Source organism: Kitasatospora sp. NPDC001660, assembly GCF_053596725.1.
On sequence record NZ_JBSFGU010000045.1, the window covers coordinates 1 to 54,871 of the forward strand.

The window sequence follows — 54,871 nt, forward strand, 5'->3', positions numbered from 1 at the left end:
CTGGAGGCGATCGCCTACGTGCACGTCGCGGGCGGCACGATGGTCGACGGCGTCTGGCACGACACCCACGCCCACCCCGTCACCGAACCGGTGCTCACGGGCGTCCGACGTTCAGCGAGTACCGCGTCAGCTGCGGGAGCCGCGGCGACGGGCGATCACCAGCGCGCCGCCACCGACGGCGAGCAGCGCGGCGCCGCCGGCGCCGTAGGCGATCATCTGGCTGCTGTTGCCACCCGTGCTGGCCAGGGTCGGGGCGGCCTTGGTCGAGACCGGCTTGGCGCTCGGCTTGCCGACCGGGGCGGTCGTGTCGGCGCTGTCCGTCGGGGCGGACGGGGCCGGCGCGGCCGGGGAGGCCGACGGGGTGCCGGTGGTGGCCGGCGCCGACGGCTTGGTGCTGGTGGAGGCCGAGGGCGAGGCGCTGGTCGACGGCGTCGTCGTGGCCGTGGGCGTCCCGGTCGGGTGCGGGGTGGCGGTGGCCGTGGGCGAGGCCGAGGAGGTCGGCGTGCCGGTCGGGGTCGGCGTGCCCGTGGGGGTCGACGTCCCGGTCGGGGTCGGGGTCGGCGTGCAGGCCTTGCCGCCGTTCCAGGCCGTGATCAGGTCGTTCGGGAAGACACCGTTCGGGTATCGCGGCAGCGGGTTGGCGACCCCGTCGAACTTCTGGTCGTTGTTGTACAGGTCGATCTGGCCGAAGCACTTCGGCAGGTGGGCGCTGACGTCCAGGGTCGCCTGGCGGTGGCCGCTGTTGAGCGTGGTGGTCGCCCAGCCGAGGAAGGTCTGCTTGCCCGAGGTGGCCCAGGTCGGGCCCTCGGTGTCGTACGAGGCCAGCGAGACCTCGTAGTCGCAGCCCTCCGTGATGTCGCCGACGAGGCGGACCTGGACCACGCCGTGCGGCTGGTTCATCCGGCCCTCGTCGGCCCAGGACTTGCCGCCGTCCACCGAGTACTGCACGTTGACGTCGCCGCAGCCGCGCTCGGCCTGGGCGTTCGCGGTGCCGGCGGTGAGGAGCGGGGCGCCGATGGCTATGCCGAGAGCGGCGAGGGCCGGAAGGCTCCGGCGCAGGGGTTGGTGCACGAGGAAGCTCCCTAGGAGTTGTGCGGTTCGAGTGGGACTCACCGCTCCCCCGGTGGCGATCCGGACGGACCGTCACCGGAACTGAGCAGACGTGAAGTCGTGACCGTACCTGATGGCCCGGGAGCACCGTGCATCCAGGTCGGCGCCGGGGGCGTGGGAGCCGGTCAGGAGCGTCAGGCGGCGTGCGCGCGGTACTCCGGGTCCTCGGCGAGTTCGGCGAGGAGTGCGTCCAGCTTGGCCCGGTCGACCGAGGGCATCACGAAGACGTGTACGTAGCTGCGGCGGGTGGACTCGTCGCCCGGGACCATCACCACGTCCTGCGAGGACAGCGACCACTTCGCCACCAGCTCGGCGCTCGGCTTGCGGAAGCGCACGGTCACGGCGCCCGGGGTGCGGGCCGTCCAGAGGTCGACGCCCAGGTCCGCCGCCATGGCGCACAGGCGGCGCTCCAGGTAGCCGGCGAGCTCCTGGGCGCGGCGGATGCGGTCCACCTGGTCCTGGTAGGAGTGGCGGGAGAGGTGATCCCAGAGGACCAGCGGGGAGAAGCCGTTGCGGGAGCCGGCGAAGGTGGTGTCGGGCGCGCCTATGTAGTCGGGCTGGGACGGCGGGCAGATCTGGTACTTGACCTTCGTCATGTAGATGCCGCAGGGCCAGGGCGCGCCGGGCCACTTGTGGCCGCTCATGGCGATCGAGGAGACCATGTCGACGTCGCCGTGCTCCGCGGTGGGCAGGGTCAGGCCGAAGTCGAACTCGGGCAGCTCGACCTCGGGCGTCCAGCCGTACTGCTGGTCGGTCGCGGCGAGCCGCATGAAGGGCGCGTAGCCCGCGCCGAGGGCGCCGTCCACGTGGATCCAGAAGCCGCGGCGCACGTCGACCAGGGGCTCCCCGGTGGCCGGGTCGGTGCCGTAGACGACCTCGCGCTGCACGAGGCCGTGGCGCTCGAAGATCGGCAGAAGGCGCTCGCACACCGCGCGGACGTCGTCGTGCGCGCCCTTGAAGGTGCTGCCGAGGTTGAGGTTGACGAAGACCGGGTGCCCCTTGGCCGCGAAGAACTCGACCAGGACGGCGAGCGCGTCGACGTCGATCTCGCCCGTGCCGTCCCAGGAGCGGCCGGACGGGCCGGGGCGCGAGGGCACCTCGGTGGGCCACTCCCGGCGCCCGGTGACCGGGTCGACCAGCGGGCACTCGTCCGCGTACTTCTCCAGGCCGACGGCGTGGAAGGTCTCGACGCCGAGGACGCACACGGCCTTGGCGAAGGAGTAGTGGGTGTCCTCGGAGTAGAAGGCCACCGGGCGGTGGGCGTTCGGGTTGCGGCGGTCGGGCGCGGCGCTGACGTAGCGCAGGGCGTCGAACGGAGCCGCCGGCGGCTGGATCAGCGCCTTGCCGCTCAGGTAGTCGCGGGCGTTCCAGAGCGCGTACATGTTGCCCTCGGTCGAGCCCATGGACAGCATGTAGCCCCAGTACGACTCGGGGTCGGCGGGGTCGTGCGGGCGCTGGGCGTTCCACAGCTTCGCGTAGTAGTCGAGCACGGCGGCCTCGACGACCTTGGTGTTGGGCTTGTAGCCGCCGCTCTGGAACGGGTCGCCGAGGTTGTTGATGTTGTTCGGCATGAACCGGGCCAGGTCCAGCGCGGTGCCCTGCATGTCCTGGGTGGCCTGGTAGCCGACCAGGTGCCTGCGCTTGCGCGTCAGGTACTCGTCGACCGTGTCGAGCGCCCGCTGGCGCTGCGCCTCGTCCAGGCCGCTCGCGGGGAGCGCGAACTCGCCGCCGTCCAGCTCCGGGCCGGGGTCGACGGCGGTGCCGGCGGTGAACGTGGCGGTCGGGCTCATGCGGAGGCGCTCCGGGAGTCGGCGGGGTGGGCGGCAGGCGTCGCCTGCGGGCCCCAGGATGGAACTTCCCGGCGTCTTTGAGAAGCTCGTCCGAAGGAAATTCGGTCGAGGACCGCACAGCCTTGCGAATCGTCGGAAACAGCTGGAATCCTGGCTGGCATGCCGAACAATCCGCAGGCCGCCCGGCGGACCCCCCTGGACGACGTGGACCGGGCGATCATCCGCGCCCTGGCCGACAACGCCCGCATCCCGAACAACGCCCTCGCCGAGACGGTGGGCATCGCCCCCTCCACCTGCCTGGCCCGCGTCCGGGCGCTCCAGGAGCGCGGCATCATCCGCGCCTTCCGCGCCGAGGTCGACCCGGCGGCGATCGGGCTGCCGCTCCAGGCGATGATCTCGGTGCGCCTGCGCGCCCACACCCGCGAGCAGAACGAGAGCTTCCGCAACACCGCCCCCGACCTGCCCGGCGTCCTGGCCGTGTTCCACATGGCCGGCTCCGACGACTACCTCCTGCACGTCGGCGTCGCCGGCCCGGAGGCACTGCGCGACTTCGTCGTCGACCACCTGACGACCCACCCGGCGGTGGCCCAGACCCGGACCAACCTGATCTTCGAGCAGATACCCGGCCGCCGGTACCTCGCACCCCCGCGCTGACCTGGGCGGGAGGGCCCCGGCCGACTGTCGGTGATGCTCGCTATGGTTTCGCCATCGATCACCGGATGGACGTGCACCCGGTGGCTGGCCACGGCATGCGAGGAGGGGCTGTGCGGCGCTGGGAGTTCGTCGGGGACGGATCCGCGAAGTTCTGGGAGGCGGAGGTCGAGGGCGCGTCGGTGCGCGTGCGCTACGGCCGGATCGGTTCGCAGGGGCGCCTCCAGGTGAAGGAGCTGGGCGGTGCCGACGCGGCGCGGGCGCAGTTCGAGAAGCTGGTGGCGGAGAAGGAGCGCAAGGGGTACGCGGAGGTGGCCCCCGCGGCGGCGGCTTCCGCCGCCGGGACGGCGCAGCGTCCGGAGCCTGCTCAAGAAGCCGCCGAGCCCGTCGGGCTGCCGGACGAGGACGCCTTCGTCCTGCCCGCCGCGTGGAAGAAGCTGGTCCGGCCGCGCCGTGGCGGCACCGTGCGCAAGGCGACTCCGCTGCGACCGGAGGCCGTCGAGCAGGAGGAGCAGCTGATCGCGGCCGAGCGGGACTGGATCGAGCAGGTGCTGACCGACCGGCACGCCGACCCGGAGCTGGTCCGGGCCGCCCGCGCCTACCTCGCCGGGGAGGCCAATCCGCTCGGCGCCGCCGTGCTGAGCGGCCTGCTCCCGAACCGGTGGTGGAACGACGACCGGGCGCACTCGCCGTACCCTGACGCCTGGGTGCTGCGGCACGGGCTGACGTTCGCAGCCCGCACGGTGGTGGAGCTCTTCGAGGTCGAGATCGGCTGGCTGCAGGGCGGGAGCGTCCGCCGCGATCCGAGGCTGCGGTTCCGGGGGCCGACGGAGTTCGTCCCGCTGCACGTCGGGTCCCTGCCCGCACGGTGGGTGCGGGAGCTGCTCGTCGCGGTCGACGAGGCGACGTACCAAGAGGCCGTCGCCGCGCTCGACGCCTCCCGCACCTCCCCGCGCCGCCGCGCCGTGGCGGCCTACCTCGTGCCGGGCACGCCGGGCTGGGCCGACGCCTGTCTCGACGACGAGCCCGGGTACGGCGCCGGCGGGGACGTGCTCCGGTCCCTGCTGGTGTACGCGCTCGACGATCCGTCGCAGGTGGCGCGGCTCGGCCCGGCGCCGAAGCTGACGTGGAACAGCTGGCGGACGGAGCTCTTCGCCACACTCGCCGACACCCTCGGGACGGCCTGCGTCCCGTTCCTGGCCGAGGCGGTCGACCGCGCCTCGGGCTCCGACCAGATGCGCGCCATCACCTCGGTCGCGGCGCAGTTCCCCACCGACGACGCGTTCCGCGTCCTGGTCGCCCGCATCGACGACAAGCACGCCCGACCCGCCCTCCAGGAGGCCATGCAGCGCTACCCGGTCCGGGCCACGCGGCTGCTCGCCGAGGCGGCGCGCGGGGAGGGCAAGAACGCGACGGCCGCGCGGCAGCTCCTCAACACCCACGTGTTGCTGAGCCGGCCCCACCTGCCCGAGTTGCTCGCCCGACTCGACGACACCACTGCCGAGTTGGTCCGCTCGCTGGACGGCGCCCGCGAGCGCGTGGCCGACGCGTCGCCGGAGGCGCTTCCGGCGGTGCTGGTCTCGCCGCCGTGGACGCGCAAGCGCACGGTCCGCAAGCCGCGCGTGCTCGCGGGCCTCACGGCGGACGACGCGCCGCAGGTGGCGTGGCGCACGGGCGAGCAGGAGCGCTGGGCGCGGACGGAAATCGACGGGTGGCGGATCTCCGAGGGGACGAACTGGGAGTCGGAGGCGAAGCGGATCTTCGGCACCAACGACTCCGGCCTCTGGTACGCGAGCAACCTGCTGCTCCAGGGCCCGGCCGAGGTGCTCGCGCCGTGGCTGGAGCAGTGGCAGCCCACCGACCTGTACGGCGGGCACGAGTACCTGCGTCCCGTCGTCGCCAAGTACGGTCTGTCGGCACTGCCGTGCGCCGTCTCGATGGCCCGCGCCAAGCCGGGGAACTACGCGCCGCTCCTGCTGCCGTACCTCGCGCCGGCCGTGGCGCCGGTCATGGCCGACGCACTGGTGCGGCTCAAGTCCGCGCAGCCGGTGGCCCGTTCGTGGTTCGCCCGGCACGGCATACCGGGCGCCCTGTTCCTCGTCCCCGACGCGGTCGGCCCGGTCGGCCGGGCCCGCGGCGCCGCCGAGCAGGGGCTGCGGCTGGTCGCCTCCTCCGAGGGCAACGAGGCCGTGCTGGCCGCCGTGTCCGCCCGCTTCGGCGCGGAGGCGGCGGAGATCGTCGCCGAGGCCCTGGCCACGGACCCGCTGGAGAACGCCCTGCCCGCGAAGATGCCCGTGCTGCCCGCGTGGGTGCAGCCCGCCGTGCTGCCGCAGCTGCTGCTCACCGGGGGCGGGGCGCTGCCGGAGGAGTCCGTCCGGCACGTGCTGACGATGCTCGCGCTGTCGAAGCCCGGCGACCCGTACCCCGGGCTCGCCGCCGTCGTCGACGTCTGCCGCGCCGACTCGCTGGCCGCCTTCGCCTGGGCGCTGTTCGAGGAGTGGCGGCAGGTCGCGATGCCCGCCAAGGAGAGCTGGACACTGCACGCGCTCGGCTTCCTCGGGGACGACGAGACGGTCCGCAGGCTCACCCCCGTCGTGCGCGACTGGCCCGGGCAGGGCGCCCACCACCGCGCGGTCGAGGGGCTGGGCGTGCTGGCGGCCATCGGCAGCGACGTCGCCCTCCTGCACCTGCACGGGATCGCCCAGCGGGTGAAGTTCAAGGCGCTCAAGGAGCGCGCCCAGGAGAAGATCGCCGAGGTCGCCGAGGGCCTGGGCCTGACCGGCGACCAGCTGTCGGACCGGCTCGTGCCGGACCTCGGGCTCGACGCGGACGGTACGACGGTCGTCGACTACGGCCAGCGCCGTTTCACGGTCGGCTTCGACGAGCAGCTGCGCCCGTTCGTGCTCGACGAGGACGGCAAGCGCCGCAAGGACCTGCCCGCCCCCGGCGTCCGGGACGACCAGGAGCTGGCGCCGGCCGAGCGCAAGCGGTTCGTCGCGCTGAAGAAGGACGTCCGGACGATCGCCTCGGACCAGGTGCGCCGGCTGGAGGCGGCCATGGTCGCCGGGCGGAGCTGGACAGCGGCCGAGTTCCGGGAGCTGTTCGTCGGGCACCCGTTGGTGTGGCACCTCGTGCGGCGCCTGGTCTGGCTCGCGGACGGCACGAACGGTGTGACCACCGCCTTCCGCGTCGCCGAGGACCGCACCTTCGCGGACGTCGAGGACGACGAGTTCACCCTGCCCGACGACGCGGCGGTCCGCCTCGCCCACCCGCTGCACCTCGGCGAGGCCCTGGCGGTGTGGTCAGAGCTGTTCGCGGACTACGAGATCCTCCAGCCGTTCCCGCAACTCGGCCGCGCGGTGCGGCACGTGACGCCGGAGGAGGCCGCCGTCAGCCACCTGCACCGCTTCGAGGGCTGCAAGGTGCCGACGGGCCGCCTGCTCGGCCTGACCAAGCGCGGCTGGGAGCGCGGGGCGCCGCAGGACGCCGGCATCGAGCGCTGGTTCTCCAAGAAGCTCGGCGAGGGCCTGTACCTGGTCATCGAACTCAACGAGGGGATCTGGGTCGGGGTCGTCGACGAGTTCCCCGACCAGACCTTCGAGACCGTGTGGCTGGACCGGTCGCCGCGTGACTTCTGGCGCAACACCCAGTACCCGGCGACCTTCGGCGAGCTCGACCCCGTCGTCGCCTCCGAGCTGCTCGCCGACCTGGAGGAGGTGACGGCCCCGTGAGCGCCGTGGACGTCGACGCCGTGGACGTCGAGGACATCACGCTCCAGCGCCCGCCCGCCGAGGTCCGCTACGCGGAGGAGCTCGCCGCACTGCGCGCCGCGGACGACGCCCCGCGCCCACCCGGGTGGCAGCTGAGCCTGCGGGCCGCGCGCCGGTTCGTCGTCGGGGACGACGAGGCCGGGATCAGCCGCAAGTTCGTCGGCAACGCCTCGCTCGTGGAGCGGGCACTGGTGACGCTCGCGACCAACCGCGGCCTGCTGCTGGTCGGCGAGCCCGGCACCGCCAAGTCGCTGCTGTCGGAGCTGATCGCGGCGGCGGTGAGCGGTACGTCCACGCTGACCGTCCAGGGCGGCGCGGCCACCACCGAAGACCAGATCAAGTACTCGTGGAACTACGCGCTGCTCGTCTCCGAGGGCCCGTCGACGCGCTCCCTCGTCCCCGCGCCGATGCTGCGCGGCATGGCCGAGGGGCGGATCGTCCGCTTCGAGGAGATCACCCGCTGCCCCCTGGAGGTGCAGGACTGCCTGCTCTCGCTGCTGTCCGAACGCGTCCTGGCCGTACCGGAGTTGGACGGACCGGAGGGCATGGTGTTCGCCCGCGCCGGGTTCAACGTCATCGCCACCGCCAACACCCGGGACCGCGGCGTCAACGAGATGAGCGCGGCCCTCAAGCGCCGGTTCAACTTCGAGACGGTCTTCCCGATCCCGGACTTCGACACCGAACTCGCCCTCGTCGAGGCCGAGGCGGGCGCGCTGCTGCGCCGCTCCGGGGTCGAGGCGGCACCGGACCGCGACGTGCTGGAGGTGCTCGTCGGGACGTTCCGCGAGCTGCGCGGCGACCACGGCTCGGCCGGGCGGATATCCGCCGTGATGAGCACGGCGGAGGCGGTGGCGGTGGCGCACGCGGTCGGCGTGCGCGGCTGGTTCCTGCGCGGCGAGCCCGGTGACGCGGCCGACGTCGTGACCTGCCTCGCGGGCACGGCGGCCAAGGACAGCCCGGAGGACCTCGCCCGGCTGCGCCGCTTCCTGGAGCAGCAGGCGAGCGGCCGGCGCGGCGCCCAGTGGCAGGCCCTCTACGAGGCACGACACCTGCTGGCCGGCTGATGGCCGCGGAACTGCAGTGCGGTGAGCCGGTGTTCAGCGGTGAGCCGGTGTTCAGCGGTGAGCCGGTGTTCAGCGGTGAGCCGGTGTTCATCGGCGTGCGGCACCACTCGCCGGCGTGCGCGCGCCTGGTGGCGGAGACCGTCGAGGCCCTCCGCCCCGCCTTCGTGCTGGTGGAGGGCCCCGCGGACATGAACCGCCGGCTCGACGAGTTGCTGCTCGGCCACGAGCTGCCGGTCGCCGTGTTCAGCCACTACCGCGACGACGCGCGCACGGCGACGTCCTGGACGCCGCTGTGCGACTACTCGCCGGAGTGGGTCGCGCTCACCCGCGGGCGGGCGGTGGGCGCGGAGGTGCGGTTCGTCGACCTGCCGGCCTGGCACCCGGCCTTCGTCGAGCGGTCCGTGCCGCTGGCCAACCGGTTCGCCGACGCCGAGGCGCGGTACGCGGAGGCGACGCGGCGGCTGTGCGCGCGGTTCGGCACCGACTCGGTGGACGCCCTGTGGGACAGCCTCGTCGAAGTCGCCGATCCGGAGAGCCTGGCGCGGCGGCTCGACGCCTACTTCGAGCTGGTCCGCGGGGACGCGGAGGCCGAACCGGGCGACCGGGCGCGGGAGGCGTACATGGCCCGGTGGGTCCGGGCCGCGCTCGCGCGGGCCGGTGGCCGGCCGGTCGTCGTGGTGACCGGCGGGTTCCACACGCCCGCGCTCCGCACGCTGGTCGCCGGCGGAGGCACCGAGGACTGGCCGGAGGTGCCGCAGCCGCCGGACGGCGCGCTCGGCGGCAGCTTCCTCGTGCCGTACTCCTTCCGCCAGCTGGACGCCTTCGCCGGCTACCAGTCCGGCATGCCCTCCCCGGGCTACTACCAACTCCTGTGGGAGCAGGGACCGTCCGCTGCCGCCGTCGGCCTGCTGGAGCGGATCGTCCGGCGGCTGCGCGAGCGGCGCGTCCCCGTCTCGACGGCCGACCTGATCGCCGCCCGGAGCCTCGCCGACGGCCTCGCGGCGATGCGCGGCCACCCCGTGCCGGCCCGCACCGACGTCCTGGACGGTCTCGCGAGCGCCCTGATCAGCGAGGCGTTGGAGCAGCCGCTGCCGTGGAGCGGGGGCGGCACGCTGGCCCCCGGCACCGATCCCGCGGTGGTCGAGATGGTGGCCGCGAGCACCGGCGAGCGGGTCGGCCGGCTGCACCCGGACACGCCCGCCCCGCCGCTGGTGCACGACGTCGCGGCCGAGCTGGAGCGGTGCGGCGTCGCGTCCGGCCGCGAGGTGCGGGCGGACCTCACCGATCCGGCGGGGCTGCGGCGCAGCCGCGTGCTGCACCGGCTGCGGGTCCTGGGCATCCCGGGGCACGTCCGCACGGCCGGACCGACGACCGGCGCGGACCCGGTCTTCACCGAGACGTGGGAGCCCACTCCGGAGCACGGGCGCGAGGCCGCGCTGATCGAGGCGGGCGCGTACGGCGCCCGGCTGGACGAGGCCGCCGCCGTCGCGCTCACCGAGCGCGCCCGGACGGCCGGGGCCGGGCAGGGCGGCGCGGCGGGCGCGAGGGCTGGGCACGGCGGCGCGGGAGGATCAGCCACCGCACCGGCCACAGCACCGACCACCGGCACGGGCGCCACGTCCGGCACGGCACCGGCCGCCGCGCCGGCCACCGGGGACCGCGCGCTGTCCCTGGCGCTCTTCGACGCCGCACTGTGCGGCGCGGACGCGCTGTCGGCCGAACTGCTGGGCACGCTCGCCGCCCGCGTCCGGGCGATCGCCGAACTCGGCCCGGCGGGCGAGGTGCTGACGACCGCCCTGCACCTGTGGCGGCACGACCGCGTCTACGGTGTGGCGGGCGGGCCGCTGCTCGGCGAGGTCGTGGACGCGGCCGTACAGCGCGTCCTCTGGCTCGCCGAGGGGCTGCACGGCGGCTCCGGCGTCGACCCCGGGCGCCTGCGCGCCATGGCCGCCACCCGGGACGCCCTCCGGCACGCGGAGGGCCTGCTGACGCTCCCCCGCGCCGCCGCCCTCGACACGGCCCGCCGCATCGCGGCCGACCCCGCCGCCCCGGCCGACCTGCGGGGCGCCGCGCTCGGCCTGCGCCGCTCCCTCGGGCACGGCCACGGCGAGGCCGGCCCGCGGGCGCGGGGGCTCGCGGCGGCGGACCCGCAGGAGTTCGGCGACTGGCTGGCCGGACTGTTCGCCCTCGCCCGGGACGAGGTGACGGGCCACGGCGACGGCCCCGCCCTCCTCGACGAGCTCGACGACATCGTCACCGCCATGACCGGCGACGACTTCCTGACCGGCCTGCCCGCCCTGCGACAGGCCTTCGCCCACTTCCCGCCCCGCGAGCGCGAACGCATCGCCGAGCGCCTGCTGGCCCGGCGCGGCCGGCGCGGCTCGGCCCGCGCGCTGCTGCGCACCTCGGCCGACCCGCTGGCCCTGGCCCGCGCCCGAACCCTGGAGGACACCGTGCACCGCCTGCTCGACCGGTACGGCCTGCGGGCCCCCGAGGTGGCCCCGTGACGACCACCACCGACGAGGGCCTGGAGCGCTGGCGGCTGATCCTGGGCGCCCCTGCCGAGCGTGCCACCGGGCCGCTGGGCCCCCGGGGCGTCGCCCGCGACGCGGCTCTCGAATGGCTCTACGGCCGCGACGGCGACCTGGAGCGGCGCGGCATCCGCCGCGGCCCGACCGACCCCGGGCGCAGCGGCGGCAGCGGTCCGTCCCAACTCACCCCCGTGGACTGGCTCGACGCGGTCCACCGGCTCTTCCCCAAGGAGACCGTCGAGCGGCTGGAGCGGGACGCCGTCGAGCGGTACGGGATCGACGAGATCGTCACCGACCCCGAGGTCCTCTCCCGGGTCGAGCCCAGCGCGACCCTGCTGCGTGCCGTACTGCGCACCAAGCACCTGATGAACCCCGACGTGCTCGTCATGGCCCGGCGCATCGTCGAAGCGGTGGTCCGGGAGCTGCTGGACCGCCTCCGCCCCGAGCTGCGCCGGTCGTTCACCGGCGCCCGCTCGCGCCGCCCCAGCCGCCTGCCGCTGGCCCGCGACTTCGACTTCCGGGGCACCATCCAGGCCAACTTGGCCCACTACCGGCCGGAGGAGCGCCGGGTGCTGATCGAGCGGCCGCGCTTCCACTCCCGCACCCGGCGGCACCTGGAGCAGTGGCAGCTGATCCTGCTGGTCGACCAGTCGGGCTCGATGGTCGGCTCGGTGATCCACTCCGCCGTCACGGCCGCCTGCCTGTGGAGCCTGCCGGGCCTGCGCACCCACCTGATCGCCTTCGACACCTCCGTGGTGGACCTGACCGCCGACGTGACCGACCCCGTCGAACTGCTCATGCGGGTCCAGCTCGGCGGCGGCACCGACATCGCCCGTGCCGTCGACTACGCCGCCGGGCTGGTCGACAACCCGCGCCGCGCCATCGTCGCGATCGTCTCCGACTTCTACGAGGGCGGCGACCCGCACCGGCTGGTCCGCACGGTCCGGGGCCTGGTCGAGCAGGGCGCGACCGTGCTCGGCCTGGCCGCCCTCGACGAGGAGGCCGACCCGGTCTACGACCGCGGGCTCGCCGGACGGCTGGCCGGGGTCGGCGCCCACGTCGGCGCCATGACGCCGGGCCGGCTGGCCGAGTTCGTCGCCGAGAAGGTCGGCCGATGAGCGGGCGATCAATGAAGAGGTGCGCGTTGCGCGAAGCGACCGCCGAGCGCAGCGTGGTGGGCGCATGAGCGAACGCAGTGAGCGAATCATCGAAAGGTGTGCGTTGCGCGAAGCGACCGCCGAGTCCAGCGTGGTGGGCGCATGAGCGAGCGCAGTGAGCGAATCATCGAAAGGTGTGCGTTGCGCGAAGCGACCGCCGAGCGCAGCGTGGTGGGCGCATGAGCGAGCGCAGTGAGCGAATCATCGAAAGGTGCGCGTTGCGCGAAGCGACCGCCGAGCGCAGCGTGGTGGGCGCATGAGCGAGCGCAGTGAGCGAATCATCGAAAGGTGTGCGTTGCGCGAAGCGACCGCCGAGCGCAGCGTGGTGGGCGCATGAGCGAACGCAGTGAGCGAATCATCGAAAGGTGCGCGTTGCGCGAAGCGACCGCCGAGCGCAGCGAGGTGGGCGCATGAGCGCCGGGGCGCCGCCGCGCGCGGACCTCCTCGCCCTCGGCACCGACACGCTCGCCGCGCTCGCCAACCGCGGCCTGGTCAAGCGTGCCGCCAAGGACCTGGACGCGGGTACCGGGCCCGAGGTCGGGCACGCCGACGACGGCAGCGTCCTCGGCGTCCACCCGGACGGCACCCGGACCCGCCTGCCCGTGGGCGCCGGACTCGACGCCGCCGAGTGCGGCTGCGCCGCTCCCGGCGTGTGCCGGCACCTGATCGGGCTGGTCCTGGCCTACCAGCGCAAGTACGAGGCGGCCGCGTCGCCTGCCGAACCCGTATGGTCCCCGGGCGAGTTCGATGACGAGCAGCTCGCCGCGGCGCTGGGCCGAGCCTCCCTCGCCGCCGCGCGCCGCGCCTTCGACGCCGGTTACACGGCGACCGTCCACCACGGCGGCGAGGGGCGGCCCGCGCCCTGGGTCGAACTCGCCGGCTGCACCGTACGCTTCCCCGTCCCGCACGGCCTCGGCCACGCGCTCACCGACGCCGCCGCACACCGCCGTGGCGAGACGATCGCGCTCGCGGTCTGGGCCTTCCGCGCGGCCGACGCGCTCACCGGCGATGGGGGCACTGCGCACGTCCAGGTCTCCGTCGGCGGCCCGGCACCCGCCACCCGCCCGGCGGACGACGCCGGGCTCGACGAGGCCCTCGCGCTCGCCGACGAACTGCTGCTTGACGGCGTCTCCCACGCCACCCCGGTGTTCACCGCCCAACTCGGGCGCGCGGCGACGGCGTTGTCCCGTTCCGCACTGCACTGGCCGGCCGCCGCGATAGCGGAGCTGCGCGACCAGGTCGATGCCTACGCCGCCCGCGACACCCGCTACGCGGCCGCGACCGCCGCCGAGTTGGTCGCCGAGCTCCACGCCCGCCGCCGGGCCGCCACCCTCGACCGTCCGGGCGCGCTCGGCACCCGGGAGCCCGCCGACACCCCGTTGCGCCGGGTCCGGCTGGTCGCGCTCGGCTGCCGGATCTCGGGCCGGTCGGCGGCGGAACGCACCGCGGAGGTGTACTTCGCCCAACCGGACGTCGGAATCGCCCTCGTCCTGCGCAAACGCTGGGACCTGACGGAGGGCCAACACCTCGTTGGCGCCGACCTCGCAGCCCGGCGCGTGCTCGGTTCCCCGCTGCGGGCGCTCGCCACGGCCAACGTCGTCAGCGAGACCATCTCCCGCAGCGCCGGCCGGGCGGTGACCATCGGCCGTGGCCGCGTGGCCGCCACGAGCGTCACCCCACTCGGCTCGGCCTGGGCCGACCTGCCCGACACGCTCCGCGTCCGCGACGCCGCCGCCCACCTGCGGGCCCGGGACGGCCGGCCACCCGCGCTGATCCGCCCCCGGGTCGCGGCCGACACCGCCCGGGTGCTGGAGGTCGCCTCCGTCGACCCGCTCGGCTACGACGCCGCCGAGCAGCGCCTGGAGGCGGTCGTCCGGGACCCGTCCGGCACCGGGACGCTGCTCCGCGCCGAGCACGACCCGGCCTGCCCCGGCCGGCTCGACGCCCTCGCCGAAGCGCTCGGCAGCGGCCGAGTACGGTACGTCAGCGGCCTGTTGACCAGACACCACGGCCGCCCGGTGCTCGACCCGCTGGCCGTCCTCACCCCGGACGGCCCGGTCGTCCCCGACCTCGCCGCCGACGCCGGCACGGGCACACTCACACCCGCCTCCGGCGCACGCACGGCCGGCGACCCGATCACCCACGCCCTCGAAACCGGCCTCGCCGTACTCGCCGAACTCCTCCACACCGGCCTGCGCGGCTCCGGGCCCGCCGCCCGCGACCGCCTCGCCTCCTCGGCCGCACGGCTGCGCCGAACCGGCCTGCTCGGCGGCGCCGCTCTGCTGGAGTCGCTCGCCGGGGCCCTCGCCTACGGCACCGCCACCGAGGCGGTGACGGCCTGGGCGGACGCCGCGGTACACCTGCTCGTCGCCCTCGAACAGCATCAGGAGAACGACTCCGCCGACCGCATCGGCCCACGGATGTAAACCCGTGGGCCCATGCGCGGGCGGCTGATCAACCGGTGGGCCGATGCCGGGCCGGAAGGGTTCGTGACAGCGTTCCTCCCGTGCCCACGGACCTTCCGTCGCGGCATGACTGACGATTAGTCACCTCGGGGAGGATCCGTGATCACCACGCAGTTCACTGAGCCGGTCGGCCTGACGCGCCGCCGCATGCTGGGAGCCGCGCTGGCCGCCGGGGCCGCCGTGCCGCTCGCCGCCGCCGCCGGCCCCGCGTGGGCGGACCCGGGCGCGCCGGGCGGCGCGCCTGCCCCCGCCCCGGCGCGGTTCACCCTGCCCGAGCCCACCGGGCCGCACCCGGTGGGCCAGGTGCAGCTGCACCTCGTCGACCGGTCGCGCCCGGACGACATCGCGGGCCCCGGGCACTTCCGCGAGCTCATGGCCACCGTCTGGTACCCCGCGCGGGACGTCGACCGGTACCCGGTGGCACCGTGGATGCCGGCCGCCGCACTGAAGGCGTTCCTCGCCGACGTGGGGTTCAGCTCCGTGGCCGACCTGGCGCCGCTCACCGCCGGCCACGTCGGGGCTCCGGTCCGGCAGTCCGGACGACGGCTGCCCGTCGTCGTCTACTCGCACGGTGCGCACAGCCACCAGGGCGACCACACCGTCATCGTCCAGGAGCTCGCCAGCCACGGCTACGCGGTCGTGACGGTGGCCCACGCGTACGACACGTTCACGGAGTTCCCCGACGGGCGGCTCGCCGTCCCGTACCGCGACCCGAAGGCGCCCACGTTCCCCGGGGACTTCGCCGCGGACGTCCGCTTCCTCCTCGACTGCGTCGAACAGCTCGCCGCCGGGTGCAATCCGGACGTCGACGGGCGGGAGCTGCCGACCGGGCTGCTCGGCTCCCTCGACCCGCGGCGCATGGGCGCGTTCGGCTGGTCGAAGGGCGGGACGGCCACCGCCTGCGCCACGCTCGCGGACCGGCGCATCCGGGCCGGGCTGAGCCTCGACGGCCCGATGGAGATGAGGCCGGCGCTCAGCGGCGACCTGGACCGGCCGTTCATGATGATGACCGCCGAGTTCACCCGGGCCACGGATCCCGCCGCCGAGGCGTTCTGGTCGCACCTGCGGGGCTGGCGGCTCAACATCCAGGCCCAGGGCGCCGCCCACGTGTCGTACGGCGACGACGAGGCACTGTTCCCGCAGGTGGCGAAGCTGTTCGGGTGGAGCCCCCAGCAACTCCAGGGCTCGATCGGCACCCTCGACCCGGACGAGGCGGTCCGGGTCCAGCAGGCGTACCCGCTCGCCTTCTTCGACGAGCACCTGCGCCACCGTCGCGGGCACCTGCTCGACGGGCCGTCACCGGCCTTCCCGGACGTGGCGTTCCTCTCCTGAGGATCCATCGGCGACGGCGGTCCGCGGTGCCCCAACCGGGCGCTGCAGGCCGCTGTCGGTCTTCGCGGGCGGCCGACGGCCTTCCCTTGATAGGACCCTGACATGACATAGGGTTACCTTAAGGTAATTTTAAGGGGCCGATCGGGTGAACAATCCCCGGACCCTCGTGAAGGACTTGCACATGCACCACCACAACCGTGCCGCCGCCTCCCGCCGCCGCACCGCCGTCTCGGCGCTCGCGCTCACCGCCGCCCTCGGCGTGCTGACCGCGACCCCCGCGACGGCGGCCCCGGCCCCCGCCCCTGCGCCGACCCCCGCGCAGCCCGGCGCCACCCCGTACCTCGACGCCGTCGAGGCGACGCTGCGCCAGGTCTCCCCCGGCCTCGACGGATCGGTCTGGCAGCGGACCGCCGGCAACCGGCTCGACGCCCCGGCCGACGACCCGGGCGCCTGGCTGCTCCAGACCCCCGGCTGCTGGGGCGACCCGTCCTGCACCGACCGGCCGGGCACCCGCCGCCTGCTCGACAAGATGCGCGAGAACATCTCCCGCGCCACCCGCACCGTCGACATCTCGACCCTCGCACCCTTCCCGGACGGCGCGTTCCAGGACGCCATCGCCGCCGGCCTCAAGGCCTCCGTCGCCGCCGGGAACCGGCCGCACGTGCGGATCCTGGCCGGCGCCGCGCCGCTGCTGAACATCAGCGCCGTCCCGTCGAAGTACCGGGACGAGCTGGTGGCCAGGCTCGGTGACGCCGCGTCGGCCGTCACGCTCGAAGTCGCCTCGATGACCACGTCGAAGACCTCCTTCTCCTGGAACCACTCCAAGCTGCTCGTCGTCGACGGCCAGAGCGTCATCACCGGCGGCATCAACAACTGGAAGAAGGACTACCTCGACACCGACCACCCGGTCTCGGACGTCGACCTCGCGCTGAACGGCCCCGCCGCCGCCTCCGCCGGGGCCTACCTGGACACCCTGTGGAACTGGACCTGCCGCAACACCGGCACGTTCTCCGCCGCGTGGTTCGCCTCCACCAACGGCGCCCCGTGCACCCCCGACCTGGAACAGCGGTCCAACCCGGCCGCCAAGGACGCGCCCACGACCGGCAACGTCCCCGTGATCGCCGTCGGCGGCCTCGGCGTCGGCATCCGCGACTTCGACCCGACCTCCGCGTACCGGCCGAAGGACGTCCCGAACCCCTCCGACGTGAAGTGCGGCCCGATCGGCCTGCACGACAACACCAACAGCGACCGCAACTACGAGACGGTCAACCCGGAGGAGAACGCCCTGCGGGCGCTGGTCGCCGCCGCCGGCAGCCACATCGAAATCTCCCAGCAGGACCTCAACGGCACCTGCCCGCCCATGCCCCACTACGACGCCCGGCTCTACGACCTGCTCGCCGCCAAGATGGCCGACGGCGTCAAGGTGCGCATCGTCGTCAGCGACCCGGCCAACCGCGGCACGGTGGGCAGCGGCGGCTACTCGCAGATCAAGTCGCTGAGCGAGATCAGCGACGTGCTCAAGGCCCGCCTGACCGCCCGCCTCGGCGACCAGGCGCAGGCGCGGACCGCGATGTGCCGCAACCTCCAGCTCGCGAGCTTCCGCGCCACCCCCGCCGCGACCTGGGCCGACGGCCACCCGTACGCCCTGCACCACAAGCTCGTCTCGGTCGACGGCTCGGCCTTCTACATCGGCTCCAAGAACCTCTACCCGGCCTGGCTCCAGGACTTCGGGTACGTCGTCGAGGACCGCACGGCCGCCGGTCAGCTCGACGCGCAGCTGCTCTCGCCGCAGTGGCAGTACTCGCAGGCCGCCGCGACGGTCGACTACGCGCGCGGGATCTGCCAGGCCTGACGCCCGGTCAAGGTGCGAGCAGCCGGTGGCCCAGCCCCGTCCGGCTGTGGCGGACCGCGCGGCCGCTCCGGACGGTGGTGACCAGTCCGGCGCGGCGCAGCGCGCGGGCGTGCTCGGAGGCGGACGCGAGGCTGATGCCGAGCTCCTCGGCGAGCTGGCTGGTGGTCGGCTCGCGGTCGGCCAGGCGCAGCACGGCCGCGCGGGTGCGGCCCAGCAGGGCGGCGATCGGGTCGTCCTGCGGGCCGTCCGGCGGCCCGGACCCGGCGAGGAGCGGCAGCGGGGTGACAGCCGGGTAGACCAGCACCAGGCCGTGCGGGTACGGCCCGACCAGCGGCCCTCCGGCCCACTGCGCGGAGGGCATCAGCACCAGTCCGGCGCCGTCCGGCCGGACGTCCGACTCGCGCGAGGACGGGATATCCAGGGTGCTGCCGCGCCACCGGCTGCCCGGGAGGAGCCCGGCCAGCATCCCGCGCAGGCCGTGCTCGCGCTGGACCCGGGCGCGCCACGCGAGGTCGGTGTCGAAGCCGGCCCGCAGGCGCGGCCAGGCGGTGCCGACCAGGTCCGGGTAGGCGGCGCGCATCGCGCGCTCCAGGTACTGCCATGCGTCCCGGTCCTGGTCGGCGAGGTGGCACAGCAGGGTGGTGGCGGGCAGTCCGGCGGTGGTGACGCGGGTCAGCTCGCGGTGCACGAGCGTCGCGGTCGAGCTGCGGACGGCTTCGAGGCCCTGGTCGAGGTCCTCGCTGGGCGGGTCGAGGAAGAGCGGCCCCGCGCCGGTGGGCGGCACCAGTTGCCGCAGCGGGGCGACGGCGGCCCGGATCCGGGGCGTGCTCAGCGAGCGGCGCCAGCGGGCGAACACCGGTCCGCCGTCGCGGCGTTGGAGCATCGCCACGGCGAGCCCGAGCTCCAGGAGCGGGGCGGGTCCGTCGGCGAAGCGGACGCCGAGCAGGTCCTCGGCGGTGAAGTGGATGCGCAGCACCGTTCCTCCCCTGTGGCGTCGGGTGTTCCGGCAAGTCGCCGGTCGCCAGCGAGGTTTCGGCCCCAGCCGAAAGCGTCGCGGGTGTCGCGTCCACCGTTCGACGATAGCCATCGCGCCCCCCATAGGGGAGGGGGCGCACACTCTCTTCCACCGTCCGCCAGGAGGCCCGCCATGTCCCTGTGCCGGGCCCGACCGTTCGTCGTCGCCGCCGCGATGGCCGCGGCACTGCTGGCCGCGGCGCCGACTGCCCAGGCCCACACGGGCGGTGGCGACGGGTGGCAGCCGTACAAGAGCGGGGACGCGGACTTCCCGGCCGGCGCGCTCTGCCCGTTCCACCTGCACATCGGAGTGCTGGTGGAGGGCGAGGAGACCAAGGTGGCCGCGCGCTACCCCGACGGCTCGCCGGCGGAGGTGCTGTGGCGCGGCCCGCTCGTGCTGCGCTACACCGACGTGGACAGCGGGCGCAGCGTCGACCGCGACCAGAGCGGCAAGGCCACCGAGTACGAGCTGCCCGACCACAGCGTCCTGTGGCTGATCCCGAAGAACTCGCACATCTCGGCGCGGGTCCGCGCCGGGAACCCGTACCACGCGCCCGGCGACTTCCTGTTCAGCGGCGGTGTGACGCTGCTGGTCCACCCGGACGGGCAGCCGCAGGTGCTGGAGCAGCACCAGGTGGAGAACCTGTGCGAGACGCTGGCGTGAGACCGGCGATCAGGCCTGCGGGACTCAGGCCCGCGGGGTGAGGCCGTCGAGGAGGGCGCGGACCGATTCCGTCGCGAACTCGTCCGTCGTGGGCGGGAGCAGTACCCCGGGCGGGGCTTCGTCGGCGTAGAAGACCTCCAGGAACGCCCGGTGGAAGCACGCGCCGATCAGGAGCACCGCCGCCGCGTGCGGGTCGAGGGCGGCCGAGACTCGGCCGAGTCGCTGTTCGGCCGCCAGGTACCCGGCGAGGCGGGTGCCGACCTGGTGCGGGCCGGCGTCGCCGAGCTTGCGGCGGTGGGCGGCGAGCAGCTCGGGGCTGGCGAGGACGGAGCCGGCCATCGGGAACGACTGGCAGTAGAACGGGACGGCGACCCGGACCCGCTTCCGGCACGCCGTCGGGGTCAGCGGCTGAGGCACCGGGCGCACCGGAACTCACTTGTGACGCACGGTCGGGGCACGGTACAGAGGGAGCCGTGCCCACCACCGAACTCGCGCGCCTGCGCCACGCCGCGCGGCCCGACAGCCTCCCGTCCCTCCGCCGTCTCGACGACGCACTGACCCGCACCGGCCGGCTCGTCCGGGGACGGCCCGTACGGGAGTGGACGGCCCTGCTGGCCAAGGTGTTCTACTCCGCTCCGAGTCACCGGCTCGGGTCCGCCGACGGCTCCGCACTCACCGAGTGGCGCCTGGAGCCCAACTGGCTGCCGGAGACGACGGACCGCCCGGCCGAGGCCATCGACGCCCTCGTCGAGGCGGGACTCGCGGCCGTGCCCGCGCTGGTGGAGGCGCTCACCGCCCACCCGCCCCGGCCGGACCGGGGCCGGATGCGGGTGGTCGCCGGCTGCGTCGACGCGCTCGCCCGGATCCGGCCCGTGCCCACGTGCGCCGTCCCGGCCGTGCTGGCGGCGCTCCGCACGGCCAGCCCGAGGGCCGCGTCCGCCCTGCTCTTCCACCTCTCGGGCCCGCTGCGCCCGCGCGCCACCGCACTCGCCGTCGCCGCCGTGGCCGAACGCCTGCACCCCGGCCAGGAGGAGCGCGTACGCATCCACGCCGCCCAGGCCCTCTCCCGCCTCGACGGCCCGCTGCCCACTTCGGCGCGCGCGGCGGCCCTCGCCGGGCTGGGCGATCCGCTGCTCCTCGTGCGGCGGTACTGCGTCCACGCGCTCGGCCGGGTGCCGGGGCCCGACACCGAGGCCGCCACCGCGCTGCGCGCCGAGGGCGGACGGGAAGACGTGAACCTTCCGGACGTCATCCGCGCCCTCGCCCAGCACGACGAGCAACAGGCGCTCTTGATGCTCCGTCAGGCAATCTCCGACACGACCGCCGAGGACCAGCGCCGGGCCCGATGCCTGCACGTGGCCGCGGAGTTGGGGCACCGGGCTCGCCCCCTGCTGCCGTTCCTACGTCCCGGCGAGCCGATCGACGAGGCCGCGGCCCGCGCGATGCGCCTCGATCCCACCGACTCCCCTGCGGAACCGCCGAGTTCCCGTCGCCGGCTGCTCCGGCACGTCGCCGACCTCGCCGCCGACGACCGCCCACTCGCCGTCCGCATCGCACTCGCCGCCGTCCGGGAGGCGGCCCACCTGTACGACCCGAAGCCCGACGTGCGCGCGGCCGTCGCGGCCGTCTCTCGGCGGCTCGCAAAACCGCTGGAGCCGTGGCCGGACCACCCGGGCGAGCCGGACCTCGGCCACGACGACCCGTGGGAGTCCTGGCAGCGCGCCCTCGTCCGCCGCGCCGCCGGTCACCTGTCCTTCCTCACCGGCCCGCAGGCCGCCCCCACCCACGCCGTCGCCGCCGTGGACCACGCGTGCCGCGCCCTCGCGGCGAGCCTCGCCCCGGGACTCTCGGTCGTCTGCGTCGAGACGCCCCGGGACGAGCAGGAGGCAGTCGCCCGCATCCACCGCGCCATCGCCGCCGAGGTCCCGAAGGTCCTCGCCACCTGATGCCCGCCGCCACCGGCAGGTGGTCGCTGCCGGTGTCCGGCAGGACCCGGGAGCTCGTCGCCGTCACGCCGCGGACCAGGACCTGGTCGATCCGCACCACCGGGAAGGACGCCGGGTAGCTGAAGCCGAAGCCGTCCCCGGCCGTGTCCTGGACCGAACGCATCCGTGCGGTGAGACCGGCGAACGCGCGGGCGCCAGCGCCGTGAGGACCGGGCCGCGCCTCCACGGTCCGGCCGGGAGGCGGCGCGGACCGCCCGGTGCACCACCGTGCGTCGGGGGTCGGCTCCTCCGTCTGCGTACACTCACCGGCGGTCGTCGTCATGCCCTGCTTGAGGTTCATTCCGCCAGTCAACGGGGGGTGGCGTTGGACCCTCACCACCTGGGTGGCCGCTCCCGACTGACAGGAATGGCCGTCCCTGGGCGGCCCCGCCCCCGACGAGCGGTCCCCGACGGCCGGTCAGTTGGCGGGCAGCTCGAACCCGAGGGCGGTCAGCGCCTCCTCGGCGGCCTGCTGGTCCTGCTCGTAGCTGCCACCGGAGATGCCGAGCCCTCCGACGCAGCGGCCGTTGTCGATGATCGGGTAGCCGCCGCCGACGGCCATCAGGCGGGGGTGGCCGCCGAGCGGTGCGATGCGCGGGTCGGCCAGGTAGTCGTTCCACGCATGGGTCGGGGTGTGGAAGGAGGCAGCGGTCCAGGCCTTGTCGAGCGCGACTTCGGCGGTGAGGAACGGTGCGTCGTCGGCGCGGTCGAACGCCTTCAGGTGTCCGCCCTGGTCGGTGACGGCGACGGCGGCCGTGAAGCCGATCCGGGCGGCGGCCGCGCGTACCGCCGCGATGAGTGCGCCAGCGCCAGCCTGGCTGATCGTGGCGTTGGGGACGGACTTTTGGAGCGTGTCGGTGCTCATGAAGGTCTTCCTTGGACTCGGCGAATCTGGTGGTGCGGTGGCGGACGCGGCGTCCTGGCCGGGCTACCGCAGCGGTGAGGACGGGGTGGGGGTGACGCGGGTGACGACGGACTTCTCGGGGATCAGCAGGCCGTGGACCACCGGGCCGATCTCGTTCTTCCAGCGGTCGTGCTGGTAGACGGCCGCGTACAGGGCCTCGCTGTGGGCCTCGTCCTCGAACCGGCGGATCCACACATAGCCGTCCTCGTCCTGGGCGTCGACGAAGGAGGCGGTCACGTCCATGCCCAGCGAGGCCTGGAACGGGATGACCACGTCCTCCATGTAACGCACCCACTCGTCACGACGTCCGGGCTGCGCCTGGTAGCGGCGGATCTCGTAGTACATGCTGATGCTCCGAATTCCTTGCAGCGGTGATCAGTTGGCGACGGCGAGGACGAGCTTGCCGCGGGTGCGGCCGGCCTCTCCGCGGGCGTGGGCCGCGCCGGCCTGCTCCAGCGGGAAGGTCTCCTCCACCTCGACGGCGACCTCACCGGCGTCGATCAGCCCGGCGATCGCCGTCAGCGCCGGGCCGTCCGGCTCGACCAGGAACGGGGTCACCCGGACACCGGCCACCTCGGCTGCCTGCGCCAGCTCCGGGGAGACACCCTGCGGGACGGCGACCAGCAGGCCGCCCGGGCGCAGCACCTTCAGCGAGCGGGTGCTGGTGTTGTCGTGGGCGTCGCCGACCAGGTCGATGACGACGTCGACGTCCTTGGTGGCGTCCTCGAAGCGGGTGGCGGTGTAGTCGACGGCCTCGTCGGCGCCGAGTTCCTTGAGCCAGGGGTGGCGGGCGGCACTGGCGGTGGCGATCACGTGCGCGCCCAGGTGGCGGGCGAACTGGACCGCGAAGTGGCCGACCCCGCCGGCGGCGGCGGTGACCAGGACCCGCTGGCCGGGCTGCACGTGGGCGGTGTCGACGAGGGCCTGCCAGGCGGTCAGCGCCGCGAGCGGCACGGCGGCGGCGTGCACGTGGTCGAGAGTGGCGGGCTTGCGGGCCCACTGGCGGGCCGGGGCGGTCACGTACTCGGCGTAGGCGTTCGCGACGCGCGGGAACCACGGCATGCCGTACACCTCGTCGCCGACCTTCAGCGTGGTCACACCGAAGCCGACCTCCTCCACCACACCGGACACGTCCCAGCCCAGGGTGAACGGCGGCTCACCCAGCAGGCCGGCCATGCCCGTGCCGCCGCGGGTCTTCCAGTCCACCGGGTTGACCCCGGCCGCGTGCACCCGCACCAGCACCTCGGTGGGCAGCGGCACCGGGCGCGCCATCTCCTGGACCCGCAGCACCTCCGGGCCGCCGAAACCGTTCTGCACCACCGCACGCATCGACTCCGTGGACATGTGTCATCTCCTCAAACGCCGTTCTCAGGGAGGCCTTTGGCGGCCTCCCCCGTGACGTCGACGACGCTATCCCCGGGGGTATAGTTACCTGCAAGGTCTAGTCCTTCCCATTGGGAAGTAACCTGGTGAGAAGAGGGAGAATGACGACCACCTGCCCCAGCGGCCAGCACTCGCACCACGACGTCTACACCGCCCAGTGCCCCTGCCGCGCCCTGCTCGACCTGCTCGCGAACAAGTGGTCCGCCCTCGCCATCGGCGCCCTCGAAGAGGGGCCCCAGCGGTTCGGCGAACTCCAGCGCAAGCTCCAGGGCGTCAGTCCCAAGGTGCTCACCCAAACCCTGCGCCGCCTGGAGGACGTCGGCATCCTCGACCGCACCGTGTACCCCGCCGTACCGCTGCACGTCGAGTACGCACTCACCGACCTCGGCCGCAGCGCCGCCGTCCCGCTCAACCACCTGCGCAGCTGGGTCGAGGAGAACATCGACCACGCCTTCCGCGCTGAGCCGGCGATTCCGTGACCTCTTCAAACCAGACGGGCTTCAGGGGACAGATGCGGGCGAGATGGACAGTCGATCCTCTGGCCGGCGGAGGACGTTACGCATCGATCGGGCATAACATCTTCTAAAGGCTACGGGCCGCCTGAGGTGCCGCCACCGTCGGCGTCCCGCCCTCGTGCGCAGGCCCGCGCCGCCGTCTCGGCGCCTTCCTGGGTGGCCAGATCACCCGCAGCCCCGTACAGACCCAGGTCGGCGGTCGGATCGGAGAGCGGCGTGGAAACAGTGGTGGGCATGGCGCGGCGGGCTGCTGCGGCTACCCGGGGCCGGGTGCGTAGCGGGCCGGGTCCGCGAGCGCGCTGGCGTCCAGGCGGGCGAGGAGCTCGGCGACGCCAGCATGGACCTCGAGGGCGCCGGCCGCACGCAGGGCCCGCTCGCCGAAGCCGCCGGACAGCACCGCGATACACGGCACCTTCGCTTGCGCAGCGGCCTGCACGTCCCAGATGGTGTCGCCGACGAACAGCGCCTGCTCCGGTCTGACGCCGGCCTTGGCCAGCGCGGCATGGACGAGGTCGGGGGCGGGCTTGCTGGCATCCACATCGTCCGCACTGGTCGCCGCTTCAATCGCGTCGTCCGCGTCCAAGATCCGGCGCATCACCGCCAAGTCCCGGGCGGAGGCGGAGGAGGCGAGGACGATGGTCCAGCCGCGCCGCTTCAGCGTCCGCAGCAGGTCGCCGGCGCCGTCGAAGGCCCGCAGGCTGGGCCAGATCCGGGCGAACAGCGCCTGGTGCGCCGCGTCGATCGCCTCGTCCTCGCCGTGGTCGCGGTCCTCGCCGAGCAGGTGGTCCAGGAGCTGGTCACCGCCCATGCCGATCGCCCCGTGGATGCGCGCCATCGCCGGCGTGTGGCCGAACTGGGCGAGCGCCTCCGTCCAGGCGACGGTGTGCCAGTAGCTGGTGTCGAGCAGGGTCCCGTCGACATCGAACAACGCCGCCGCCGGCATCAACCGCCTCCGCTCTCTGGTAAGGCCTCGTTCGCCACTCCTCGACGCTACGGGCCGCCTGCGCCCACTGCACGGCCGCCACGCCCGCTTGCTGCCGCCGATCGGGAAACCCGCTCCGTATGACAGCTCACGCCGGTGCGCCGGCCCGGAAGAAGCCCAGGTCGAGTAGGCGGGCGGCGCAGGCCAGGACCCGCTCGGGCGGCAGGCCGCGCCGGGCCAGGTCGTGCTCGACGCGGCGGCGCAGTCGGGGCGGCCGGGGCGCGATGGCCGGCACCTGGGCGTGCTTGGCCGCCTCCTGCCGGGCGCGGAAGTCCAGGTGGCACAGGCACTGGCGCCGGCCGGCCACGTCCGTCCCGGTGGCCTGTAGGTGCCCGCGCGGATGCGGGCAGATCCAGACCTCGCGCCAGGCCGGCGGTATCACCAGAGCCCACACCCGCGCGAGGGTGTCCGGATCGCTGATCGCGGCGCCTGCCGCGTCGCGGTAGGCGAAGCCGCAACCGGGGCGATGCGGATCGCTGGTGACCAGCCGCGGCGCGGGCATGGAGCGCTCCTGGAACCGAGCGTCTGACCGGCACGGCGGCGGCGAAACAAGTCGCAGCCGTTTTCGCGGGGCGGCCAGGGGCAGACGCGGGTTCGAGGGGGACAGCGTTGGAAGGACTTGCCCGATGAGCGGCCCCTCAGGATTCACCACTCCCTGTCGGAAAGTGCCGACGACTGCGCCGACGCCGTCGCGCGCGCTGGACACCTCGCTGCGGCTGCCCGGCGTCTACCCCGCGCAGGGTGACACCGGGCTGCTGCTGGAGTGCCTGCTGCGCGAGCCGCTGGGCCCGGGTGTCGACCTGCTCGACCTCGGCACCGGCTGCGGTGCGTTGGCCGTCGCCGCAGCGCGACTCGGAGCGCGGGCCACGGCAGTGGACATCTCGTGGTGTGCGCTGGCCTGTGCCTGGCTCAACGCGCGGCGGCAGGGATGTCGGCTCCGGCTGCGCCACGGCGATCTGACCGCGCCGGTGGCGGACGAGCATTTCGACCTGGTGGTGAGCAATCCGCCGTACGTCCCGGTGAGGCGGGCGGCCGCGCCGCGGCACGGGATCGCCCGGGCCTGGGACGCCGGGCCGGACGGGCGGCTGCTGCTGGACCGCCTCTGTGCGCAGGCGCCGCACGTGCTGCGGCCGGGCGGCGTGCTGCTGGTGGTCCAGTCCGCGATCTCCGACGTCGCGGCGACACTGACCGCGCTGGCCCGAGCCGACGTGGTCGCACACGTGGTGGCCCGGCGGCGACAGCCGTTCGGCCCAGTGATGTCGGCCCGCGCGGGCTGGTTCGAGCGGTCCGGCCTGATCGCGCCCGGGCAGCGGGACGAGGAACTGGTGGTGGTCCGCGGTGTCCGGGCCAGCTGACCGCGAACCGCGCCGGGCTGACCGGGAGCCTCGCCGGGTGCGGGTGGTCGACGGCGGGCCGGTGCTGGTCGAGGGGCCGGTGGAGGTGCTGCTGCCAGACGGGTCGACGGTGCGGTGCGACCGCCCCGTGGTCGCGCTGTGCGCCTGTCGGCGCAGCCGGCAGTACCCGTTCTGTGACACCAGCCACCGCCGTCACCGGCCGTGCCGGCGGGCCTCAACGGGCGAGGGCTCGGCCGGTGCGCAGTGAGCTCCGCCCGGCCCGCCAGCAGCCGAGCAGGTGCTCGGTGAACCGGTCCTCGACGACCCCCGTCGCCGCGACGCCGAACGCGATGTCCGGTGCGAGTTCCGGCTCCTCGCGCAGCAGGGCGCCGATAACGTCGTGCCGGACCACCTGCTCGTGGACGGCATCGGCCTCCACGTGCTCGCGGTAGAACCGCGTGCCGGCCTCCCCCGCGCCGAGCCGCTCGAAGGCCGCCGCGAGCCGCGCCGAGCCCGGTGAGGAGCTGATCTCCACGGCCGCGAACTGCCCGACCAAGGCGCCGCGCAGGGCCCGGTGCAGGCCGAAGAGCGACATCAGGTTGACCACCGCCAGCGCCTGGGCGGGTGCGGCATCCAGGTAGCGGCCGTAGCTCGGGGCGAGGCCGAAGTCGGCCATCATCTCGGCGAACAGGCGGGCGTGCGCGCGCTCCGCCCGGCCTGCGCCGTACTCGTCGAACTCGACGGCAAGGAAGGCTGCTTGGGCTGCGCCGTGCAGGCGCGGGATGACCCACGCCTGCGGGTCGGCCTCCTTGAGGTGGTAGAGCGAGCGCAGTGCCAGGTACTCGCGGGCCTGCCAGCGCTCGCCCTCGGCGAGCAGGAAGTGCGAGGGGCCGCTGCCGTCGCGGGGCTCGGTCAGCAGCCGGTCGAGCAGGACGTCGAGTGGTTCGGCCGGCTCGGTGGCGGTGCGCAGCGCGGCGAGCCAGTCACATTCCAGCCTATGGCGCAGTCCCAGCAGTTCGAGGTCCCACTCCCACTCGGGCGGCACGCCGCGAAAGCCGCGGTAGTGCAGCTCGTAGCAGAGCTGGAGCGCGAGCTGGACGTCCTCGCCCCAGGTGTCGGTCCGCTCGCCGTCCGGAAGGTCGGGCAGCCGGCCCGCCCCCGGCGGCCCGGAGCGCAGCAGCGCGCACACGGCGGCGGAGTGGGGGCCGCGCGGCGGGGGCAGCGGCGGTGCACCGGACCCGGGCACGACCTCGGTGGCGGCTGCGGGTGGTGTGGGCATGGTTTCAGCTCCTTGCAGGAATGCCGCCGTGCAGGTCGAGGGTGCAGCACTTGGCGCCGCCACCAGCCTTGTGGAACTCCGACACGTCCACGCCGATCGGTCGGAAACCGCGTGCCGACAGCAGGCCGGCGAGCCGGTCCGCGGTGCGCGGGAGCAGCACGTTCCGGCCGTCCGACACGGCGTTGAGTGCGAAGGACTCGGCCTCCGCCGCCGTGGCCAGCAGCGCGGTCGGGAACAGTCGGCGCAGCACGGTTCGCGCCTCGCGGTCGAAGGCGTCGGGGTAGTACATGACCTCGGTGTCGTCCAGCACCGTGAGGGCGGTGTCGAGGTGGTAGAACCGGGGGTCCACCAGGCGCAGGGTCACCACGGGTCGCCCGAACAGCGTGCGGGCCTCGGCGTGGGCGGCCGGCTCGGTACGGAAGCCGGTGCCCGCGAGCAGCAGGCGGCCGGCCGTCAGCAGGTCGCCCTGTCCCTCGCTGACCCGGGTGGCGAAGCCCAGGCCGGTGAACGGCCGGGCGGCGAACCAGCGGTGGAACGCGACGGACTCGGGTGAGCGCTGCGGGTGCCGGAATCGGGCGACCAGCACCCGCCCGTCCACAACCGCGGCCGCGTTCGCCGTGAACACCATGTCGGGCAACCCGGGCACCGGCTCGACCAGCTCGACGGTGTGCCCGAGCGAGTGGTACAGCGCCCGCAGCCGCCCCCACTGGTGCAGCGCCCGTCCCGGGTCCACCGCCCGACCGGGGTCCATCCACGGGTTGATGGCGTAGTCGACGGTGAAGTAGGTCGGTCGGCACATCAGGAACCGGTGGCGGCGGGCCGAGCGGGTCGGTGTACGGGTCACGGGTTTCTCCATCGTCGGGCGTCCCGGCCCGGCGGGCCGGGAGCCCGGTTCGTCGGGCGCTTGCCCTGGTCGCCCCTCGGCAAACGCGTACGCGACCTGCTCGCGGGGCGCGGCAGGGCCGGGGACCCGGCAATTCCGCAGAAGCCAGCGCGCTAACCCGTGCACGCCGGCGGATCGTCCGTGTCGTGCGGCCCACCCGGTCGCCGGGGCGGCATTCGCGCGCTCCGGGGAACTGCTGCCCGTCCCGCGGCCACCGTCCCGCGAGAGGCGAGCCGAGCATGAACGCCCCGTCGGCTGAGGCCGCGCCCGGGGCCGAACGGGCGACCCGATGGCTGTCGATGTCGTGCGGCTTCCGGCTACTGGCCAGCCGGGACAGCAGGATCAGCACGCACGCTACTCATCCGCCCGAGAAGGAGCTGTTCGCCCGTGTTGGAGCGCACCCGACGCAAGAACGCCACCGAAGTAACCTTCCTGCTGCCGGCCGACCACCCGCACGGGCAGGTGAGTGTCGTCGGGGACTTCAATGACTGGACCCCCGGCGCCCACCCCTTGGCTCCCCGCAAAGACGGCATGCGCTCGGTGAGTGTCACGCTCCCCACCGAGAGCCGCATCCACTTCCGCTACCTTGCCGAGGACGGTCTGTGGTTCGACGACTTGGAGGCGGACGGCCACGACGGGACCAACGGCTACCTGCACACCTGAACGGGCCAAGCGATGGCCGACAGCGACCTTCCCCTCAGCCACGACGCCTTCTATCTGCGCGAGACGGCCCGCATGTTCGGCTGGGACGTCACCTGCCAGGACGACGGCCTGACGATGTCGCTGCGCGACTGGACGGTGCACGCGATCCTGTCGCACGACCGCGGGTTCCGCTACGCACGAGCCGCCGGCCCCGGCAGCACGGACGTGGAACTGACCCTGCGGGAGGTCCTCGACATCCTCGAGGAGTACGGAAGCCCAACGTCCACCGAGCCGTAGCAGCACACCGGCTCACCAGTCGCTCGGCCCTTCAGGTGCCGGCCAACGCGGGCAGACCCGGCCCCGTCGGCCGGCACCCGCCGCGTCGGCTCCGATCGGGTGACGCCCCTCGCCGCGCCGGGCCCCGGCCGGCCCGCGCGGGAATCCCTGCGGGCCGAGGCGGGAAACACCCGCCCGCGCACGGATGGAGCCAGCATGGGACACGGCGGAAACGTGATCGACGAGCTGATGGCCGACCACCGCGAGGTCGAGGAGATGTTCGCCCGCATCCAGGCGATGACGGGCGGCGACCAGCAGCTGCGGGACGCCGTCGACGAGATCACCATCGAGCTGGTGCGGCACTCCGTCGCCGAGGAACAGTACCTGTACCCGGCGGTCCGCGAGCACATCGAAGGCGGCGACCGCCTCGCCGACAAGGAGACCGCCGACCACGGCCGCATCGAGAACCTCCTCAAGCAACTGGAGAACACCCGCACCGACGACCCGCACATGAACCCCCTGCTGCAGCAGCTCATGGACGAAGTCGCCGCCCACGTCCAGGACGAGGAGAACAACCTCTTCCCCATGCTGCGCCACGCCTGCACCCCGCAGCAGCTCGACGACCTGGGCGACAAGATCCGCCGGGCGAAGTCCATGGCGCCCACCCGCCCGCACCCCTCCGCGCCGGCCAGCCCCGCGGCCAGCAAGCTCCTCGCGCCCGGCGTCGGCCTGGTCGACCGGGCCCGCGACTTCGTCACCGGCCGCGGCAAGTCCTGACCCGACTCCGGTGGCGGACCCCGGACCCCGGGGCCCGCCACCGGGGAATGACAGGCGTCACGCCGCCGCCCGAACACGCCCCGCCTACGCTAGTCCGCCACCAGCGGAGGACCTCGGCTCCGCACCACAGCTCGCGCACCCCACCCCTTCTTGGCGCACCGAGCACATCCCCCGAGGAACCGCAGCCGTGCCCAACGCGGAACGCGTGACTGTGCGGCCGACACGACGGCGTGGACGATGACAACTTCCGGGGGTGCGTGCCCGCCCGGGTTGCCAGGCAGGGTGACCGCGTACCGCTCAGGCACGTCCACGGCCGTCTCACCCGGATCCGGCGCCAGCGTCGCCGAGAGCGGCGCGCACGCTGTCGCAGACGGTGAAGAGCTCATCAGTGCCGGTGATCTCCAGCAGCCGCCGCGCCTGCGCAGTGGGGGCAGCCAACAGCAGGTCCACGTCAGCGGCCTGGGCGGCCAGGCGGGCGCCGAGCAGGACGTTCAGGCAGTTCGAGTCGCAGAAGCCCAGGCCGGCGAGGTCGACGACCAGCCGGGACGGCCGTAGGGTCACCGCGCGAACGAGGGCAGCCTCCAGGCGTCGGCGCTGGTCCCGGTCGACCTCCCCGTCAAGGCGCACGACCACGCCCCGGCCGGGCACGGTGAACGCGGAGATCCGCAGAAGCGGAGCTACGGTGCCGGGATTCCTGGAGCGGAAGGTGTGCCGGGTGGACATTGAGCTGGCCCTCCTTGCGCGAGGGAAGCCGTCCGCCTTCGAGCCTGCCCCTCCCGGCCGCCCGGCGCCACCCCCGCCCGCACTTCATGGCTGGTATCTGGCGGCGTGGTGGTCGCATCGCGGAGGTCGAACGAGCCGGCCTGGCCCGGCACGCACCCACTGGCCGGGGATATCCGCCTACTCCGTTGGAGTGTTCCACCACTTCCCAGCGGCGGAGCCGCAGCGCTAGGCCACCCCGCACGCGGCGGGTCGCACTAGGTTGCCTCGCGTGGAGCCAACCGAGTCACCCGAGATCACGAGCAAACCCCCGGCACGAGAGCGTGCCGCCACCGTCCTGGACAAGCGCCTACCGGTCATGGAGGGGGGCCGGGAGTTCCTGCGCAAGGTGTTCCCGGACCACTGGTCGTTCCTGCTGGGCGAGCTCGCGCTGTACAGCTTCGTCATCCTGCTGCTGACGGGCGTCTACCTGACGCTCTTCTTCCAGCCGAGCATGAATGAGATCGTCTACGACGGCTCCTACCTGCCGCTGCGCGGCGTACGGCTCTCCGAGGCCTACACGTCGACGCTGCGCATCAGCTTCGACGTACGCGGCGGTCTGCTGATCCGACAGATCCACCACTGGTCGGCGCTGCTGTTCACCTCGGCGATCGGCGTCCACCTGCTGCGGGTGTTCTTCACCGGCGCCTTCCGCCGCCCGCGCGAGCTCAACTGGGTCATCGGGGTGACGCTGTTCACCCTCGCCCTGCTCGAAGGGTTCTCCGGCTACTCGCTGCCGGACGACACCCTCTCGGGCACCGGGCTGCGGATCGCCGAGGGCGTCCTGCTGTCGTTGCCGCTGGTCGGTACCTACCTCACGTTCTTCGCGTTCGGTGGCGAGTTCCCCGGGCACGCGATCATCCCCCGGCTGTTCACCGTGCACATCCTCCTCGTGCCCGGTCTGCTGCTCGCGCTGATCGGGGCGCACCTGACCCTCGTCGTCGTGCTGAAGCACACGCACTGGGCCGGGCCCGGGCGCACCAACCGGAACGTGGTCGGCATGCCCTTCTTCCCGCAGTTCCTCTCCCGGAGCACCGGCCTGATGTTCACGGTGGGCGGCGTCATGACGCTGTCGGCCGTCGTCGCGGAGATCAACCCGATCTGGCGCTACGGCGCCTACCGGCCCGACGTCGCCGGGGCCGGCGCCCAGCCCGACTGGTACATCGGCTTCATCGAGGGCGCGCTGCGGATGATGCCCGCGGTGGAGACCCGCGTGTTCGGGCACACGCTGTCCTGGAACGTCCTCCTCCCCGCGGTGGTACTGCCCGGGCTGATGTTCGCGCTCCTGTACGCCTACCCCTTCGCCGAACGGTGGCTCGACCCCCGGCCGGGCGAGCACCACCTGTGCGACCGGCCGCGCAACAAGCCCACCCGCACAGCGCTGGGGGTCGCCGGGATCACGTTCTACGCGGTGCTGCTCATCGCAGGCGGCAACGACGTGATCGCGTTCGAGTTCGGCGTGTCCGTCAACGCGCTCACCAACGTGCTGCGCGCCTCCCTGATCGTCCTGCCGGTCGTGGCGTTCATGCTCACCCGGCGGCTGTGCCTGGCCCTCCAGGCCAGGGACCGCTCCCGGCTCCTGGACGGCGACGAGACCGGCCGGATCGACCAGTCCCTCGACGGCGGTTTCGAGGGCCACCGCCGGCGCGTCCGGCCAGGCGAGCGCGAGGTCATGCTGGTGCGCGACGCGCCGGACCCGCTGCCGGCCCTGGAGGGGGCACCGCGACGGGAGCGGGCGCGGGCCGCCGCGAGCTCCTGGTTCTACCGCGACCGGGTCGAACTGCCCGCCTCCGAACGGGAGTCGGAGCGGGTCGCGGCCATCCTTACCGCCCCGGAGCACCCCTGCACCTCGGCCGAACGGACGCCCCGGCCGGCCCCGGCCGGCCCCGTGCGCCGGCTGCTGCGCAGGCTCACGCGCCGTCGCGGTACTGGAAGATGAACCCGAACACGGCGAGCGCGAGCATCACGGCACCGACGACGACCAGCCACAGGGCGAACACCACCCCGAGGGCGAACACCGTCACGCTCACGGCCGCGAGCACCGGGTAGCCGCTGCGGGCCGGGAAGAACCCGATCGGGCCCGCGGTCTCGGCGATCTCGGCGTTCTTGCGGTCCTGTGGCCGTCCGTGGCCCCGCCGCTGGTGCTGGATGAACCAGAAGAGGGCGATCAGCGCCGACATCAGGCACCCCACTGTCAGGATCGCCTTGCCCGCGGGCTCCCGGGCCCAGAGTCCGTACACGAGTCCGGTCACGGCGAAGAACGCCGCCATGATGGAGAACAGCCATCCTTCGGCCTTCATCGCGCGCTCCCGCTCTTCCCCGCGTCGCCGGACGATCGGTTGCCGCTCTCCTCTGCCGGGACCTCCGGATGGTGCAGGTCGAAGGCCGGTGATTCGGAGCGGATGCGCGGGAGCACGTGGAAGTTGTGCTTGGGCGGCGGACAGGACGTAGCCCACTCCAGGGACCGCCCCCAGCCCCACGGATCGTCCCGGTCGACCTTGCGGCCGCGCCGGGTGGTGATCCAGACGTTGTAGAAGAACGGCAGGTTGGAGATCCCGAGCATGAACGCGCCGCACGAGGCCAGCACGTTGAGCGCGGTGAAGCCGTCCACGTCCAGGTACGTCGCGTAGCGCCGGGGCATGCCCTGGGCGCCCAGCCAGTGCATGACCAGGAAGGTGACCTGGAACCCCACGAACAGGATCCAGAAGTGCACCTTCCCGATCCGCTCGTCGAGCATCTTCCCGGTCAGCTTCGGCCACCAGAAGTAGAAACCCCCGAAGGTCGCGAACACGACGGTGCCGAACAGGACGTAGTGGAGGTGTGCCACGACGAAGTAGCTGTCGGTGACGTGGAAGTCGATCGGCGGCGCGGCGAGCAGCACCCCGCTCAACCCGCCGAACAGGAACGTCACCAGGAACCCGATCGACCAGAGCATCGGCGTCTCGAAGGACAGCGAGCCGTTCCACATCGTCCCGATCCAGTTGAAGAACTTCACCCCGGTGGGTACCGCGATGAGGAACGACATCATGGAGAAGAACGGCAGCAGCACCTGGCCGGTGGCGAACATGTGGTGCGCCCAGACGGACATCGACAGCGAGGTGATGGCGATCGTCGCGCCGATCATCCCGTAGTAGCCGAACACCGGTTTCCGGCTGAACACCGGGATGATCTCGGTGACGATGCCGAAGAACGGCACCGCGACGATGTAGACCTCCGGGTGCCCGAAGAACCAGAAGAGGTGCTGCCACAGGAGCGCGCCGCCGTTGGCCGCGTCGAAGACGTGCGCGCCGAACTTCCGGTCCGCCTCCAGCAGCAACAGGGCCGCTGTCAGCACCGGGAAGGCCAGCAGCACCATGATCGACGTGAACAGCACGTTCCACGTGAAGACGGGCATCCGGAACAGCGTCATGCCGGGCGCCCGCAGGCAGGTGATCGTGGTGATGAAGTTGACCGAGCCGAGGATTGTGCCGAGGCCCGCCACGACCAGGCCCAGCGCCCACAGTTCGCCGCCAGTGCCAGGTGAGAACACCGGCCCGTTCAGCGGCGCGTACGCGAACCAGCCGAACGCGGGCGCCCCCGTCGAGGTGAGGAAGCCGCTCAGGACCAGCAGACCGCCCAGCAGGAACGCCCAGTAGGTGAAGGCGTTCAGCCGGGGGAACGCGACGTCGGGCGCCCCGATCTGCAGCGGCATGATCGCATTGGCGAACCCGGCGAAGGTGGGGGTCGCGAACAGCAGCAGCATGATCGTGCCGTGCATGGTGAACATCTGGTTGTAGCGCTGGTGCGAGAGGAATCCGATGTCCGGCCCCATCAGCTGGGCGCGCATCAGCAGCGCCATCACCCCGCCGACCAGGAAGAAGCCGAAGGCCGTGACCAGGTAGAGATTCCCGATGACCTTGTGGTCCGTGGTGAACAGCCAGCGCAGCACGGTGCTGCCCTGGTGGAGCCGGGCCCCGACGCGGCGCGGCGCGGTGGTCGGAGCAGTCATGGAACCTCCGCAGCGGGACGGGTGACGTCCGCGGGGACGGGCGGGCTTCGCACGCCACCGGCGACCCTAGCGGCGGGCGGCGGCCCGCCCGGCTTGCCACGCTGCACGCCCTTCGACCGGCCCACTCACCGGTGACGCGGGACGGCCCTCCGGCCGACTGGCGCCGCTGGTCCCGCTGCCCGTTCCTCAGCTGCTGAGCAAACGGTCGAAGAAGACGCGATCCGACTGCTGATCGACCGCGCGGCTCGACGAACCCCTGCCGGTCGCCGAGCGCCACCACGCGACCGACACACTGCTCGTCGTGCTCCGCACCCACCTGAGCGGCGCGGAAGACCAGCTCTCCCCGCCCTGCGGCTCCGTGGCCCGGCCGAGGAACTGCGGCGCTGCTCGAGGCGCGTGCGCGAGCCCCTCCGACGACTTCACCCCGGCCCGTGGGGGCCTTCCTCCCGGCGCCGGCGCCATCGCCGCCGTCCGGGGCCACCTCACCGTCCACGGCTCGTCTGAGCAGCGGTACTCGCCCTGACCGGAAAGCCCGTGGGCCGTTTGGCACCGGGCATGGCGGCAACCCGCAGGAGCACGGCCTACCTTGGAGAACCCGTACCGACCGTCCCGCAGCCCCGCCCTGGCAGCGACCGCCAGGACCGGACCGGTCCGTGGCTGTTCACCCGCGCCGACTTCTTCCAGGGGCCGGCACCCGCACGCCCGTCTTCGTCCGCTTCTCGACCGTACAGGGGCCGCGCGGCTCCGCTGATACCGTGCGCGACGTACTTCGCCGTCAAGTTCTACATTCGGCACGGCAATTACGATCTGGTCGGCGACAACATGCCGGTGCTCTTCATCCAGGACGCTGCGACGTTCCCGGACTTCGTCCACGCGTGAAGCCTGAGCCGCCGAACGAGATACCCACCGACGCCTCCCGGACCCGGTGGAGTCTCAGTGCCGGCCGACGGCCGCAGCCCGCACCTTCAGAGCGGCGTCGATCCCCCGCAGGAACTGTTCGAGGTCCTCGGGCTTGCGCGAGGTCACGAGGCGCCAACCGTTCGCGTCGTCCGTGACGAGCGCGGCGTCCGTCCAGCTCGCGCCGGCGTTGGCGAGGTCGGTGCGCAGCGACGGGAAGGAGGTGACCTCCTTGCCGTACGCCACACCGGCCTCGGCGAGCAGCCACGGGCCGTGGCAGATGGCGGCGACGGGGCGGCCGGAGGTGGTGAAGGCCAGGATGATGTCGACGACCTCCTGGCGCATCCGGAGGCTGTCGGCATTGAGCGTGCCACCAGGTATGAGCAGCAGGTCGTAGTCGGTGGGGTCCACCTCGTCGAGGGTGTGGGTCGGGCTCACCGTCTCGCCGGGTTCCTTGTCCCGGACGAGGGTGCGGATGTCGTCCCGGGTGGGGGCGGCGATGTCGACGTGGACGCCGCCATCGCGCAGATGACGGACGGGGACGAGGAGTTCGTCCTGTTCGACACCGTAGTTGTTCACGATCGCGAGGACCTTGGTGTGGTGGTTCACGGCTTCCTCCTTCGGGCGGGAATCGCGTGCGGATCGGGTCGTCGTCGGCCGTGCCCACGCCTGCGGGTATCCGGTTTACGCACGGCCATGCCCGGTTGCCGGAGCCCGGTCCGGGTAGCGCCGGCCCGGCGGACCGCCGCGTCGAGGTCCATGTGCCGCGCGGCCGTCAGCCGGCCAGCACCGCGGCCGGGTCCAGACGGCCCGCGACGAGGGCACGGGCCACGTCGGCCACACCGGTGCCACTTCGGCGGGCGTGGGCACGGAGCACCTCGAAGGCGGTGTCCATGTCGAGGCCGCCGGCCTCGGCGAGCACGCCCTTCGCCCGTTCGACGGCGGCGCGGTCCACCAGCGCGGCGCTGATCTCCTCCGCGGCGGCCTGTTCCCGCCCGTACCTCCGCTGGAGCAGGGCGATCACAGCGAGGTCGGCGAGCGGCTGCACGACGTCCGGGCCGTCCTGGCCGGATTCGACCCCGGGGCGGACGTCGAAGACGTTGAGCGCGCCCACGACCCGGCCGCCCAGGCGCAGCGGCACCGCGCGTACCGAGCGGAAACCGAGATCGAGCGCCTGCCGCGTGAACTGCGGCCAGCGTGCCCGGGCCTGCCGGAGGTCCCGTTCGATGACCTGCTCGCCGGTGCGGTGGCAGTCCAGGCAGGGCCCCTCGCCGACAGCGATCTGCAGCGCCTCCAGCCAGCGGACCCGGTCGTTGGAGTAGGCGATGTCGCGCAGCCCGCCGCGGCGGTCCGCGACCACGAGACCGGTGCCGGCCGTGCCGCTGAGCGCCGTGCAGACCTCGGTGAGCCGGTGCAGGAACTCGACGGTGTCGTAGCCGGGCCCGATCAGCGTCCCGGTGAGCCCGGCGAACGCCTCGTTCACGCGGGCCTCGCGCGTCATGACCGTCTCCACTTCCCTTCGGGGCAAGGCTACGCCCGCGCCCCGTCGTCGGTCATCCGTCATCGGTCCTCCTCGGTGAACCGCAGCCGCCGCTCCACGACCTCGTGCGCCACCTCGTCGATCTCCCGGTCTTGGGTGAACGCGTGGGCGCGCAGCCGGTCGAGGGCCTCGTCGGCGGACACCCCCAGCTGCACCGTGATCATGCCGACCGCCTGGTCCACCTCGACGCCGTTGAGCGGCGGGTCGTCCAGCCACGGCTGGACCGGCACCTCGCCGGACGGCGACATGAAGGAACCGACGATCGCGAGGGTCACGCTGGTCGCGGCGACCTGGATGTCGGAGATCTCCTCGGAACCCGGCAGGCCCGGGTCGGAGCGGTACAGGCTCAGCACGCCGATGCCGGAGGAACCCAGGTGCAGCGGTGAGACGTAGACGCCGCGCAGACCCTGGTCGCGCGCGGTCGAGGCGAGGTCCGCCACCAGCACCGGCCAGCGCACCTCGTCCGGCGCGAGCAGGTCGGCGACCGTCACGGGCCGCCGTTCGCGGAAGGCGTCCACGCCAGGGCCCTCGCCGAGGCTGAACTGCCGTTCCTCCAGCCGCCGGGCCCTTCCATCGCTTGCCCAGACGCCGGCACGGTGGCCGGTGTCGGCCATCAGCGTGATGGAGGCGGCTTCGACGGCCAGGGCCTCGACGCAGGCCCCGCAGAGCCGCTCGGGCAAGGAGGGTCGGCCCGGGCCGTTGACGGCCTCAGCCATGATCTGCGCGATCCGCGTCAGATCGGCCATCTCCGCGCCTCGTTTTTCCTTCGGCCTCGCCGTCAGCGCGCGGGGGCCGACTGTCGTCGGTGGTCACACCAGTTCGCGCCGCAGCGTGATCACCGCAGTATGGGTGCCAGGGTTGCAAGCACGCCTGTCCCGCGCCTTGCGGGTACCCGGATCGGCGCTCGGCACACGCCCGGCACGGGGTTTGACCGCGCGGAACCCGGCAAGCCGCCGGGCATGGACGCACACCTGTATGCCTCAGCCCTGCCCATCGACCGGTGGTCCCGCCGACTGCGCCGCGCACTCGACGCTCCGGCGCACTGGGAGGTCCTCGACCTGCCGGCCGGGCCGCTCGCCGACGCCGTGGAATCCCTTCCGCTCGGACCGTACCGCGACGCCCTGCACGGCGTGTGGCTCGGCCATCCGCTGCACCCGGTGCTGGTCCAGGTGCCGATCGGCTGCTGGACTTCGGCCGGACTGCTGGACTTTCTCCCGGGCGCGCACCGCTCGGCCGACGCCATGGTCGCGGTCGGGCTGCTGGGCGCCGTCCCGGCGGCGCTGTCCGGCTGGGTGGACTGGGCGCGGCTCGACCCGCCACGCCGCCGCACCGGCCTGGTGCACGCGCTCGCCAACACCGCCGGCGTGCTGCTGTACACCGGATCGCTGCTGGCCCGCTGCCGCGGCCACCGGGCTCGTGGGCGGCTGCTCGGTCTGGCCGGGCTCACCGCCGTCTCTGCAGGCGGCACGCTCGGCGGACACCTGGCCTACGGACAGGCCGCCGGCCCCAACCGGGCTGCCGCCGTACCCCGACTGGTGCCCGCGGGCTGGGTCGCCCTCGGCCCGGTCGACGACTTCCCGCCGGGCGAACCCGTCAGACGGATGGCGGATGGCTTTCCCGTGGTCGTCGTCCGGGACGGCGAGCGCTGCCACGTGCTCGCGGAGCGCTGCTCGCACCTCTCCGGTCCCCTCGCCGAGGGCACGGTGACCGACGGCTGCCTGCGCTGCCCGTGGCACGGCAGCGAGTTCCGCCTTCGCGACGGCGAGGTCGCGTGCGGCCCGGCCACCGCACCACAGCCCGTGTTCGAGACCCGGGTGCTTTCCGGGCACCTGGAGGTGCGACTGCCCGGCGCCGGCTGACCCGCCGTCACCGTTTCGCCCGCGTGGCCGGGGGCGGCCGCCCGGCGAACGAGCTGCTGGAGGAGGCATGACCGCCATCGTCCCCGATCTCCCGACCGACCGTACCGCACCAAAGCAGTACGAGCGCCGACACCGTCCGGGGCCGCACCCCTTGCATGACCTCCCAGGCTCGGCCGCGCTGTCTGAACACGAGCCCGTTCACCAGGGCGTCGAGCCCCCAGTCGCGCCGCAGCTCGCGCCCGATCGCGGCCGGTGCTTCCCGTTCCCGCCCTTGTCCTGCCTCCTCGCACGGCCGTCCCCCGGTCCGCCGGTGCGGCTTCCCCGTCAGGGCGCGGACTAACGCGCGGCTTGGAGCCGGACGGCGAGGAGGCAGCTGCCGTCCGCCGGTTTGGGGCCGCCGAGGCGGGCTGCGATGTGATCGAGACAGTCCGCGAGATCGGGTGCGGCGCACTCCGCGGCGGCGCGAAGGAGGCGGTCGGGGCGGCCGGTGCCGGCTTCACAGCGGTTGAGCAGGCCGTCGGTCCAGAGCAGCACGGTGTCGCCGGGCCGCAGCGGCTGGACGGTGTCGCGGTAGCGGGCATCGGCGAGCGCTCCGAGGACGGTGCCGGTGGGACCGTTGGCGAGGTCCGCGACCGCCCTGCGCACGACGGCCGGGGGCGCGTGACCGGCCGCGCTCCAGATGAGCGTGCGGGCAGCCGGGTCGAGCAGGCCGCACAGCACGCTGACGATCCGCAGGCTGCCGTGGTGGCAGAGCACGGTATTGAGGCGGCCCAGCACGCCGGCCGGACTCAGGCCCGCGTAGCAGAGCCCGCGCAGGGCGTACCGCAGCTCGGACATTCCCGCGGCGGCCATCAGGCCGTGCCCGCTGACGTCGCCGACCGCGAGCAGGACCGGGCCACCGGGCAGGGCGGCCAGGTCGTACCAGTCGCCGCCCACCCGGCGGTGGTCCCCGGCGGGCAGGTAGCGGGCGGCATGGTCGAGGCCGGCGATCGGCGGCTTCGGCTCGTCCGGGGCGGCCATCATCGCGTTCTGCAGGGCCCGGGTAGCGCGGTGTTCGGCGGTGGTCCGGCGCTGCTGCTCGGCGAGCCTGGTCCGGGCTCCAGCCAGGGCCTGCTCGGTGCGGTGCTGTCGGGTCACGTCCTGGAGGACGCCCCGCACGTCGCGCACCCGACCGGTGTCGGGATCGGTGACGGCCTCCGCGCTGATCCGCACCGCCCGCCCACCCGCCCCGGCCGGCCCGACGACGACGTCCACGGGGCCCGGGTGTCGCCCGCCCAGCAGCACCCCGGCGAGCGCCCGCACGGCGGCGCGGTCGGGCGGACGCACGCACGCCAGTACCTCGACCGCGGTGACCTGACCGGGCCGCCCGGGGTCTAGGCCAAGCAACCGCCGGGCCTCCTTCGACAGCTCCAGGCCCGGCGATCCCCGCGACCACGCGAAACTGCCGACGCCGGCCAGCCGCTGGGTGTCACCAATCCCCGCCGCGAGCTCGGCGGCACCGTCCCGGGGGCGCCAGGTGAGGAGCAGGCCGTCGAGGAACGGCACCGCGCGCACGGTGAGGACCGCCCCGGGTCCCGCACCCGTGAAATCGCCGGCCCGGCCCTCGTAGCGGACGCCGGTCCCGGCGACGTCGAGGATCCGGGCGAAGACGCCGGTAGCAACGAGCCCGGGGAGGATCTCGGTCAGGCGCCGCCCGACCATCGGGGCGGGGCCGGCCGCCGCGTTCGCGTACCTGACGCGCAGGTCGGTGACCGCCCCCTCGCCGCTGCCCTCGCGGACCACCGACAGCACGAGGACGGGTTCGAACATCGCGTCCAGCACGCCGCGGAACCAGTACTCGCCGCCCGGCACCACCAGGCCCGGCTCCCCGCCGCCGGCCGCGGCGACCCGCAGCAGGTGCCCCGCCACCAGGCCGGCCAGCGCGTCGACGTACCGGGTGGCCGCGCGGGCCCTGGGGCGGGCCGTCCCAGCCAAGGCTCATCGCCCCGACCGTGCGGTCCCCGCTGCGCAGCGGCACGGCACAGGCCGTCCGGCCAGGGACGATCCGGCCGGTCTCCGGCGACCCGCCGCCGGCGTCGTCCGCGTCGAACTCCCAGACGATGCCGCCGCCCTGAGCGGCGGTGACCAGCGGCACCCCGGTCTCGGGCGGGATGCGCCGCCACTGGCTGACCCGGCGCGGCTCCACCCCGTGGCTGCCGATCAGCGCGAAGGCGCCGTCGGGCTCCAGCAGGCCGAGGACGACGGCGACGACGCCGAGCGGCGCCGTGGCCACCTCGTGCACCAGCCGCGCCAGCTCCTCCGTCGTCTCCGCGCCGGCCAGCGCGGAGACGGCCAGGTGGTAGCGGGCGGCCAGGCCGGGCACCGGAGCGAGAGGGGTGGCACCCGGCGGCGCGGGCACCGGCGGCGCGGAAACGGGTGCTGCCACGAGCACGGGCGAGTGCCGCCCGGGCCGGACGAACTCGTCGACGGCCTCCTGGAGCGACTCATCCCCGGCGAGGTCCGTGATCGGTGCAGCGAGGCCTACCAGCCCGGCGGCGATGTCCGCGACCCTGCGGTTGGTGTCCTGCGACATCCGCACCAGGTGGCCGAAGGCTTCGTCCGGCGTGCAGCCCAGTCGCTCGGTGAGCATGCCCTTCGCCTGCTCGATCACGCCCCGGGTGCGCATCGCCCGGCGCAGCCCCTCCGCCTCGGCGCGCAGCCGGTCCACCGCCGCCAGCAGCACCGTCGCGTCGTCGGCCCGGGCGACTTCTGCGGGGATCCGGTGCTCAGCCACAGGCCGCCGCCACGTCCGGGTAGAGCGGCAGCACCGCTTCCACCCCGCTCAGCTCCACGACGTCCCGCACCCGCGGCACCGCGCCGGCCAGCAGGATCACGCCGTGTCCCTCCCACACCCGGCGGGCGGCGCCAAGCAGGGCGTTGAGCCCGGTGGAGTCGGCGAAGCCGACGGCGGTCAGGTCCACCACGAGCCAGGGCGCGCCGTCGTCGATTAGTACGTCGAATAGTACGTCGAACTGTTTCCGCAGCTCGGGAGCCGCGAAGTCGTCGAGGTTCCCGAAGCGCGGAACGACCGTCCAGCCGTTGACCTCGGAGAAGTCCATCATCCGGATCACCTTCGCCACCTGAGTCCTCTTCCAGGCTAGAGCCTGCCGTCACGCCGTACGGACCGGCCGGCGGGCAGACGCCTCGCGCGGGCCCGTTACGGTGCAGGATCCGCGCGCCCGCCACGCGGAGGAGGACGGCATGAACCCGGTCGAACCCGCCCTGCGCTTGGTGGACGGTGTTCGGCAACGGTCTGTCCCGGCTGGACAACGGTGTGTCCCGGATTCACTGGTGGGCCCTCTACAACGGCCTGCAGTGGACCGAGGAGTGCACGGACTGGGGCGACCTCGGACTACTCTCCTCCGGAGAGTGCCCAGCTGGCTGGACCGGCCCCCAGCCCTGCGAACCGCCCGCTGGAACGCCGTTCACGCCGTTCCACACGCTGAAGCTGCTGAACACCGCGCTCCGGGGCGGCGACGCGCTCGCGGTGTCGCGCGGCAGCAGCGCCCTCGACGCGCACGCGGTCCGGCGGCCCGACGGCGCCCTGGCCGTGGTCGTGATCAACAAGGACCCCGGAGCACGCCCGGCCCTTCCGCCTCGACGTGCCCGTCAACTACCGTGTCCGGCACACGGCCGGTCGGCACCAGGGCGACCTTGCGGCCAGCTTCCCGTACAGCGTCCCGGAGTTGGTCGCGGTCCATGGTGGAACCGGATCAGTGCGGCGGGCCGTCCGGCGGCTCGTCCGACCAGCCCGGGGCGTCGTGGTCCTCCAACTTCTCGCGCAGCCGGGCCAGGATGGCGCTGAGCAGCCGGGAGACGTGCATCTGGGAGACGCCGATGCGGTCGGCGATCTCGGACTGGGTGCGGCCGTCCCAGAAGCGGAGTTCGAGGATCGTCTGCTCGCGCTCGGGGAGTTCCGCGAGCAGCGGGCGGACGGCGGTGCGGAAGTCGGCGAGTTCGATGCCCGGATCGCAGGCACCGAGGCGGTCGAGCAGCGCGCTGCCGGTCTCGTCGGCGTCCTGGTCGCGCAGCGCGTCCAGGGAGTTGGGCCGGCAGACCCGGCCCGCGACCAGTCCCTCGGTGGCCTCCTCGACGGTCAGGTGCAGGTCCTTCGCGATCTCCTCGGGCCGCGGGAGGCGGCCGAGCTCCTGTTCCAGCCGGTCGGAGCCGCGCACGACGCTCAGGTACAGCTCCTGCGTGCTGCGCGGCACGCGCACCGGCCACGAGGTGTCGCGGAAGAACCGTTTGATCTCTCCGGCGATGGTGGGGATGGCATAGGTGACGAACTCGACGCCGCGGTGCGGGTCGTAGCCGTCGACGGCCTTGATCAGGCCGATCGTGCCGACCTGGAGGATGTCGTCCATGTCCTCGGCGCGGTGGCGGAAGCGGGCCGCGATGAACCGGACCAGCGGCATGTTCAGCTCGATGATCGTGCCACGGACGTAGCTGTAGGCGTGCGTCTCGCGGGCGAGCCCGGCCAGGCGCTCGAACAGCGCGTCGCTGAGTTCACGGGCCTCGGACTTGCCCATCACCCGCAGTTCCGCCGCGGTATACCGGGGCGGCAGGTCGGGCGGCGGCGGGCCGGACGGCGCCGTGGCACTCGTCTGGTCGGCAGGGTGCGGTGTCTCAAGGGGGATGGACACTTGCTTCTCCTGGGCATCAGGGTGAACGCCCCGCGCCGCGGCGAGGGCTCGCTCACGTGCCACGGGCTTCTTCCCCCAGAACCTGTGCCCGGCTTCTTCAAGCGAAGGTCCCGGTGGCACCCGGTGGGTGCCGGCGCGGCCGGCATGAAAGCGGTCGCTGCAACAGTCGTTCTACCCCGACATACGACATCCAATTCATGTTTCGGCCGATTTGTTGCTGTTTTGCCGGGTGCACGCGATCGGGCAACGACCCCACGCCGAGAGGAGAGGCGGTCATGCCGCGAGGATCCAGCCCCAAGTGCGAGCGCCAGTACGAGCACATCAAGGAGAGCGCCCTCGGCCGCGGAGAGAGCGAGAAGCGGGCGAAGAGATCGCAGCCCGGACGGTCAACAAGGAACGCGCCCGGCACGGCGTGGCCGCACAGTCACGCCAGCGCCTCGTAGGCGCCCAGGGCGCCTGCGCCGTCCGCACCTGTGACCAGGGCCTCGCGCAGGCGGACCGCGGCGGCCCGGCACTGGGCCAGCAGCCGCGCCCGGCACGGCCCCGTAGCACCGAGTGCGGCGGCGGTGACCAGTGCCGCGAACTGGGCGCCGGTTCGCGGTCTCGATCGCATCGAAGACCTCGTCCAGCGGGCGCACCCCCACTGCCGGGACCGTCGTCTCGTCACTGGCTTCCGCGCCCGTCCGATGGCAGAGGCCGCACCACAGCCGGGTGGGGCAGCCTCACAACGCTGCTCGCACGGCAGGCAGCAGGGTGTTCTCGGCCCAGTCGAGGAAGGCCGGCTGGCTGTCGCCGCCGACCTGGACGAGGGCGACCTCACCGAACCCGGCGTCGGCGAACGGCCGGACCGCGTCGACGAAGTCCTCGACCCGGTCACCGCAGGGGATGGCTTCGGCGATGTCGCCGAGGCGCACGAAGCGGCTCGCGGCGGCGAAGCCCGCGGTCCCGGGCAGTTCGGCGTTGACCTTCCAGCCGCCGCCGAACCAGCGGAACTGCTCGTGGGCCCGTCGCACGGCGGCGTCCCGGTCGGTGTCCCAGCACACCGGCAGCTGGCCCACCGCCGGTTTCCCGGCCCCGCCGTGCTGCGCGAAGCCCGCGACCAGGGCGGGGTCGGGCTCCACGGCGATCACCAGGTCGGCCAGCCGGCCCGCCAGTTCGCAGGAGTCCGGCCCCGAGACCGCGATTCCGATCGGTGGCAGCCGGTCGGGAAGGTCCCACAACCGGGCGCCCTCGACGTCGAAGTACCGCCCCCGGCGGGTGACGTAGCCACCCTCGAACAGCTCCCGGATGATCTGCACGGCCTCGTCGAGCATCGCCTGGCGGACCGGCGCCGCGGGCCAGCCGTGGCCGATCACGTGCTCGTTGAGGTTCTCGCCGCTGCCCAACCCGAGCCGGAAGCGGCCTTCGGAGAGCAACTGCACCGTGGCGGCCTTCTGCGCGACCACCACCGGGTGGTAGCGGAAGGTCGGGCAGGTGACGTAGGTCATGAGCGGAATGCGGGAGGTGGCCTGCGCGGCGGCGCCGAGCACGGCCCACGCGTACGGGGCGTGGCCCTGCTCGTCCAGCCAGGGGAAGGAGTGGTCCGAGATCACCGAGAAGTCGAAGCCCGCCTGCTCCGCGCGCACCACGTCCGCGACCAGATCGCGAGGGCCTCGCTGCTCGGTCATCATCGTGTATCCGATTCTCACCATGGCCCGCGTCTGCCCCGGTCACGGCATCCTGCACACCAGCGGGCCCTGGATCATCCGCCCGTCTCGACGCAGGCGATCCCACAAGGAGCAGCGCCGCCACCGTTTCCAGCCGACCGCGCGGGACATACGCAGGGCGACAAGGGAGCGCAGCTTCATGACCCAGGACTTCTGCGAACGCGGTGCTGCCCGGCCCAGGGCCCGGCGGCACCGGCTGCCCGTCCGGCTGCCGACCACGGTCACGGGGCACCAGCGATGACCGGCCGAGGTGACGCTCTCAGGTTCGGCATCGAGGAGGAGTTCCTGCTGGTCGATCCGACCACACGGCGCACCGTGCCCCGAGCCCACCTCGTGGTGCCGCACGCCGCCCGGACCCTGGGCGACCGGGCGCAGCACGAGTTCCTGGCCACCCAGGTCGAAGCGTGCACCCGCCCCGTCACCACCGCCGTCGACCTGCGCTCGGAACTGGTCTGCGCGCGCCGGGCCATGGCCGAAGCGGCAGAGAACGCCGGATGCCTGCTGGTGGCCACCGGCACCGCGGTCCTGCCCAGCGACCACCCGCTGCCGCTGACCCCCACCGACCGCTACCGGCGCGTCGCCGCCCATGTGGACGGCGCCGCCGACCAGGTAGGCGGCGAGATCTGCGGCTGCCACGTCCACCTGGGTGACCTCAGCTGCGCCGATGCCCTGGCGATCAGCGCCCGCCTGCGCCCGTGGCTGCCCGTTCTGCAGTCGCTGTGCGTCAACTCGCCGTTCTGCGAGGGCCAGGACCGCGGAGCCGCGAGCAGCCGCGCCGGCCGCTACCTGGCATGGCCCACCTGCGGGCCCGCCCCGGTCCTGGACCCGTACGGGTACGAGCGGACGGTGCAGCGGCTGGCCGCCGACCGCGTGATCCTCGACCGCAAGATGCTCTACTGGTACGCCCGGCCGTCCGAGCACTTGCCCACCCTGGAGGTGAGGATCGCGGACACCAACGCGGACGTCGACACCCCGCTCCTGTTGGCCGTCCTGCTGCGCGCGCTGGCCCACACCTTCCTCGCCGCCCACCGCAACGGCACGCCACCACCGCGCATGGCCACCGTGGTCCTGCGTGAAGCCCATCGCCAAGCCGCACTCGGCGGCCTTGCCGCCATCGGCACCGAACCCTCCACCGGACGCCGCCTGCCGATGCGCCGACTCGCCACCAGCCTGCTCGACCTCGCCACTCCCGCCCTGGCCGTGGCAGACGACCTGGCAACCGCCCGTCTGCTCCTCCACCACCGGCTGACCGCCGGCACCGGAGCCGACCGGCAACGCGCCGTGTTCAACCACCGCCAGTCGCTGACCGACGTCGTCGACGACCTCGCCCACCTCATCGCCGCTCCCGGAACCGATGCGGCTCAGACTCCGGTTCCCGGCAGGGGCGCCCTCGCCCGCGGGCCCGGAAGCAGCCCAGCCCCGCTCTGAGCGGCGGGCCGCTCAGCTGTCCGCCACAGGCAGGACGATCCGGGCACGCACATCCTGGAGGACAGCTCGGAGCTGTCCCCGCGTGCCCGCCGCCTACTCGACCGCACCGGACGTCGGCAGGAGCCGACGGAGCCCAGGCTCCCCACGGAGCTGCTGCGGGTCCGCGACCGCAAGGGTCGGCTGGTCCCCGCCCCGCTGGAACTGGTGATCCGGCGCGAGGGCTTCGCGCAGAGGTACGGCGGACTGCGCTACACCGTGCGAAGAGGCCGCGCGGACGCGAACGGCGGGCGCTCGGAACGCAGCCTTGGGTGGCACCACGAGCTGGGGTCATATGTGTGGCCCGATCCCGTGCGGGGCTGGTTCTTCGACTGGGAAGGACCGTCCGCTGCCCACCCGGTCCGTTATCTCGTCCACACCGACGGGCGCGTGGGAGTCGAGAACACCTCCGGCGATGGTGTCTTCCAGGAGACGGAGGCATCCATGATCCACCGGATCGAGTCCCACGCCGTCGAGGACGAGGTCTCCGCCTGGGATCCGTGGCCGATCGACGGCGGCGGCCTCGCTATCGCCCGACACCTGGACAACCTCAGCGAGGTCACCGAAGCGTCAGGCCCCATGCTGAGCTGGCGGATGTCCAATGTTGTCGCCGTCCTGGAGTTCGCCTACCCGAGCAGGACGTTCCCTCGCGAACGTCAGGCGTGGATCTGGTCCCGGGACGAGGAGGGCCACCGGCAGGTCAGCGCAGCAGCCGTGCTTGCAGCCAGAGCTGATGACTAGCAGGCTGCCTGACGGCGCGCCGCGATCTTCCGTCATCGATGGCAGATCGCGAGGTGAATCCACCCGGGTCAGGCATCATCGGATGCGAGGGCTTCGAGGCCGGCTTTCCCAGCGGTAGAGGGTCCAAGCCCGTCGGATTAGGCAGCGGACAGTGATGATGACGCTGGCCAGGGTGAGCTGCTCTGGCTTTCGTGGAGTCCCTGATGTCTGGGTTTGGGTGCTCGGGCAGCGGCCCCAGAGTTACTTCCAGGGCGGCGAAACGGTCGAGGGTCGCGGGCAGCAAGGTGTGATCGCGAGTGTTCGCCGGCGCCGGGTCGGTGACCAGCGGTATGCCGTAGCCGTCCGTCAACTGCGAGCACGCGCAGGGTCTCCATCACGCCGGCGGCGATCCACTCGTCGCGGCGGCGGCATGCTGAAACGAGGACGTGGCACCGCCGGTCCGGACGCCGAGCACCGCGAATCAGCGCCACCACGCTCGACCTGCTGGCGCTGCTGATCGACGACCGGTCCGGGCGTTCCCGGCCGCAGGCCGCGAGGGACTGGCAGATCGGCGACAAGCCGAGCAGGCAACGGGGTGGTCATCCACAGGGATGACGCCGCTGATCCGCATGGATGATTGCCCGTCAGAACTTGCATCCGCGGGCGGATTCGGGATCCGGGCCCCGAACCTAATCTCAACGGCATGAACCGATACCGCCGCGCCGCAGCCGTCGCCGCCCTCGTCCTCGCTCTTCCGCTCCCGCTGGCCGGGGCCGCTCCGGCCTCGCCCGCGCAGCCCGCCGCCGCCTCTGCGCCCGCCGCCTTCCACGGTGAACTGCCGCGCCCCACCGGGCCGTTCGCGGTCGGCGAGGAGGTGCTGCACCTGACCGACCCGAACCGCACCGATCCGTGGGTGCCCGCGGCCGGGCCGCGGCAGCTGACGGTGTCGATGTTCTACCCGGCCCGGCACGACACCGGCGAGGCCGCTCCGTACATGACCGCCGGCGAGGCCCAGAACTTCCTCGCGACGCGGGTGCCGCCGGGCACCGGTCTGCGGCCGCAGGACCTCGTGGGCACCCGGACCTACGCGTACACCGGCGCGAAGGCCGCGGGCGGGAAGTTCCCGCTGGTGGTCCTCTCCCCCGGCTTCGAGAACCCCCGCGCCACGCTGACCGGCCTGGCCACCGACCTGGCAAGCCACGGGTACGTCGTGGCCCTGGTCGGTCACACCTACGAGGACTCCGGCGAGACGCTCGCCGACGGCAGCACCCCGGGATGCACCCTCTGCGCGGGCGGGGCGCCGGACTCGCTCCCCGGCAGCCGGGCGAAGGACGTGTCGTTCGTCGTGGACCAGCTGACCGGGCACCACCCGGCCTGGCGGCTGGCGCGCCTGATCGACCGCGACCGCATCGGCATGGCCGGGCACTCGATCGGCGGCGCGTCGGCCCTGACCGCGATGGCCGAGGACCGGCGGATCCTGGCCGGGGTGAACATGGACGGGACGTTCTTCCCCCCGGTTCCGGCCGACGAGCTCAAGGGGCGTGCGTTCCTCCTGCTCGGGAAGCAGAGCAACCACTCCGCCGGTGGCGGGGACACGTCGTGGGGACAGACCTGGGCGGGTTGGGACTGCTACAAGCCCTGGCTGGCCGTCGCGGGCACCGCGCACGCCAGCTTCACGGACGTGCCGATCCTCGCCACCGAGGCCGGCCTCCCGCTCCCTCCCGGCGTGACCACCTCGCCCGAGCGCGGGATGCAACTGACGCGGGAGTACGTCGGAGCGTTCTTCGACCAGACTCTGAAGGGTCTCCACCAGCCCCTGCTCGACGGCCCGTCGCCGGTGAACCCGGAGGTGGCCTTCCAGCGCCCGTGAACGGCCCACCGGCGTCGCGCTCCGCCCCCCGGTCGAAGGGCCTGTGCTTGCTCCGGCAAGGGTGCAGTCCGGGGGGCCGAGGACGACGAGGGCGCAGGTGCGGCGTGCGGATTCTCCTGCTGGGGCCGGTGGAACTGCGGACCGCTGACGGCGAGGCCGTCCACGTCGGCGGGGGCCGGCGGCGGGCCGTGCTCACGGCGCTCGCCCTGGAGGCCAACCGGGTCGTCCCGGTCGAGCGGCTGCTCGGCCTCGCCTGGGAGCACACCCCGCCGTCCACCGCGCGCGCCGCGCTCCGAGGCCACGTCGCCCGGCTGCGCACGCTCCTGACGGACGGCCTCCGGCTGGACACCCGCGCCCCCGGCTACGTCCTGCACGCCGACCCGGACCTGATCGACGCCCACCGGCTCGACCGGCTCCTCGACCGGGCCCGCGCGCAGGCCCCGGACACCGCCGGGGACGCGGCCGCCGTGCCGCTGCTGCGCGAGGCGCTCGCGCTCTGGCGCGGGCCCGCCCTCGCCGGCTGCGGCTCGGACGCGATCCGCGAGCTCGCCGTCGGCCGGCTGGAGAGGCTGCGGGTCGAGGCGCTGGAACAGCTCGCCGAGCGGTCGCTGCGGGCCGGCCTGGGCCGGTCGGTGACGGCCGAGCGGCCGGGCGGCGGACGCCCTCGCCCCGATCGAGGAGTCGCTGGCCCTGCTGACGGGCCGGGAGTCCGATCCGTACCTGGTGATCTCGACCAAGACCCACGCCCAGGTGCTGCGCGAACTCGGCCGCTCCGACGAGGCGGTGGCGCAGATCCACCGGGCCCTGGAGCTCGGCCGGGCCCAGGGCAACCACGCCCACGCGGAGTTCGACTTCGCCGACGTCATGGGCCAGGTGCTGTACGACCGGGGGCACACGGCCGAGGCCCGCCGGCACTGGGAGCGGGCGCTCGAACCGGCCGCCGAGCAGGGACGGATGACCAAGCAGGTGGAGCGGGTGAGGGCGCAGCTGGCACAGTGCGGCCCGTAGCGGCGGCCCCGCTCAGGCGCCCCAGGACGTGGTGGTCGGTGCGGCCGTCGAGCCGGTGGAGGTGGTCGGGCGGGACGGGGCCGCGGGCTGCAGGAAGTCCGATCCGGCCGTCGAGGTGGTCGTGCGCGTGCCCGGGCCCGCCGCGGTGGCGACCGGTCCGCTCGCCGCCGTGGTCCGCGCGGTGACCGTCGAGGTGCGGCGGGCGGTGGGAAGCCCGGGTGTGGTGGTCGGTGCGCCGCCGCCCGGCTCGACCCGCTCGATCCGCAGCACGAGGTTGCGGTCCTGGCGGTCGCCGGCCCGGTCGCGGTTGCGGCTGTGCACCAGCTGCGTCGGCACGCCCCGGATTTCCTGCCAACGGCCCTGGACGGCACGGATGTTGGGGCTCCACTCGCCCTCGTGGCAGTGCTCCAGGTCCAGCTGCCAGCTCGCGGCGTCGACCAGGTGGACCGCGCCGACCGTCCCCGGGATCTCGACCGGCGCGCCGCCCCGGACGGTCACCACCGCACGCTGCGGCCACTGCCCCTCCACCGCCGTCACCGTGATCCGGCTCGGTCCCTGGTACCAGGCCATGGTTCTCCTCCCGCGTCCGTCCTCGTGCCGGCTGCCGACCGGCCTCAGCTGGTACCACGGACGGCGGCCCCTCCGGGGTTCGACGGCCCGCCGGTCCCCGTGAACCGGGCGGCGGTCGCGGGCCGTGGAACCAGGCGGACACCGTCACCCGGGGAGAGCAACGTGACCAGTACGGCGACACGGAGGCAACCGGCCCTGGTCTGCTGCGCGGCGGCCGTCGGCCTCGCCGTGACGGCGCTCCTCGCGGTGCGCGTCCCGCCGCCCTCGCCCGTGCCCGCGCGGCCGCAGCCGACCGGTGCGGCAGGGCCCGCCGTGGCCGTCGACCCGGCCCGGCCCCCGTCGGGGACGACCCGCACCGGACTGCGGCAGGTCCTGAACGTCGTCGACGCCGCTGACGGGAGGCTCCGGTGAGCGGGAACGGGAACGACCGGCCCCCTTCCTGAAGCCGGACGCCACCACCGGGAACCCGGCTGCCGCCGCGGTGCCCACCTCGGCGGCCCCGGCGGCCCCGCCCGCGTCCCAGCCCACCGCCGGCTTCCGGGGCGTCGCCGGGCCCGGCTGTTCCGGCGCAGGCGTGCACTACCAGGAGGTCGGCGCGTTCCGCCAGGGCGCGGACGGCTGGGTGACCGTCAACAGCGGTGGCCACACCGGCGATTCCTGCAACGGCCAGTACGACGCGGTGCCGATGTCCGGCGACCGCGCCAAGGACGACAACAGCACCTACGCGCTGTGGACCTTCGACGTCGGTGCGGGCTCGGGCGCGGCGAGTTGCGCCGTCTCCGTGTACGTGCCGGACTCGACGTCGGTCCAGCAGGTCGGCGGCGCCCCCGCGTACTACACGGTGGCCGGCGCGTCCGGCGCGACCTCGGCTCGTTCACCGTCGACCAGGTCGGCCGGCACGGCAGCTGGGTGGCCGCCGGCACCTTCCGCCCCCGGGGCGGCCCGCTGGACGTCCGCCTCCACAACCGCGGCCAGGACTGGACGGGCTCCGGCCAGCCCACCCACGCCCACCTCGCGGCGGCGGCGGTCAGGGTGGCCTGCCAAGGCTGAACCGCCCCCGCCGGAACGGCCGCAGGCCCCGCCGGACCTGGGTCCAGCGGGGCCTGCGCGGTGGCCGCCCGGTGCCTTCGCCCCGGGCGGCCCGGGGTCACTCGTCCACCGGCACCTCACGGACCCGGACGTCTCCGCAGACGACGAACCCCGAGGGCACGCCGTCGCTGAGGAGGTGGAGCCTCAGGAACCGGGGCGACAGCGGCTTCGGCACGTCGACCAGCTGCTCGATCTCCGGGTCGGAGTCCACCTCCCGGATCGCCAGCTGCCGGTAGCCCGACACCGTCTTCATGGCCACGACGCTGACGAACTCGACCTCCGTGACGGTGCTGTCCCCCGACTGCCAGAAGCTGCGGAACACCAGCGTCCGGTGGGAGGCCCGGTAGGACCAGACCTGCATGTCCTTCTGCAGGTCCAGCGGCAGCGGACTCGTCGTCATGTCGTTCCTCCAATCTGCCGGCGCTCAGTCCAGCGGGTTCGTCGTCAGACGCACATTGTTCCGGTAGAAGATCACCCTGGCCTGGACCTCCGGGGGCGCGGCCTTGATCATGGCGAGCTCCCAGGCGGTGAACTTCTCCTTGGGGTCCGTCACGCCCTCCATCTGCTTGGCCCACGCCTTCGGATCGTCGATCCCGTCCAGATTGAAGTGGATCTCGGTCTTGCTGTCCGGGGAGAGGGCCCGGCGGACCACGCCCTTCCAGTCCTCGGTGCCCCAGTCGAGGTGCCACGGCGCCTTGACGAAGTCGGAGAACTTCTCCAGCAGCTGGCTGTTCTCCTTCGTGAACTCCAGGCCCAGGGCGATCTTGGTCAGGCAGAGCGGGTTCGCGTTGTGGACCAGGACCGGCGTCGCACCGGCGAACACGTAGTAGGTGTGGACGTCGCTGACCGTGAGGTTGTAGGCGGCCTGCAGCGTGGTCCAGCTCCGGGTGCCGGTGATCCGCACGGCCCGGCCCTCGGGGGTGCGGACGGTGTCGCCCGTGGTCAGGTCGGCGGCGACGCGCCAGGCGCGGGCGCTCTCCGACCAGTACGGGTGGTGGCTGGTGGAGGTGACGGCCGCCGACGAGCCGTCCGGCGCCGCGATCGTGAGCTCCGTGAACTCGTGGTCGTCGGGGGTGTAGATGGTGGCTTCGACGCGCTGCGCGCTCGTGGCTCCGGTCACCGGGTCGGTGGCCGTCACCCGGTCCCCGACGCGGACCTGCTCGATCGGGCGGCTCGTGCCGTCCGCCATCAGGACGCCCGTGCCGGCCGGGAAGCTGTTGCCGGTCTGGCAGGACGCCCAGGCGGCTGCGGCGACCTTGGCCTCGCCCTGCAGCTGATGGATCAGAGCGGCGTCGGCATTGGGGTCGTGGCTCAGGGCGGCGAGTGCCGCGTCGGTGCCGACACCGTCCTTCAGGGTGAGGCGGAACCTGGCGACGGCGGCGGCCGTGTCGGTGAGCTTGCCGATGATGGCATTGCTGTAGCCGTTCAGCGTCGCCTGGAGGGCGAGCTTGGCGTCCTCGATGCCGACACCGGTTTCGAGCGCGTAGCGGAATGCGACGATGCCCTTGGCGGCCTCGGTCAGCTTGCCGACGGGGATGAGCGTCGCGACCGCCCAGCCGCAGGAGGCGTTCAGGCCGGGGTTGTTGAAGCACTTGACGAAGTCCCCGGCGACCAGGTCGAAGAGGATCTTGCTCGCGATCGCGTCCGGCCCGTACTTGAGCTTGTAGTCGTCGAAGCTCATGTCGACGGTCGTCGAGTACGGGACGCCGTCCAGGTGCTGGGTGCTCAGGACGACGGTGTCCCACGTCTGGTACTTGCCCTTGCAGGCGTCGAGGCCGAGCCCGACCTCCGGGCACGTCCGCATGACGTAGTCGACGGTGCCGGAGACCTTCACCTTCACCGTGATGGTGCAGAACAGGCCCTTCTTCCCGCCGACGTTGTGCCAGGTCTTGCTGTCGCTGAACAGGCCCAGGATGCCCTGCTTGGTGGGGTCGTCCTGGATGCACTTGGACATGCCGTCGTCGACGGTCTGCGAGGTCATGTCCGAGTGGGGCACGGTCTCGACGTAGTAGGCGCGGCCGCCGTTGTCGCCGCGGTCGCCGTTCGCGCCCTCGTTGCCGGCGGTGCCGGACGGGGTCTGGGCGGCGGCGGCTTCGGCCTGCTGCTTCTGGAAGACGGCGGCCCGGGCGTCGGCGGCGGCCTTGGCCGCCTCGGCGGCGCTCTGCTTGGCGGCCGCGGCCGAGGCCTGGGCCTGGTCGGCGGCCGCCTTGGCGGTGGCCGCGTACTGCTGCGCCTGGGCGGCGTAGCCGGTGGCCATGCTCGCGGAGAAGCTCGCGCGGCTGGCGGCGGCGTTGGCGGAGGCCGCGGAGGCCTGGGCCTGCTGGGCGTACTGGGCGGCCTGCTGGGCGCTGGCCTGGGC

At 73.5% G+C, this 54,871-nt stretch carries 52 protein-coding genes and 6 pseudogenes (1 of these 58 cut by a window edge); 28 read left to right on the forward strand and 30 right to left on the reverse strand.

The window, feature by feature from the left end; translation table 11 throughout:
- Nucleotides 1–126 precede the first annotated feature (126 nt).
- Together ACWCXH_RS31990 and ACWCXH_RS31995 are read right to left on the reverse strand one after the other, a co-directional pair.
- A complete protein-coding gene (locus ACWCXH_RS31990) occupies nt 127–1,071 on the reverse strand; it encodes an LAETG motif-containing sortase-dependent surface protein (RefSeq protein ID WP_449804994.1) in 945 nt (314 codons plus the stop codon).
- 173 nt (nt 1,072–1,244) lie between these two features.
- Nucleotides 1,245–2,900 carry a pyridoxal-dependent decarboxylase gene (locus ACWCXH_RS31995; RefSeq protein WP_449804995.1) on the reverse strand — a complete coding sequence of 552 codons (1,656 nt, stop codon included), beginning with the start codon at nt 2,898–2,900 and terminating at the stop codon, nt 1,245–1,247.
- Between the two features lie 159 nt (nt 2,901–3,059).
- Here ACWCXH_RS31995 and ACWCXH_RS32000 point away from each other — a divergent pair, with 159 nt between their 5' ends.
- From ACWCXH_RS32000 to ACWCXH_RS32035, 8 genes are all read left to right on the forward strand, one after another.
- Nucleotides 3,060–3,554, forward strand: coding sequence for an Lrp/AsnC family transcriptional regulator (locus tag ACWCXH_RS32000; RefSeq protein WP_449804996.1), 495 nt, complete (start codon nt 3,060–3,062; stop codon nt 3,552–3,554).
- A gap of 110 nt (nt 3,555–3,664) precedes the next feature.
- Nucleotides 3,665–7,282, forward strand: coding sequence for a WGR and DUF4132 domain-containing protein (locus ACWCXH_RS32005; RefSeq protein ID WP_449804997.1), 3,618 nt, complete (start codon nt 3,665–3,667; stop codon nt 7,280–7,282).
- Nucleotides 7,279–8,385 carry an ATP-binding protein gene (locus ACWCXH_RS32010; RefSeq protein WP_449804998.1) on the forward strand — a complete coding sequence of 369 codons (1,107 nt, stop codon included), beginning with the start codon at nt 7,279–7,281 and terminating at the stop codon, nt 8,383–8,385. Before ACWCXH_RS32005 ends, ACWCXH_RS32010 begins: the two co-directional genes overlap by 4 nt.
- A complete protein-coding gene (locus ACWCXH_RS32015; protein WP_449804999.1) occupies nt 8,385–10,892 on the forward strand; it encodes a DUF5682 family protein in 2,508 nt (835 codons plus the stop codon). Before ACWCXH_RS32010 ends, ACWCXH_RS32015 begins: the two co-directional genes overlap by 1 nt.
- On the forward strand, nt 10,889–12,034 hold the full coding sequence (locus ACWCXH_RS32020) for a VWA domain-containing protein (RefSeq protein WP_449805000.1): 1,146 nt from the start codon (nt 10,889–10,891) through the stop codon (nt 12,032–12,034). Before ACWCXH_RS32015 ends, ACWCXH_RS32020 begins: the two co-directional genes overlap by 4 nt.
- 449 nt (nt 12,035–12,483) lie before the next feature.
- On the forward strand, nt 12,484–14,499 hold the full coding sequence (locus ACWCXH_RS32025; protein WP_449805001.1) for a hypothetical protein: 2,016 nt from the start codon (nt 12,484–12,486) through the stop codon (nt 14,497–14,499).
- A 138-nt stretch (nt 14,500–14,637) separates the two neighbouring features.
- Nucleotides 14,638–15,870 (forward strand): alpha/beta hydrolase family protein, encoded by a 1,233-nt coding sequence (locus ACWCXH_RS32030; protein WP_449805002.1) that lies wholly within the window; start codon nt 14,638–14,640, stop codon nt 15,868–15,870.
- Between the two features lie 181 nt (nt 15,871–16,051).
- The gene (locus ACWCXH_RS32035) at nt 16,052–17,722 is read left to right on the forward strand and encodes a phospholipase D-like domain-containing protein (protein ID WP_449805003.1); all 1,671 of its coding nucleotides are present in this window, start codon (nt 16,052–16,054) and stop codon (nt 17,720–17,722) included.
- A gap of 7 nt (nt 17,723–17,729) precedes the next feature.
- Here ACWCXH_RS32035 and ACWCXH_RS32040 read toward each other — a convergent pair whose 3' ends face one another.
- Complete coding sequence (locus ACWCXH_RS32040) at nt 17,730–18,698, reverse strand: ArsR/SmtB family transcription factor (protein ID WP_449805004.1); 969 nt, start codon at nt 18,696–18,698, stop codon at nt 17,730–17,732.
- A 171-nt stretch (nt 18,699–18,869) separates the two neighbouring features.
- Between ACWCXH_RS32040 and ACWCXH_RS32045 the strand changes: the two genes are divergently transcribed.
- Complete coding sequence (locus ACWCXH_RS32045; RefSeq protein WP_449805005.1) at nt 18,870–19,400, forward strand: hypothetical protein; 531 nt, start codon at nt 18,870–18,872, stop codon at nt 19,398–19,400.
- 24 nt (nt 19,401–19,424) lie between these two features.
- On the opposite strand, the gene ACWCXH_RS32050 is transcribed toward ACWCXH_RS32045, so the two are convergent.
- Complete coding sequence (locus ACWCXH_RS32050; RefSeq protein ID WP_449805006.1) at nt 19,425–19,817, reverse strand: TetR/AcrR family transcriptional regulator C-terminal domain-containing protein; 393 nt, start codon at nt 19,815–19,817, stop codon at nt 19,425–19,427.
- Nucleotides 19,818–19,873: 56 nt separating this feature from the next.
- Between ACWCXH_RS32050 and ACWCXH_RS32055 the strand changes: the two genes are divergently transcribed.
- Nucleotides 19,874–21,346: a hypothetical protein gene (locus tag ACWCXH_RS32055; RefSeq protein WP_449805007.1), complete on the forward strand. Its 1,473-nt coding sequence runs from the start codon at nt 19,874–19,876 to the stop codon at nt 21,344–21,346.
- On the opposite strand, the pseudogene ACWCXH_RS32060 reads toward ACWCXH_RS32055, so the two are convergent.
- From ACWCXH_RS32060 to ACWCXH_RS32075, 4 genes and pseudogenes are all read right to left on the reverse strand, one after another.
- Nucleotides 21,339–21,536 (reverse strand): annotated as a pseudogene (locus ACWCXH_RS32060) (hypothetical protein); the annotation flags it as partial. The gene ACWCXH_RS32055 and the pseudogene ACWCXH_RS32060 overlap by 8 nt on opposite strands.
- Nucleotides 21,537–21,803: 267 nt before the next feature.
- A complete protein-coding gene (locus tag ACWCXH_RS32065; RefSeq protein WP_449805008.1) occupies nt 21,804–22,250 on the reverse strand; it encodes a GlcG/HbpS family heme-binding protein in 447 nt (148 codons plus the stop codon).
- A 63-nt stretch (nt 22,251–22,313) separates the two neighbouring features.
- Nucleotides 22,314–22,634: an NIPSNAP family protein gene (locus ACWCXH_RS32070; protein WP_449805009.1), complete on the reverse strand. Its 321-nt coding sequence runs from the start codon at nt 22,632–22,634 to the stop codon at nt 22,314–22,316.
- A 30-nt stretch (nt 22,635–22,664) separates the two neighbouring features.
- Nucleotides 22,665–23,633: an NADP-dependent oxidoreductase gene (locus ACWCXH_RS32075; RefSeq protein WP_449805010.1), complete on the reverse strand. Its 969-nt coding sequence runs from the start codon at nt 23,631–23,633 to the stop codon at nt 22,665–22,667.
- Nucleotides 23,634–23,773: 140 nt separating this feature from the next.
- Between ACWCXH_RS32075 and ACWCXH_RS32080 the strand changes: the two genes are divergently transcribed.
- The gene (locus ACWCXH_RS32080; RefSeq protein ID WP_449805011.1) at nt 23,774–24,151 is read left to right on the forward strand and encodes a winged helix-turn-helix transcriptional regulator; all 378 of its coding nucleotides are present in this window, start codon (nt 23,774–23,776) and stop codon (nt 24,149–24,151) included.
- Between the two features lie 110 nt (nt 24,152–24,261).
- Here the strand turns inward: ACWCXH_RS32080 and ACWCXH_RS32085 are convergent, their stop codons facing one another.
- The 3 genes from ACWCXH_RS32085 to ACWCXH_RS32095 form a co-directional block, all read right to left on the reverse strand.
- On the reverse strand, nt 24,262–24,423 hold the full coding sequence (locus tag ACWCXH_RS32085; RefSeq protein WP_449805012.1) for a hypothetical protein: 162 nt from the start codon (nt 24,421–24,423) through the stop codon (nt 24,262–24,264).
- A 20-nt stretch (nt 24,424–24,443) separates the two neighbouring features.
- Nucleotides 24,444–25,130: an HAD family hydrolase gene (locus tag ACWCXH_RS32090; protein WP_449805013.1), complete on the reverse strand. Its 687-nt coding sequence runs from the start codon at nt 25,128–25,130 to the stop codon at nt 24,444–24,446.
- A 127-nt stretch (nt 25,131–25,257) separates the two neighbouring features.
- Entirely contained in the window at nt 25,258–25,671 is a 414-nt protein-coding gene (locus ACWCXH_RS32095) for a hypothetical protein (RefSeq protein ID WP_449805014.1), read from the reverse strand.
- A 124-nt stretch (nt 25,672–25,795) separates the two neighbouring features.
- Between ACWCXH_RS32095 and ACWCXH_RS32100 the strand changes: the two genes are divergently transcribed.
- Nucleotides 25,796–26,524 (forward strand): HemK2/MTQ2 family protein methyltransferase, encoded by a 729-nt coding sequence (locus tag ACWCXH_RS32100; RefSeq protein ID WP_449805015.1) that lies wholly within the window; start codon nt 25,796–25,798, stop codon nt 26,522–26,524.
- A gap of 61 nt (nt 26,525–26,585) precedes the next feature.
- Entirely contained in the window at nt 26,586–26,771 is a 186-nt protein-coding gene (locus ACWCXH_RS32105; protein WP_449805044.1) for a CDGSH iron-sulfur domain-containing protein, read from the forward strand.
- On the opposite strand, the gene ACWCXH_RS32110 is transcribed toward ACWCXH_RS32105, so the two are convergent.
- Together ACWCXH_RS32110 and ddaH are read right to left on the reverse strand one after the other, a co-directional pair.
- A complete protein-coding gene (locus ACWCXH_RS32110; protein WP_449805016.1) occupies nt 26,739–27,782 on the reverse strand; it encodes an iron-containing redox enzyme family protein in 1,044 nt (347 codons plus the stop codon). The two genes, ACWCXH_RS32105 and ACWCXH_RS32110, sit on opposite strands and share 33 nt — an antisense overlap.
- Before the next feature lie 4 nt (nt 27,783–27,786).
- Nucleotides 27,787–28,638: a dimethylargininase gene (gene ddaH / locus ACWCXH_RS32115; protein WP_449805017.1), complete on the reverse strand. Its 852-nt coding sequence runs from the start codon at nt 28,636–28,638 to the stop codon at nt 27,787–27,789.
- A 414-nt stretch (nt 28,639–29,052) separates the two neighbouring features.
- On the opposite strand from ddaH, the gene ACWCXH_RS32120 reads away from it, so the two are divergent.
- From ACWCXH_RS32120 to ACWCXH_RS32130, 3 genes are all read left to right on the forward strand, one after another.
- A complete protein-coding gene (locus tag ACWCXH_RS32120) occupies nt 29,053–29,328 on the forward strand; it encodes an isoamylase early set domain-containing protein (RefSeq protein WP_449805018.1) in 276 nt (91 codons plus the stop codon).
- A gap of 12 nt (nt 29,329–29,340) precedes the next feature.
- Nucleotides 29,341–29,604 (forward strand): hypothetical protein, encoded by a 264-nt coding sequence (locus ACWCXH_RS32125; protein ID WP_449805019.1) that lies wholly within the window; start codon nt 29,341–29,343, stop codon nt 29,602–29,604.
- Between the two features lie 195 nt (nt 29,605–29,799).
- Nucleotides 29,800–30,360 carry a hemerythrin domain-containing protein gene (locus ACWCXH_RS32130; protein WP_449805020.1) on the forward strand — a complete coding sequence of 187 codons (561 nt, stop codon included), beginning with the start codon at nt 29,800–29,802 and terminating at the stop codon, nt 30,358–30,360.
- An 89-nt stretch (nt 30,361–30,449) separates the two neighbouring features.
- On the opposite strand, the gene ACWCXH_RS32135 is transcribed toward ACWCXH_RS32130, so the two are convergent.
- Entirely contained in the window at nt 30,450–30,746 is a 297-nt protein-coding gene (locus ACWCXH_RS32135; RefSeq protein WP_449805021.1) for a DUF6296 family protein, read from the reverse strand.
- On the reverse strand, nt 30,679–31,083 hold the full coding sequence (locus ACWCXH_RS32140; RefSeq protein ID WP_449805022.1) for an STAS domain-containing protein: 405 nt from the start codon (nt 31,081–31,083) through the stop codon (nt 30,679–30,681). The genes ACWCXH_RS32135 and ACWCXH_RS32140 overlap by 68 nt, the downstream gene beginning before the upstream one ends.
- A gap of 268 nt (nt 31,084–31,351) precedes the next feature.
- Between ACWCXH_RS32140 and qcrB the strand changes: the two genes are divergently transcribed.
- Complete coding sequence (gene qcrB, locus ACWCXH_RS32145) at nt 31,352–33,058, forward strand: cytochrome bc1 complex cytochrome b subunit (RefSeq protein WP_449805023.1); 1,707 nt, start codon at nt 31,352–31,354, stop codon at nt 33,056–33,058.
- Here the strand turns inward: qcrB and ctaF are convergent.
- Nucleotides 33,030–33,419, reverse strand: a complete 390-nt coding sequence (gene ctaF / locus ACWCXH_RS32150) for an aa3-type cytochrome oxidase subunit IV (RefSeq protein ID WP_449805024.1) — start codon at nt 33,417–33,419, stop codon at nt 33,030–33,032. The genes qcrB and ctaF overlap by 29 nt on opposite strands.
- Nucleotides 33,416–35,107 (reverse strand): aa3-type cytochrome oxidase subunit I, encoded by a 1,692-nt coding sequence (gene ctaD / locus ACWCXH_RS32155; protein ID WP_449805025.1) that lies wholly within the window; start codon nt 35,105–35,107, stop codon nt 33,416–33,418. The genes ctaF and ctaD overlap by 4 nt, the downstream gene beginning before the upstream one ends.
- A gap of 301 nt (nt 35,108–35,408) precedes the next feature.
- Here ctaD and ACWCXH_RS32160 point away from each other — a divergent pair, with 301 nt between their 5' ends.
- Together ACWCXH_RS32160 and ACWCXH_RS32165 are read left to right on the forward strand one after the other, a co-directional pair.
- A complete protein-coding gene (locus ACWCXH_RS32160) occupies nt 35,409–35,630 on the forward strand; it encodes a hypothetical protein (protein WP_449805026.1) in 222 nt (73 codons plus the stop codon).
- Nucleotides 35,631–35,767: 137 nt separating this feature from the next.
- Nucleotides 35,768–36,024: pseudogene (locus tag ACWCXH_RS32165) on the forward strand (catalase); the annotation flags it as partial.
- Between the two features lie 16 nt (nt 36,025–36,040).
- Here the strand turns inward: ACWCXH_RS32165 and ACWCXH_RS32170 are convergent.
- The 3 genes from ACWCXH_RS32170 to ACWCXH_RS32180 form a co-directional block, all read right to left on the reverse strand.
- Complete coding sequence (locus ACWCXH_RS32170; protein WP_449805027.1) at nt 36,041–36,613, reverse strand: DJ-1/PfpI/YhbO family deglycase/protease; 573 nt, start codon at nt 36,611–36,613, stop codon at nt 36,041–36,043.
- A 166-nt stretch (nt 36,614–36,779) separates the two neighbouring features.
- Entirely contained in the window at nt 36,780–37,505 is a 726-nt protein-coding gene (locus ACWCXH_RS32175) for an ANTAR domain-containing protein (RefSeq protein WP_449805028.1), read from the reverse strand.
- A 59-nt stretch (nt 37,506–37,564) separates the two neighbouring features.
- Nucleotides 37,565–38,290: an ANTAR domain-containing protein gene (locus ACWCXH_RS32180; protein ID WP_449805029.1), complete on the reverse strand. Its 726-nt coding sequence runs from the start codon at nt 38,288–38,290 to the stop codon at nt 37,565–37,567.
- A 213-nt stretch (nt 38,291–38,503) separates the two neighbouring features.
- Between ACWCXH_RS32180 and ACWCXH_RS32185 the strand changes: the two genes are divergently transcribed.
- A complete protein-coding gene (locus ACWCXH_RS32185) occupies nt 38,504–39,403 on the forward strand; it encodes a Rieske 2Fe-2S domain-containing protein (RefSeq protein WP_449805030.1) in 900 nt (299 codons plus the stop codon).
- 336 nt (nt 39,404–39,739) lie between these two features.
- Here the strand turns inward: ACWCXH_RS32185 and ACWCXH_RS32190 are convergent, their stop codons facing one another.
- The 4 genes and pseudogenes from ACWCXH_RS32190 to ACWCXH_RS32205 form a co-directional block, all read right to left on the reverse strand.
- The gene (locus ACWCXH_RS32190; RefSeq protein WP_449805031.1) at nt 39,740–41,377 is read right to left on the reverse strand and encodes a PP2C family protein-serine/threonine phosphatase; all 1,638 of its coding nucleotides are present in this window, start codon (nt 41,375–41,377) and stop codon (nt 39,740–39,742) included.
- A gap of 40 nt (nt 41,378–41,417) precedes the next feature.
- Nucleotides 41,418–42,176: pseudogene (locus tag ACWCXH_RS32195) on the reverse strand (ANTAR domain-containing protein); the annotation flags it as partial.
- The gene (locus ACWCXH_RS32200; protein WP_449805032.1) at nt 42,169–42,522 is read right to left on the reverse strand and encodes an STAS domain-containing protein; all 354 of its coding nucleotides are present in this window, start codon (nt 42,520–42,522) and stop codon (nt 42,169–42,171) included. The pseudogene ACWCXH_RS32195 and the gene ACWCXH_RS32200, both read right to left, overlap by 8 nt.
- Nucleotides 42,523–43,155: 633 nt before the next feature.
- Nucleotides 43,156–44,085 carry a SigB/SigF/SigG family RNA polymerase sigma factor gene (locus ACWCXH_RS32205; RefSeq protein ID WP_449805033.1) on the reverse strand — a complete coding sequence of 310 codons (930 nt, stop codon included), beginning with the start codon at nt 44,083–44,085 and terminating at the stop codon, nt 43,156–43,158.
- A 275-nt stretch (nt 44,086–44,360) separates the two neighbouring features.
- On the opposite strand from ACWCXH_RS32205, the pseudogene ACWCXH_RS32210 reads away from it, so the two are divergent.
- Nucleotides 44,361–44,497 (forward strand): annotated as a pseudogene (locus ACWCXH_RS32210) (plasmid stabilization protein); the annotation flags it as partial.
- A 12-nt stretch (nt 44,498–44,509) separates the two neighbouring features.
- On the opposite strand, the gene ACWCXH_RS32215 reads toward ACWCXH_RS32210, so the two are convergent.
- Nucleotides 44,510–44,698, reverse strand: coding sequence for a hypothetical protein (locus tag ACWCXH_RS32215; RefSeq protein ID WP_449805034.1), 189 nt, complete (start codon nt 44,696–44,698; stop codon nt 44,510–44,512).
- 109 nt (nt 44,699–44,807) lie between these two features.
- Nucleotides 44,808–45,776: an LLM class F420-dependent oxidoreductase gene (locus tag ACWCXH_RS32220; RefSeq protein ID WP_449805035.1), complete on the reverse strand. Its 969-nt coding sequence runs from the start codon at nt 45,774–45,776 to the stop codon at nt 44,808–44,810.
- A 252-nt stretch (nt 45,777–46,028) separates the two neighbouring features.
- Between ACWCXH_RS32220 and ACWCXH_RS32225 the strand changes: the two genes are divergently transcribed.
- Together ACWCXH_RS32225 and ACWCXH_RS32230 are read left to right on the forward strand one after the other, a co-directional pair.
- Complete coding sequence (locus ACWCXH_RS32225) at nt 46,029–47,219, forward strand: carboxylate-amine ligase (RefSeq protein WP_449805036.1); 1,191 nt, start codon at nt 46,029–46,031, stop codon at nt 47,217–47,219.
- Between the two features lie 480 nt (nt 47,220–47,699).
- Complete coding sequence (locus ACWCXH_RS32230) at nt 47,700–47,996, forward strand: hypothetical protein (protein ID WP_449805037.1); 297 nt, start codon at nt 47,700–47,702, stop codon at nt 47,994–47,996.
- Nucleotides 47,997–48,071: 75 nt separating this feature from the next.
- Here the strand turns inward: ACWCXH_RS32230 and ACWCXH_RS32235 are convergent.
- Nucleotides 48,072–48,351, reverse strand: a pseudogene (locus ACWCXH_RS32235) (hypothetical protein); the annotation flags it as partial.
- A 327-nt stretch (nt 48,352–48,678) separates the two neighbouring features.
- Here ACWCXH_RS32235 and ACWCXH_RS32240 point away from each other — a divergent pair.
- The 3 genes and pseudogenes from ACWCXH_RS32240 (at nt 48,679) to ACWCXH_RS32250 (ending at nt 50,853) form a co-directional block, all read left to right on the forward strand.
- Nucleotides 48,679–49,845, forward strand: coding sequence for an alpha/beta hydrolase family protein (locus ACWCXH_RS32240; RefSeq protein WP_449805038.1), 1,167 nt, complete (start codon nt 48,679–48,681; stop codon nt 49,843–49,845).
- A 188-nt stretch (nt 49,846–50,033) separates the two neighbouring features.
- Nucleotides 50,034–50,465: pseudogene (locus tag ACWCXH_RS32245) on the forward strand (AfsR/SARP family transcriptional regulator); the annotation flags it as partial.
- Nucleotides 50,466–50,568: 103 nt separating this feature from the next.
- Entirely contained in the window at nt 50,569–50,853 is a 285-nt protein-coding gene (locus ACWCXH_RS32250) for a tetratricopeptide repeat protein (RefSeq protein WP_449805045.1), read from the forward strand.
- Nucleotides 50,854–50,865: 12 nt separating this feature from the next.
- Here the strand turns inward: ACWCXH_RS32250 and ACWCXH_RS32255 are convergent, their stop codons facing one another.
- Nucleotides 50,866–51,423 (reverse strand): hypothetical protein, encoded by a 558-nt coding sequence (locus ACWCXH_RS32255; protein WP_449805039.1) that lies wholly within the window; start codon nt 51,421–51,423, stop codon nt 50,866–50,868.
- Nucleotides 51,424–51,585: 162 nt separating this feature from the next.
- On the opposite strand from ACWCXH_RS32255, the gene ACWCXH_RS32260 reads away from it, so the two are divergent.
- Together ACWCXH_RS32260 and ACWCXH_RS32265 are read left to right on the forward strand one after the other, a co-directional pair.
- Nucleotides 51,586–51,834 (forward strand): hypothetical protein, encoded by a 249-nt coding sequence (locus tag ACWCXH_RS32260; RefSeq protein WP_449805040.1) that lies wholly within the window; start codon nt 51,586–51,588, stop codon nt 51,832–51,834.
- Between the two features lie 498 nt (nt 51,835–52,332).
- Nucleotides 52,333–52,473, forward strand: a complete 141-nt coding sequence (locus tag ACWCXH_RS32265) for a hypothetical protein (RefSeq protein WP_449805041.1) — start codon at nt 52,333–52,335, stop codon at nt 52,471–52,473.
- A 97-nt stretch (nt 52,474–52,570) separates the two neighbouring features.
- Here the strand turns inward: ACWCXH_RS32265 and ACWCXH_RS32270 are convergent, their stop codons facing one another.
- Both ACWCXH_RS32270 and ACWCXH_RS32275 read right to left on the reverse strand, forming a co-directional pair.
- Entirely contained in the window at nt 52,571–52,912 is a 342-nt protein-coding gene (locus ACWCXH_RS32270) for a hypothetical protein (protein ID WP_449805042.1), read from the reverse strand.
- 24 nt (nt 52,913–52,936) lie between these two features.
- The coding region annotated (locus tag ACWCXH_RS32275; RefSeq protein WP_449805043.1) for a polymorphic toxin-type HINT domain-containing protein crosses the window boundary (this coding region is incomplete at its 5' end): on the reverse strand, nt 52,937–54,871 show 1,935 of its 3,000 nt. The annotated region continues 1,065 nt past the right edge of the window.

What these genes read in the sequence shown, in the direction of transcription:
- ACWCXH_RS31995 (WP_449804995.1), bottom strand. Translation starts at nt 2,900, where the DNA reads ATGAGCCCGACCGCCACGTTCACCGCCGGCACCGCCGTCGACCCCGGC.
- ACWCXH_RS32000 (WP_449804996.1), top strand. Translation starts at nt 3,060, where the DNA reads ATGCCGAACAATCCGCAGGCCGCCCGGCGGACCCCCCTGGACGACGTG.
- ACWCXH_RS32015 (WP_449804999.1), top strand. Translation starts at nt 8,385, where the DNA reads ATGGCCGCGGAACTGCAGTGCGGTGAGCCGGTGTTCAGCGGTGAGCCG.
- ACWCXH_RS32025 (WP_449805001.1), top strand. Translation starts at nt 12,484, where the DNA reads ATGAGCGCCGGGGCGCCGCCGCGCGCGGACCTCCTCGCCCTCGGCACC.
- ACWCXH_RS32035 (WP_449805003.1), top strand. Translation starts at nt 16,052, where the DNA reads ATGCACCACCACAACCGTGCCGCCGCCTCCCGCCGCCGCACCGCCGTC.
- ACWCXH_RS32045 (WP_449805005.1), top strand. Translation starts at nt 18,870, where the DNA reads ATGTCCCTGTGCCGGGCCCGACCGTTCGTCGTCGCCGCCGCGATGGCC.
- ACWCXH_RS32065 (WP_449805008.1), bottom strand. Translation starts at nt 22,250, where the DNA reads ATGAGCACCGACACGCTCCAAAAGTCCGTCCCCAACGCCACGATCAGC.
- ACWCXH_RS32070 (WP_449805009.1), bottom strand. Translation starts at nt 22,634, where the DNA reads ATGTACTACGAGATCCGCCGCTACCAGGCGCAGCCCGGACGTCGTGAC.
- ACWCXH_RS32075 (WP_449805010.1), bottom strand. Translation starts at nt 23,633, where the DNA reads ATGTCCACGGAGTCGATGCGTGCGGTGGTGCAGAACGGTTTCGGCGGC.
- ACWCXH_RS32080 (WP_449805011.1), top strand. Translation starts at nt 23,774, where the DNA reads ATGACGACCACCTGCCCCAGCGGCCAGCACTCGCACCACGACGTCTAC.
- ACWCXH_RS32085 (WP_449805012.1), bottom strand. Translation starts at nt 24,423, where the DNA reads ATGCCCACCACTGTTTCCACGCCGCTCTCCGATCCGACCGCCGACCTG.
- ACWCXH_RS32090 (WP_449805013.1), bottom strand. Translation starts at nt 25,130, where the DNA reads ATGCCGGCGGCGGCGTTGTTCGATGTCGACGGGACCCTGCTCGACACC.
- ACWCXH_RS32095 (WP_449805014.1), bottom strand. Translation starts at nt 25,671, where the DNA reads ATGCCCGCGCCGCGGCTGGTCACCAGCGATCCGCATCGCCCCGGTTGC.
- ACWCXH_RS32100 (WP_449805015.1), top strand. Translation starts at nt 25,796, where the DNA reads ATGAGCGGCCCCTCAGGATTCACCACTCCCTGTCGGAAAGTGCCGACG.
- ACWCXH_RS32110 (WP_449805016.1), bottom strand. Translation starts at nt 27,782, where the DNA reads ATGCCCACACCACCCGCAGCCGCCACCGAGGTCGTGCCCGGGTCCGGT.
- ddaH (WP_449805017.1), bottom strand. Translation starts at nt 28,638, where the DNA reads ATGGAGAAACCCGTGACCCGTACACCGACCCGCTCGGCCCGCCGCCAC.
- ACWCXH_RS32125 (WP_449805019.1), top strand. Translation starts at nt 29,341, where the DNA reads ATGGCCGACAGCGACCTTCCCCTCAGCCACGACGCCTTCTATCTGCGC.
- ACWCXH_RS32130 (WP_449805020.1), top strand. Translation starts at nt 29,800, where the DNA reads ATGGGACACGGCGGAAACGTGATCGACGAGCTGATGGCCGACCACCGC.
- ACWCXH_RS32135 (WP_449805021.1), bottom strand. Translation starts at nt 30,746, where the DNA reads ATGAGCTCTTCACCGTCTGCGACAGCGTGCGCGCCGCTCTCGGCGACG.
- ACWCXH_RS32140 (WP_449805022.1), bottom strand. Translation starts at nt 31,083, where the DNA reads ATGTCCACCCGGCACACCTTCCGCTCCAGGAATCCCGGCACCGTAGCT.
- ctaF (WP_449805024.1), bottom strand. Translation starts at nt 33,419, where the DNA reads ATGAAGGCCGAAGGATGGCTGTTCTCCATCATGGCGGCGTTCTTCGCC.
- ctaD (WP_449805025.1), bottom strand. Translation starts at nt 35,107, where the DNA reads ATGACTGCTCCGACCACCGCGCCGCGCCGCGTCGGGGCCCGGCTCCAC.
- ACWCXH_RS32175 (WP_449805028.1), bottom strand. Translation starts at nt 37,505, where the DNA reads ATGACGCGCGAGGCCCGCGTGAACGAGGCGTTCGCCGGGCTCACCGGG.
- ACWCXH_RS32180 (WP_449805029.1), bottom strand. Translation starts at nt 38,290, where the DNA reads ATGGCCGATCTGACGCGGATCGCGCAGATCATGGCTGAGGCCGTCAAC.
- ACWCXH_RS32185 (WP_449805030.1), top strand. Translation starts at nt 38,504, where the DNA reads ATGGACGCACACCTGTATGCCTCAGCCCTGCCCATCGACCGGTGGTCC.
- ACWCXH_RS32215 (WP_449805034.1), bottom strand. Translation starts at nt 44,698, where the DNA reads ATGCGATCGAGACCGCGAACCGGCGCCCAGTTCGCGGCACTGGTCACC.
- ACWCXH_RS32220 (WP_449805035.1), bottom strand. Translation starts at nt 45,776, where the DNA reads ATGGTGAGAATCGGATACACGATGATGACCGAGCAGCGAGGCCCTCGC.
- ACWCXH_RS32225 (WP_449805036.1), top strand. Translation starts at nt 46,029, where the DNA reads ATGACCGGCCGAGGTGACGCTCTCAGGTTCGGCATCGAGGAGGAGTTC.
- ACWCXH_RS32230 (WP_449805037.1), top strand. Translation starts at nt 47,700, where the DNA reads ATGATCCACCGGATCGAGTCCCACGCCGTCGAGGACGAGGTCTCCGCC.
- ACWCXH_RS32240 (WP_449805038.1), top strand. Translation starts at nt 48,679, where the DNA reads ATGAACCGATACCGCCGCGCCGCAGCCGTCGCCGCCCTCGTCCTCGCT.
- ACWCXH_RS32255 (WP_449805039.1), bottom strand. Translation starts at nt 51,423, where the DNA reads ATGGCCTGGTACCAGGGACCGAGCCGGATCACGGTGACGGCGGTGGAG.
- ACWCXH_RS32270 (WP_449805042.1), bottom strand. Translation starts at nt 52,912, where the DNA reads ATGACGACGAGTCCGCTGCCGCTGGACCTGCAGAAGGACATGCAGGTC.